At 44.2% G+C, this 57,405-nt stretch carries 57 protein-coding genes and 1 riboswitch (2 of these 58 only partly in view); of the genes, 24 read left to right on the forward strand and 33 right to left on the reverse strand.

Annotated elements, in window-relative coordinates:
• Together K7G75_RS01270 and K7G75_RS01275 are read left to right on the forward strand one after the other, a co-directional pair.
• Positions 1-1,001, forward strand: partial view of an NADP-dependent isocitrate dehydrogenase gene (locus K7G75_RS01270; RefSeq protein WP_222981967.1) — the 3' portion only. 439 nt of this gene lie to the left of the window's left edge; 1,001 of the gene's 1,440 nt are visible here — the last part of the coding sequence; its start codon lies off the left edge, out of view; the stop codon is at positions 999-1,001.
• On the forward strand, positions 964-1,320 hold the full coding sequence (locus K7G75_RS01275) for a hypothetical protein (RefSeq protein ID WP_222981969.1): 357 nt from the start codon (positions 964-966) through the stop codon (positions 1,318-1,320). The genes K7G75_RS01270 and K7G75_RS01275 overlap by 38 nt, the downstream gene beginning before the upstream one ends.
• A gap of 9 nt (positions 1,321-1,329) precedes the next feature.
• On the opposite strand, the gene K7G75_RS01280 is transcribed toward K7G75_RS01275, so the two are convergent.
• On the reverse strand, positions 1,330-2,253 hold the full coding sequence (locus K7G75_RS01280; RefSeq protein ID WP_222981970.1) for a LysR family transcriptional regulator: 924 nt from the start codon (positions 2,251-2,253) through the stop codon (positions 1,330-1,332).
• An 81-nt stretch (positions 2,254-2,334) separates the two neighbouring features.
• Here K7G75_RS01280 and K7G75_RS01285 point away from each other — a divergent pair, with 81 nt between their 5' ends.
• From K7G75_RS01285 to K7G75_RS01320, 8 genes are all read left to right on the forward strand, one after another.
• Positions 2,335-2,574: a hypothetical protein gene (locus tag K7G75_RS01285; RefSeq protein WP_222981971.1), complete on the forward strand. Its 240-nt coding sequence runs from the start codon at positions 2,335-2,337 to the stop codon at positions 2,572-2,574.
• Positions 2,575-2,586: 12 nt separating this feature from the next.
• Positions 2,587-2,880 (forward strand): hypothetical protein, encoded by a 294-nt coding sequence (locus K7G75_RS01290; RefSeq protein WP_222981972.1) that lies wholly within the window; start codon positions 2,587-2,589, stop codon positions 2,878-2,880.
• A 3-nt stretch (positions 2,881-2,883) separates the two neighbouring features.
• The gene (locus K7G75_RS01295; protein WP_222981973.1) at positions 2,884-3,846 is read left to right on the forward strand and encodes a sodium-dependent bicarbonate transport family permease; all 963 of its coding nucleotides are present in this window, start codon (positions 2,884-2,886) and stop codon (positions 3,844-3,846) included.
• A gap of 31 nt (positions 3,847-3,877) precedes the next feature.
• Positions 3,878-4,441 carry a DNA-3-methyladenine glycosylase I gene (locus tag K7G75_RS01300; RefSeq protein WP_222981974.1) on the forward strand — a complete coding sequence of 188 codons (564 nt, stop codon included), beginning with the start codon at positions 3,878-3,880 and terminating at the stop codon, positions 4,439-4,441.
• 25 nt (positions 4,442-4,466) lie between these two features.
• Positions 4,467-5,009, forward strand: a complete 543-nt coding sequence (locus K7G75_RS01305) for a hypothetical protein (RefSeq protein WP_222981975.1) — start codon at positions 4,467-4,469, stop codon at positions 5,007-5,009.
• Positions 4,990-5,682 (forward strand): DUF2490 domain-containing protein, encoded by a 693-nt coding sequence (locus K7G75_RS01310; RefSeq protein ID WP_222981976.1) that lies wholly within the window; start codon positions 4,990-4,992, stop codon positions 5,680-5,682. Before K7G75_RS01305 ends, K7G75_RS01310 begins: the two co-directional genes overlap by 20 nt.
• 113 nt (positions 5,683-5,795) lie before the next feature.
• Entirely contained in the window at positions 5,796-7,454 is a 1,659-nt protein-coding gene (locus K7G75_RS01315; protein ID WP_222981978.1) for a solute:sodium symporter family transporter, read from the forward strand.
• Between the two features lie 17 nt (positions 7,455-7,471).
• Positions 7,472-9,130 carry an alpha-glucosidase gene (locus K7G75_RS01320; protein ID WP_222981979.1) on the forward strand — a complete coding sequence of 553 codons (1,659 nt, stop codon included), beginning with the start codon at positions 7,472-7,474 and terminating at the stop codon, positions 9,128-9,130.
• A 1-nt stretch (position 9,131) separates the two neighbouring features.
• Here the strand turns inward: K7G75_RS01320 and aat are convergent, their stop codons facing one another.
• The 3 genes from aat to K7G75_RS01335 are packed head-to-tail and all read right to left on the reverse strand — an operon-like array spanning position 9,132 to position 11,588.
• On the reverse strand, positions 9,132-9,800 hold the full coding sequence (gene aat / locus K7G75_RS01325; RefSeq protein ID WP_222981981.1) for a leucyl/phenylalanyl-tRNA--protein transferase: 669 nt from the start codon (positions 9,798-9,800) through the stop codon (positions 9,132-9,134).
• Between the two features lie 24 nt (positions 9,801-9,824).
• Positions 9,825-11,204 (reverse strand): short-chain fatty acid transporter, encoded by a 1,380-nt coding sequence (locus K7G75_RS01330; RefSeq protein ID WP_222981982.1) that lies wholly within the window; start codon positions 11,202-11,204, stop codon positions 9,825-9,827.
• Between the two features lie 6 nt (positions 11,205-11,210).
• Positions 11,211-11,588, reverse strand: a complete 378-nt coding sequence (locus tag K7G75_RS01335) for a DUF3127 domain-containing protein (protein WP_222981983.1) — start codon at positions 11,586-11,588, stop codon at positions 11,211-11,213.
• Between the two features lie 123 nt (positions 11,589-11,711).
• Between K7G75_RS01335 and K7G75_RS01340 the strand changes: the two genes are divergently transcribed.
• Together K7G75_RS01340 and K7G75_RS01345 are read left to right on the forward strand one after the other, a co-directional pair.
• Positions 11,712-12,863, forward strand: a complete 1,152-nt coding sequence (locus K7G75_RS01340; RefSeq protein WP_222981984.1) for a sensor histidine kinase — start codon at positions 11,712-11,714, stop codon at positions 12,861-12,863.
• Between the two features lie 3 nt (positions 12,864-12,866).
• On the forward strand, positions 12,867-13,217 hold the full coding sequence (locus K7G75_RS01345; RefSeq protein WP_222981985.1) for a hypothetical protein: 351 nt from the start codon (positions 12,867-12,869) through the stop codon (positions 13,215-13,217).
• On the opposite strand, the gene K7G75_RS01350 is transcribed toward K7G75_RS01345, so the two are convergent.
• Together K7G75_RS01350 and greA are read right to left on the reverse strand one after the other, a co-directional pair.
• Positions 13,210-13,602 (reverse strand): HIT family protein, encoded by a 393-nt coding sequence (locus tag K7G75_RS01350; RefSeq protein ID WP_222981986.1) that lies wholly within the window; start codon positions 13,600-13,602, stop codon positions 13,210-13,212. The two genes, K7G75_RS01345 and K7G75_RS01350, sit on opposite strands and share 8 nt — an antisense overlap.
• 66 nt (positions 13,603-13,668) lie before the next feature.
• Positions 13,669-14,145: a transcription elongation factor GreA gene (gene greA, locus K7G75_RS01355; RefSeq protein WP_222981987.1), complete on the reverse strand. Its 477-nt coding sequence runs from the start codon at positions 14,143-14,145 to the stop codon at positions 13,669-13,671.
• A gap of 184 nt (positions 14,146-14,329) precedes the next feature.
• Between greA and K7G75_RS01360 the strand changes: the two genes are divergently transcribed.
• Entirely contained in the window at positions 14,330-14,773 is a 444-nt protein-coding gene (locus K7G75_RS01360) for a Rieske (2Fe-2S) protein (protein WP_222981988.1), read from the forward strand.
• A gap of 4 nt (positions 14,774-14,777) precedes the next feature.
• Here the strand turns inward: K7G75_RS01360 and K7G75_RS01365 are convergent, their stop codons facing one another.
• From K7G75_RS01365 to K7G75_RS01390, 6 genes are all read right to left on the reverse strand, one after another.
• A complete protein-coding gene (locus K7G75_RS01365) occupies positions 14,778-15,779 on the reverse strand; it encodes a Gfo/Idh/MocA family protein (protein WP_222981989.1) in 1,002 nt (333 codons plus the stop codon).
• A gap of 42 nt (positions 15,780-15,821) precedes the next feature.
• On the reverse strand, positions 15,822-17,993 hold the full coding sequence (locus K7G75_RS01370) for a TonB-dependent receptor (RefSeq protein ID WP_222981991.1): 2,172 nt from the start codon (positions 17,991-17,993) through the stop codon (positions 15,822-15,824).
• 82 nt (positions 17,994-18,075) lie between these two features.
• Positions 18,076-18,168, reverse strand: a riboswitch (TPP riboswitch).
• 88 nt (positions 18,169-18,256) lie between these two features.
• Positions 18,257-20,356 (reverse strand): DUF4301 family protein, encoded by a 2,100-nt coding sequence (locus K7G75_RS01375; RefSeq protein WP_222981993.1) that lies wholly within the window; start codon positions 20,354-20,356, stop codon positions 18,257-18,259.
• A complete protein-coding gene (gene pnuC / locus K7G75_RS01380; RefSeq protein ID WP_222981995.1) occupies positions 20,317-20,952 on the reverse strand; it encodes a nicotinamide riboside transporter PnuC in 636 nt (211 codons plus the stop codon). Before pnuC ends, K7G75_RS01375 begins: the two co-directional genes overlap by 40 nt.
• Entirely contained in the window at positions 20,936-21,196 is a 261-nt protein-coding gene (locus K7G75_RS01385; RefSeq protein ID WP_222981997.1) for a YkoF family thiamine/hydroxymethylpyrimidine-binding protein, read from the reverse strand. The genes pnuC and K7G75_RS01385 overlap by 17 nt, the downstream gene beginning before the upstream one ends.
• Positions 21,197-21,241: 45 nt before the next feature.
• Positions 21,242-21,883 (reverse strand): 4'-phosphopantetheinyl transferase family protein, encoded by a 642-nt coding sequence (locus K7G75_RS01390; protein WP_222981999.1) that lies wholly within the window; start codon positions 21,881-21,883, stop codon positions 21,242-21,244.
• Positions 21,884-21,957: 74 nt separating this feature from the next.
• Between K7G75_RS01390 and ahcY the strand changes: the two genes are divergently transcribed.
• A complete protein-coding gene (gene ahcY / locus K7G75_RS01395) occupies positions 21,958-23,274 on the forward strand; it encodes an adenosylhomocysteinase (RefSeq protein ID WP_222982000.1) in 1,317 nt (438 codons plus the stop codon).
• Between the two features lie 71 nt (positions 23,275-23,345).
• Here ahcY and K7G75_RS01400 read toward each other — a convergent pair whose 3' ends face one another.
• Together K7G75_RS01400 and K7G75_RS01405 are read right to left on the reverse strand one after the other, a co-directional pair.
• The gene (locus K7G75_RS01400) at positions 23,346-25,241 is read right to left on the reverse strand and encodes a M61 family metallopeptidase (protein WP_222982002.1); all 1,896 of its coding nucleotides are present in this window, start codon (positions 25,239-25,241) and stop codon (positions 23,346-23,348) included.
• 195 nt (positions 25,242-25,436) lie between these two features.
• Positions 25,437-26,018 carry a DUF3332 domain-containing protein gene (locus tag K7G75_RS01405; protein ID WP_222982004.1) on the reverse strand — a complete coding sequence of 194 codons (582 nt, stop codon included), beginning with the start codon at positions 26,016-26,018 and terminating at the stop codon, positions 25,437-25,439.
• Between the two features lie 144 nt (positions 26,019-26,162).
• On the opposite strand from K7G75_RS01405, the gene K7G75_RS01410 reads away from it, so the two are divergent.
• Positions 26,163-27,275: a D-TA family PLP-dependent enzyme gene (locus K7G75_RS01410; RefSeq protein ID WP_222982006.1), complete on the forward strand. Its 1,113-nt coding sequence runs from the start codon at positions 26,163-26,165 to the stop codon at positions 27,273-27,275.
• Between the two features lie 60 nt (positions 27,276-27,335).
• On the opposite strand, the gene rpmA is transcribed toward K7G75_RS01410, so the two are convergent.
• The 3 genes from rpmA to K7G75_RS01425 form a co-directional block, all read right to left on the reverse strand.
• A complete protein-coding gene (gene rpmA / locus K7G75_RS01415) occupies positions 27,336-27,596 on the reverse strand; it encodes a 50S ribosomal protein L27 (RefSeq protein WP_222982008.1) in 261 nt (86 codons plus the stop codon).
• Positions 27,597-27,619: 23 nt separating this feature from the next.
• On the reverse strand, positions 27,620-28,177 hold the full coding sequence (gene rplU, locus K7G75_RS01420) for a 50S ribosomal protein L21 (protein WP_222982009.1): 558 nt from the start codon (positions 28,175-28,177) through the stop codon (positions 27,620-27,622).
• A gap of 103 nt (positions 28,178-28,280) precedes the next feature.
• Positions 28,281-28,727 carry a DUF4199 domain-containing protein gene (locus K7G75_RS01425; protein WP_222982010.1) on the reverse strand — a complete coding sequence of 149 codons (447 nt, stop codon included), beginning with the start codon at positions 28,725-28,727 and terminating at the stop codon, positions 28,281-28,283.
• Between the two features lie 174 nt (positions 28,728-28,901).
• On the opposite strand from K7G75_RS01425, the gene K7G75_RS01430 reads away from it, so the two are divergent.
• The 3 genes from K7G75_RS01430 (at position 28,902) to K7G75_RS01440 (ending at position 32,260) form a co-directional block, all read left to right on the forward strand.
• On the forward strand, positions 28,902-30,224 hold the full coding sequence (locus K7G75_RS01430) for a M16 family metallopeptidase (RefSeq protein ID WP_222982011.1): 1,323 nt from the start codon (positions 28,902-28,904) through the stop codon (positions 30,222-30,224).
• Position 30,225: 1 nt separating this feature from the next.
• A complete protein-coding gene (locus tag K7G75_RS01435) occupies positions 30,226-31,695 on the forward strand; it encodes a M16 family metallopeptidase (RefSeq protein WP_222982012.1) in 1,470 nt (489 codons plus the stop codon).
• Between the two features lie 139 nt (positions 31,696-31,834).
• On the forward strand, positions 31,835-32,260 hold the full coding sequence (locus K7G75_RS01440) for a hypothetical protein (RefSeq protein WP_222982014.1): 426 nt from the start codon (positions 31,835-31,837) through the stop codon (positions 32,258-32,260).
• A 3-nt stretch (positions 32,261-32,263) separates the two neighbouring features.
• Here K7G75_RS01440 and gldD read toward each other — a convergent pair whose 3' ends face one another.
• The 4 genes from gldD to mutY are packed head-to-tail and all read right to left on the reverse strand — an operon-like array spanning position 32,264 to position 35,656.
• Positions 32,264-32,815 (reverse strand): gliding motility lipoprotein GldD, encoded by a 552-nt coding sequence (gldD, locus tag K7G75_RS01445; RefSeq protein WP_222982015.1) that lies wholly within the window; start codon positions 32,813-32,815, stop codon positions 32,264-32,266.
• Complete coding sequence (locus K7G75_RS01450; protein ID WP_222982016.1) at positions 32,805-34,115, reverse strand: gliding motility-associated protein GldE; 1,311 nt, start codon at positions 34,113-34,115, stop codon at positions 32,805-32,807. The genes gldD and K7G75_RS01450 overlap by 11 nt, the downstream gene beginning before the upstream one ends.
• Before the next feature lie 24 nt (positions 34,116-34,139).
• Positions 34,140-34,595, reverse strand: coding sequence for a single-stranded DNA-binding protein (locus K7G75_RS01455; protein ID WP_222982017.1), 456 nt, complete (start codon positions 34,593-34,595; stop codon positions 34,140-34,142).
• A 23-nt stretch (positions 34,596-34,618) separates the two neighbouring features.
• A complete protein-coding gene (gene mutY / locus K7G75_RS01460; protein WP_222982018.1) occupies positions 34,619-35,656 on the reverse strand; it encodes an A/G-specific adenine glycosylase in 1,038 nt (345 codons plus the stop codon).
• A gap of 122 nt (positions 35,657-35,778) precedes the next feature.
• Between mutY and K7G75_RS01465 the strand changes: the two genes are divergently transcribed.
• Positions 35,779-36,069 carry an HU family DNA-binding protein gene (locus K7G75_RS01465; RefSeq protein WP_222982019.1) on the forward strand — a complete coding sequence of 97 codons (291 nt, stop codon included), beginning with the start codon at positions 35,779-35,781 and terminating at the stop codon, positions 36,067-36,069.
• A gap of 268 nt (positions 36,070-36,337) precedes the next feature.
• Positions 36,338-37,885 (forward strand): Rne/Rng family ribonuclease, encoded by a 1,548-nt coding sequence (locus K7G75_RS01470; RefSeq protein ID WP_222982020.1) that lies wholly within the window; start codon positions 36,338-36,340, stop codon positions 37,883-37,885.
• 94 nt (positions 37,886-37,979) lie between these two features.
• Here the strand turns inward: K7G75_RS01470 and K7G75_RS01475 are convergent, their stop codons facing one another.
• Positions 37,980-39,620, reverse strand: coding sequence for a hypothetical protein (locus K7G75_RS01475; protein WP_222982022.1), 1,641 nt, complete (start codon positions 39,618-39,620; stop codon positions 37,980-37,982).
• Between the two features lie 232 nt (positions 39,621-39,852).
• Here K7G75_RS01475 and K7G75_RS01480 point away from each other — a divergent pair, with 232 nt between their 5' ends.
• Positions 39,853-42,228, forward strand: coding sequence for an alpha-L-rhamnosidase-related protein (locus tag K7G75_RS01480; protein ID WP_222982024.1), 2,376 nt, complete (start codon positions 39,853-39,855; stop codon positions 42,226-42,228).
• 5 nt (positions 42,229-42,233) lie between these two features.
• Complete coding sequence (locus K7G75_RS01485) at positions 42,234-42,710, forward strand: regulatory protein RecX (protein ID WP_262420217.1); 477 nt, start codon at positions 42,234-42,236, stop codon at positions 42,708-42,710.
• 7 nt (positions 42,711-42,717) lie between these two features.
• Here K7G75_RS01485 and K7G75_RS01490 read toward each other — a convergent pair whose 3' ends face one another.
• The 4 genes from K7G75_RS01490 to bioA form a co-directional block, all read right to left on the reverse strand.
• Positions 42,718-43,587 carry a cupin-like domain-containing protein gene (locus K7G75_RS01490; RefSeq protein ID WP_222982027.1) on the reverse strand — a complete coding sequence of 290 codons (870 nt, stop codon included), beginning with the start codon at positions 43,585-43,587 and terminating at the stop codon, positions 42,718-42,720.
• A 63-nt stretch (positions 43,588-43,650) separates the two neighbouring features.
• Positions 43,651-44,745 carry a biotin synthase BioB gene (gene bioB / locus K7G75_RS01495; protein ID WP_222982029.1) on the reverse strand — a complete coding sequence of 365 codons (1,095 nt, stop codon included), beginning with the start codon at positions 44,743-44,745 and terminating at the stop codon, positions 43,651-43,653.
• Between the two features lie 83 nt (positions 44,746-44,828).
• Positions 44,829-45,995 carry a beta-ketoacyl synthase N-terminal-like domain-containing protein gene (locus K7G75_RS01500; protein ID WP_222982030.1) on the reverse strand — a complete coding sequence of 389 codons (1,167 nt, stop codon included), beginning with the start codon at positions 45,993-45,995 and terminating at the stop codon, positions 44,829-44,831.
• 6 nt (positions 45,996-46,001) lie between these two features.
• A complete protein-coding gene (gene bioA, locus K7G75_RS01505) occupies positions 46,002-47,297 on the reverse strand; it encodes an adenosylmethionine--8-amino-7-oxononanoate transaminase (protein WP_262420218.1) in 1,296 nt (431 codons plus the stop codon).
• A gap of 44 nt (positions 47,298-47,341) precedes the next feature.
• Between bioA and K7G75_RS01510 the strand changes: the two genes are divergently transcribed.
• Positions 47,342-48,835 (forward strand): ArnT family glycosyltransferase, encoded by a 1,494-nt coding sequence (locus K7G75_RS01510; RefSeq protein WP_222982032.1) that lies wholly within the window; start codon positions 47,342-47,344, stop codon positions 48,833-48,835.
• On the opposite strand, the gene bioD is transcribed toward K7G75_RS01510, so the two are convergent.
• The 3 genes from bioD to K7G75_RS01525 are packed head-to-tail and all read right to left on the reverse strand — an operon-like array spanning position 48,827 to position 50,972.
• Positions 48,827-49,441 carry a dethiobiotin synthase gene (bioD, locus tag K7G75_RS01515; RefSeq protein ID WP_222982034.1) on the reverse strand — a complete coding sequence of 205 codons (615 nt, stop codon included), beginning with the start codon at positions 49,439-49,441 and terminating at the stop codon, positions 48,827-48,829. The genes K7G75_RS01510 and bioD overlap by 9 nt on opposite strands.
• The gene (locus K7G75_RS01520; RefSeq protein ID WP_222982036.1) at positions 49,438-49,824 is read right to left on the reverse strand and encodes a putative signal transducing protein; all 387 of its coding nucleotides are present in this window, start codon (positions 49,822-49,824) and stop codon (positions 49,438-49,440) included. Before K7G75_RS01520 ends, bioD begins: the two co-directional genes overlap by 4 nt.
• Positions 49,824-50,972: an aminotransferase class I/II-fold pyridoxal phosphate-dependent enzyme gene (locus tag K7G75_RS01525; protein WP_222982038.1), complete on the reverse strand. Its 1,149-nt coding sequence runs from the start codon at positions 50,970-50,972 to the stop codon at positions 49,824-49,826. The genes K7G75_RS01520 and K7G75_RS01525 overlap by 1 nt, the downstream gene beginning before the upstream one ends.
• A 37-nt stretch (positions 50,973-51,009) precedes the next feature.
• Here K7G75_RS01525 and K7G75_RS01530 point away from each other — a divergent pair, with 37 nt between their 5' ends.
• On the forward strand, positions 51,010-51,540 hold the full coding sequence (locus K7G75_RS01530) for a GNAT family N-acetyltransferase (RefSeq protein WP_222982040.1): 531 nt from the start codon (positions 51,010-51,012) through the stop codon (positions 51,538-51,540).
• Between the two features lie 47 nt (positions 51,541-51,587).
• Here K7G75_RS01530 and K7G75_RS01535 read toward each other — a convergent pair whose 3' ends face one another.
• From K7G75_RS01535 to glmS, 4 genes are all read right to left on the reverse strand, one after another.
• On the reverse strand, positions 51,588-51,866 hold the full coding sequence (locus tag K7G75_RS01535) for a F0F1 ATP synthase subunit delta/epsilon (RefSeq protein WP_222982042.1): 279 nt from the start codon (positions 51,864-51,866) through the stop codon (positions 51,588-51,590).
• A gap of 3 nt (positions 51,867-51,869) precedes the next feature.
• On the reverse strand, positions 51,870-53,378 hold the full coding sequence (gene atpD, locus K7G75_RS01540) for a F0F1 ATP synthase subunit beta (RefSeq protein ID WP_222982044.1): 1,509 nt from the start codon (positions 53,376-53,378) through the stop codon (positions 51,870-51,872).
• A 160-nt stretch (positions 53,379-53,538) separates the two neighbouring features.
• Positions 53,539-56,304 (reverse strand): TonB-dependent receptor, encoded by a 2,766-nt coding sequence (locus K7G75_RS01545; RefSeq protein WP_222982046.1) that lies wholly within the window; start codon positions 56,302-56,304, stop codon positions 53,539-53,541.
• Positions 56,305-56,512: 208 nt separating this feature from the next.
• Positions 56,513-57,405, reverse strand: partial view of a glutamine--fructose-6-phosphate transaminase (isomerizing) gene (glmS, locus tag K7G75_RS01550; protein ID WP_222982048.1) — the 3' portion only. 955 nt of this gene lie beyond the right edge of the window; the window shows 893 of its 1,848 coding nt (coding positions 956-1,848); its start codon lies beyond the right edge, outside the window; it ends in the stop codon at positions 56,513-56,515.

Below are 57,405 nucleotides of genomic sequence, written 5' to 3' on the forward strand. Positions count from 1 at the left end.
GCTGTGAGAAAATAGTTCGCTATGCTTTTGAATATGCCAAAGGATATGGAAGAAAAAAAGTGACCTGCTTCACAAAGGACAACATCATGAAGCAGACCGATGGGCTATTTCATCAGGTTTTCGATGAAATTGCCAAAGAATATCCAGAGATTGAAAACGAACATTGGATTGTGGATATAGGCGCAGCCAAGCTGGCCGATACCCCTGAAACTTTTGACGTGATCGTGATGCCCAACCTTTATGGCGACGTGCTATCGGACGTGGCGGCCCAGATTACCGGTTCAGTTGGCTTGGCCGGTTCTGCCAATATTGGTGAAAGCTGCGCCATGTTTGAGGCCATTCACGGTTCGGCCCCACGAAGAGCGGGTCAAAACCTGGCCAATCCTTCAGGTCTGCTCCAAGGAGCCATAATGATGCTGAACCACCTAGGACAGAACAAAGTGGCCGAAAAAGTCGAGAACGCTTGGCTAAAGACCATGGAGGATGGAATCCATACCTATGATATTTATGATGAGGCCACGAGCAGCAAGAAGGTGGGCACCTCAGAGTTCGCCGATGCCGTGATAGCCAATTTGGGCATGGAACCCAAAACGCTGAACAAGGTCAAGTATGAGAACAACCCCCCCATTAGCGTGCCAAAGGCAGTTAGGAAGCAACGCAGTGATAAACAACTTAGGGGCGTAGACCTTTTTGTGGATTGGTCCGGAGAAAATCCCAACGAAATTGCATCCAAGTTGCAACAGATAGAGACCGAAGACCTAAAGTTACAGGTAATCACAAACCGAGGTGTCAAGGTTTGGCCCAACGGTTTTGAGGAAACCTTTTGTACGGACCATTGGCGCTGCCGTTTCATCGCTTTGGAAGATGGAATCCGTCCATCAAAGGCCGATATACCACAATTGTTGCAAAATGCAATAGCGACCGAGCTTGATGTGATCAAGACCGAAAACTTATACTTCTTTAATGGAAAACAAGCTTTTTCAATGGCTCAGGGGCAGTAAAACCAATATACTGCCCCAAACCAACAAGCCGTCAGCAGCTCATCCCAAATTTGAAGTTAGCTTGGTAGAAGGTGAATTTGAACCAGCAGAATCCGCAGAGGTTCTGCTGTCCCTTCTCAATTACAAGATGAAATTTCATCAAGTCAGGCTGTTGAACCTCAAGGAAACCGGCAACAACGATCTTGAGTTATCCCAAAAACGCATAGACACTTTGAAAGCCGCCAAGCAGGAAGTAACCAGATTGGTCTTGGAGGCCCGCAACAAGGGTTGGAACCTCCAGATAAACAGCACCATCAAAATTACGCCCAAGAAACCGTAAAAGGTACCCTTAGTAGTTGTGCACCCAGGCAAAATTGGCTTTAATTATTTCCTCCTTAGTGGCATTAACATGATCCAAAAGGGCAAGTGCGACCGGAGACAGTTTTTTGTTTTGGAGCCAGACCAGATTCCAGGTGGTAATCACAGGAAGGTCCTTTAAGGGCATTATTTTAAGATCCCCCTTCCTCAGTTCGTTGTTCACCCCGATCAAGGGCATAATGGAGCAACCCAGCCCCGCTATCACCGCCTGTTTAACGGCCTCGTTGGAGGTAAGCTCAATTTTTTTTGTGACTGTAATATTCCTCTGGGCAAGATAGGTTTCCATGGCGGCCCGGGTAGCAGATCCCTTTTCCCGAAAAATCAATGGTGTATCTTTTGAAAAAGCGCTTTTGCTCAATTTGACCTTGCCAAAATATTTGGGATTGCCCACCAAATGAAGAATGTTCTTCATAAGGCTAACTTTGTTCAAATTCAAATGCTGTGGCAATACACTCACCAGTGCAAAATCCACCAGATTTTCTTCCAGGCTTTCCACTACCTGAGCTTTGTTGGTAACATCCATCATCAAATCCACCCCTGGATTGTCTCGCATAAAACTGGAAAGAAAGTAGGGCATAACATACTTTCCGGTGGAGACCACGGATATTTTCAACCGTCCAGCCAACTCACCTTGGTACGCCATCAGCTTGTAGTTGATACTGTCCACCTCCCGTAGAATCCGTCTTGCGGTATCCGCAATTTCCTCTCCAAAATCGGTGATGAAAAGTTGTCTTCCCACTACCTCGGTCAATGGGATCGGGAACTGATTTTGAAAATTTTTCAGCTGAATTGACACGGCGGGCTGGGTTAGGTGAAGCTCCTCCGAAGCCTTCGTAATGCTCTGTTTTTCAACTATTTTAAGAAAAATACGGAGTTGGTTTAATGTATAATTCATAAATATTTATAATATAAAACATAATAAATATAAATAAAATTATATAAATAATTTACCAGAGATTTGCAGAAAATATCAATCATGGCTGAAAAAGTAATACAAGATTCCAGGCTTTCGCTGGATAAGGAGAAAACAAAAAATCCAGAGCGCTACTATCCGCTATACTTTACCCTAATGGGTTTTATGTTCGGGTTTGTGCTACTGCTCTCCGCGCTTAATAATTATCTGTTCTTTGGATGGCTCTGTATCTCAATGGCCATAGTTTTCGGACTGATGTTCATACATCTAATGGGCAAAAATCAAGTTAAAAGATCATATTAATAAATCAATATCATGGAAACAATAATAGCAACAAAACAAAAAATCCAATTGGTGGATGGCAGCTTCACGCCTTCCGAGGCAAACGACGTGATCCAGGCCCTGCTCGATGAGAAGATCAACTTTCACAAACTCCAGCGCCTATCGTGGTGCGAGGGCAACAAAAATGCCAACACCAAATTTCCTGATGAAAGGATAAAGGAACTTGAAAGAGAAAAGAAAATTGCAAAGGATTTCATCAACAGCGTTAGAGAGGAAGGAAAAAGACTCCGAATTGATGGAATTCTGAAAATAACCTTAGAAGACTAATTAATGGATCTTCACCTGTTGGTGGATAACCTTACCAACCCAGCTTTGCTGTTTTTCTTTCTGGGGATTTTTGCGGTACAGGTTAAGAGCGATCTGGAAATTCCACAGAACTCGTCAAAGTTCATCTCTCTTTACCTTCTTTTTGCCATTGGCTTCAAAGGGGGTTTGGAGCTGTCCCACAGCCAATTTAATATGGAGATTGTATGGTCTCTAGTATTTGGGGTGGTCTTGGCAATTTCCATTCCCATTTTTGCCTACTTTATTCTAAGGCGTAAGTTTAGTGTTGAGAATTCCGGGGCCATTGCAGCGGCCTACGGATCGGTAAGCGCGGTCACTTTTGTGACCGCGATTTCGTTTCTGGAAATGGAAAAGATTGACTTTGGAGGACATATGGTCGCCGTAATGGCACTGATGGAAGCCCCTTCCATAATCGTTGGCGTACTGCTCATGAACCTCTTCAGAAAAGACAAGAAAGAAAAAGGAAAGCTCTCCAAAGTGCTGCACCACTCCATTACCAATGGCAGTGTGTTGCTCATATTGGGCAGTTTGGTAATTGGTTTTCTGGCCAGCGATCAACAAGCAGAGGGCATTAAACCCTTCACCACCGATATTTTTAAGGGCTTTTTGGCCGTTTTCCTGTTGGATATGGGCATTACGAGTGGCAAAAAACTTGCCGATTTCATTAAAAAGGGATGGTTTGCCATGGTTTTCTCCATTGGTCTTCCCATCATCAACGGATGTTTTGTGGCATGGTTCAGCCAGTTCATTACCGACAGCATTGGCAATCGATTCCTGTTCGCCATCCTGGCCGCCAGCGCTTCCTATATTGCCGTACCGGCAGCCATGAGGATTGCCGCCCCAAAAGCCAATCCCAGTCTCTATTTGCCCATGGCGCTTGGGGTCACCTTCCCCTTTAACATCACATTGGGGATGCCCCTGTACCTGGTAATCATACAGTGGTTCTGATTTTACCTATTTTTGATGAAAACAAGAACCTATGGAAAAACATCGCTGCGGTTGGTGCGCTGGAGACTCCCTCTATGAAGCCTACCATGATCTGGAATGGGGTGTACCTGTAAAGGACGATTCCACACTTTTTGAGTTCCTGGTCCTGGAGACCTTTCAAGCCGGATTGAGTTGGATAACCATATTGAGAAAACGGGAAAACTTTAGGCGAGCCTTCGATGGTTTTGATTTTAAAAAGATTGCGGGCTATGGCGAAGACAAGATTGTTGATTTACTGGGAGATCCCGGTATTGTCAGAAACAAATTGAAGGTTCGCGCCACGGTTTCCAATGCACGTGCCTTCATGGATGTCCAAAAAGAATTCGGAAGCTTCAGCGATTATATTTGGGGTTTTGTGGATGGCAGGCCCATAAAGAATAACTGGAAAAATTATAAGCATGCCCCTGCAACGACTCCCCTGTCAGATGCCATAAGTAAAGACCTAAAAAAGCGGGGGTTCAAATTTGTTGGCAGCACAGTAATCTATGCCCACATGCAGGCCACTGGCATGGTAAACGACCACGAAACAAGATGTTTTAGGTATCATGAAGTCTAGCCCTCTTTCTTTTCTATTATGCTGTATGCCTCTCGTTTTGTTCTCACAGAACAAATTCGAACAGGAAATAAGCATTGCAATGTCCGATTTTCCAGAAAAAGCCCTGGCTTTGGTCAACCCTTATTTTGAAAGTGCAAAAAGGATTCGATTCTATCGCGAAGTGGACAGTCTAAAAACCAGTTATGAAGTAAAGTTCAAAAAGGATAGACTTTATTATAGCGTCGAGTTCAGCGATGACGGCACATTGGAGGATGTGGAGTTCATAATCAAAAAGAACGATGTGCCAGAAGAGAGCTGGGACCGTATCACCCAGCAGCTTAATGATACGTTTGAAAAAGTAAAAATCAAGAAAATACAGCAACAGTACCCATTGCTGGAAGCTCCCCCAAAGCAACGGATCAAGGACGCTTTTCAAAATCTTATTTTGCCAGATATCCATTATGAAATCATTTTTTCAGCAAAAAAGGATAGTCGATTCATGTCCTACGAAGGTCTGTTTCATGCCAACGGCAAATTATTGAAGCTCAGAAAATCACTAAATCCGGGTTATGACCATCTCCTCTACTAGTTGGTCCACTTTGTTACTGTCCTGTTTATGGTCTACCCTGTTTTTTGGACAACGGAACTTTACTTCGTATTGGCAGCCCCAAGTGGCGATCAACTATCCCGTGAGCCAGAACTACTCCCATAATTTTGCACTGATCCACCGGATGTTCTTGGTGGATGAGGGTGTGACCAAATTTCGGGGGAGACAACTCGATTTGGCCCACTTTTCCAACTTGGATTTAAGGGAAAATCAAAGCCTGGCACTGGGAATACAATATCGGTTTAGGGATGTGTTTGAGAACAATGAAAATGAGTTAAGGTTTACCCAACAATACAACGTTACCCACAAACCCTTGGTGGTACGCCTTGGACACCGGTTTAGGGCCGAACAACGGATTATTGGTCCATCCACGATCCACCGTTTTCGGTATCGGTTCGCAACGGATTTTCCGCTACAAGGAGAAAAGCTTGATTTGGGGGAACCCTTTTTGGCGTGCAGCCTTGAAAAACTGTTGAGTGCGGCCAAAAGTGAACAGCCAGAATATGATGTTCGCTTGAACGCCCAAATTGGCTGGCGTCTGGATAAGGGACTGAATCTTCAAATGGGGATAGAGTATCGATTGGAAGACTATGGTGCACAAAATCCAGATAACGTGCTGTTCTTCCTGACCAGTGCCCAATGGTCCCTAAAATAAAATATATTGTTGATTTTCAATGTGTTGAACAAAAAATCAAGCTTAATTTTTATAATCACATGGAAATTTCTCTATCTTTCTGGAATCAACACAAACTAACTTGATTTACTGACATGGGAGTACTTACACTTATTTCCTTCACGGGATTCACACTATTTGTGGCCGTTGTGGCCTGGTATGCCACTCGTAAAACCGATGAAAAATCAGCGGATGGATATTATTTGGGAGGGCGCTCCCTTGGCGCAGTGACAATTGCAGGCTCCCTGTTGTTGACCAATTTATCCGCTGAGCAGATTGTGGGCCTTAACGGACAGGCCTTTTCAGAAGGTCTCATGGTAATGGCCTGGGAAACATTGGCAGCAATCGCCATGGTATTTACCGCGATTTTCCTGCTTCCCAAATACATGAAAAAGGGAATCACTACCATTCCAGAATTTATAGAAAATAGATTCGATAAGCAGACCAAAGCGCTGCTTTCCATATTGTTCCTTTTTGCCTATGGTGTGGTACTTTTGCCAACCATATTGTATTCAGGTTCCCTGGCTTTCAGTACCATGTTCGATTTGCCCGAAGTGTTGGGAATGACTCCTTGGACAGTGATTTGGATATGTGTTTGGTCCATTGGCCTTATCGGTATGGTCTATGCCATTTTCGGAGGATTGAAGGCGGTTGCGGTATCCGATTTGATCAATGCGATCGGCCTGCTCGTGGGCGGCCTTTTGATCCCGGTTTTCGGACTCATGCTTATTGGGGATGGAAGTTTTTCAAAAGGCCTCAACATCTTGTGGGAAACAAATCCAGATAAATTTGTCATGAAGGGTGCTGTGGATTCATCCATACCATTCGGCACCGTTTTTACTGGAATGATGCTCGCACAGGTGTATTATTGGGGCACCAACCAGTCTATTTTGCAACGTGTTTTTGGCGCAAAAAGTTTAAAAGAAGGACAAAAGGGAATGCTCTTGGCCGGTTTTGTCAAATTCCTTATTCCCATTATCGTTGTGGTTCCAGGTATAATCTCTTGGCATGTTTTCAGTGGACAATTGGATAATCCCGATCAAGCATATCCGGCCCTGGTGGCCAAAGTGCTACCAGCCAGTTTAACAGGGTTCTTTGCCGCGGTCCTTTTTGGTGCCGTCCTTAGTTCCTTCAACAGTTTGCTGAACAGCAGCGCCACGCTGTTTGGCTTCGACCTTTACAAATTCTTCTTCAAAAAAGATGCTTCCGACATGGAGACCGTAAAGGCAGGAAAACGTTTTGGACTTGGCCTGGGTATTGTTTCCATGATCATAGCACCCTTTATTGCCAATGCCCCGGATGGGCTTTTCAGTTATATTCAGCAATCGTTGGGAAGTTTAAGTGTGCCCATTTTGGCCGTGGTGATGACAGGAATCTTGACCAAAAAAGTTCCTGCGCTTGGTGCCAAGGTGGTCATGATTGGTGGAGTGCTCCTGTACCTGATCAGCTTGCTCATTTTAGAGCCCAGCTTTAGGGAAAGTGCCGTTGAACTGGCCCAAGCCCAAGGTATAACCGATGCGGCCCAACTCAGCATCATTAAGGCAGAAGCTTACCCACACTATCTCCATGTGATGGGCATCTTGTTCGTTTTCAATATTTTGGTGATGCTGCTTTTCGGAAAGATAAAGCCCAAAAAAGAAATCACCAAGGAGGAGAGTACGGATGTAATCGACATTACCCCGTGGAAATATGCCTTTGTCATTGGCGCTTTCATTTCAATTTTGGTAATTAGCACATATTTTGTCTTCTCTTAATCAGCCGAAGCAGCTTGATGAATAAAAAATGGTGGAAAGAGAGCGTGGTGTATCAGATATACCCACGTTCGTTCATGGATACAACAGGAAATGGAGTGGGGGATATCCAAGGAATCCTCAAAAAACTGGATTATATAAAATCCCTCGGGGTTGATGTGATATGGCTTTGCCCTATCTATGAATCCCCAAATGATGACAATGGCTATGACATTAGCCACTACAGAAAGATTTCTGAGGATTTTGGCGGTCAGGCCGCATTTGATGTCCTTTTGGAACAAATGCACCAAAAAGGACTCAAGCTAGTCATGGATCTTGTGGCGAACCATACCTCGGATGAGCATCATTGGTTTCAAGAGGCAAAAAAATCAAAGGACAGTCCCTTTAGGGACTATTACATTTGGAGGGATGGGAGAAATGGTGGGCCGCCCAACAACTGGACCTCCTTTTTCAGTGGCAGTGCCTGGCAATATGATGACACCACCAAACAATACTATCTCCATTATTTTACCAAAAAACAACCCGACCTGAACTGGGATAATCCCAAGGTGAGAAAGGAAATTTTTGATGTGGTGGAATACTGGTTCAAAAAGGGGGTGGATGGCTTCCGGATGGATGTGATCTCCTTGATCTCCAAACCGGATGGGCTGCCCGACACCACCTTTGAAAAATTTCAGGATACCATTGTCCATAACTATGCCAACGGACCAAAAATTCATCAATACCTACGGGAGATGAACCAAGAAGTACTTTCCAAATATGATATAATGACCGTAGGGGAAGGTCCGGGAATCGATTTAAAAAATGGGCCATTGTATGTGGGCGAGGATCGAAAGGAGCTGGATATGGTGTTTCACTTTGACCATATGTTCATAGATTGCGGAATTGGTGGAAAGTATGATCCGCAGCCTTTCACACTTAATCAATTCAAAAAAGTTTTTACGCAATGGGATGAAGCACTGAAACATGGCGGCTGGGGTAGTATCTTTCTGGGAAATCATGACTTTTCGCGTATGGTCTCCAGGTTTGGTGATGATGGCGAGTATCATAGGGAGTCAGCAAAGTTGCTGGCAACACTTTTATTGACCATGAGGGGGACAGTGTATGTTTATCAAGGGGATGAAATTGGCATGACAAATGTGGCCTACCCGAATATTTCCGATTACAATGACGTGGAAACCCTAAACGCATGGAAAGAAGCTGAACAGAACGGTCAGAACATGAATGCATTTATGTCCATTGTACATTCACAGAGCCGGGACAATGCCCGGACTCCTGTGCAATGGAACGATAAAAAAAATGCCGGATTCAGTACAGGAACCCCTTGGTTAAGGGTGAACCCGAACTACACCCGCATCAATGTGGCCCAGCAAGAAGAGGACCCAAGTTCCATTTTGAACTTTTATCGGGAAATGATCGCTTTTAGAAAAGCCAATCCAACCCTGGTTTACGGTGACTACGAGTGCCTGGATGGCGAACATCCCCAACTCTATGTATATCGGCGCTGGGATGAAGAGGGAGACTTTCTCATTTTGCATAATTTTGGCGATGCCCCCCAAACCTTCGACACGGATTTGCCGGAAGAGGAATACGCGCTGATCAAATCCAACAGTGATACCTTTGCGTCGGAAAAATTCAGCTTGGGCGCATGGCAGAGCAAAATTCTAAAACGATCATGACCTAGGTCTTCAAAATTTCCAAAAACTTTTTTCTTGGAATATCCTCCGCACCAAGACTTTCCAAATGTGTGGTGTACACTTGGCAATCAATCAAACGATATCTTTTTTTACCAAGTTCCTGCGCCAATTTGATGAAAGCGAACTTGGATGCATTTGGAACAAGGCTGAACATACTTTCCCCGCAGAAAATGTGGCCCAGATCCACCCCGTAGAGCCCGCCTACGAGTTTCCGATTATCCCATACTTCATAAGATCTGGCGTATCCCTTTTTGAAAAGTTCGGAATAGGCCAATTTCATTTTTTCCGTGATCCAGGTTCCTTGCTGACCTTTGCGCTCTGCGAGGGAACAGGCCTCCACCACCGCTTCAAAACAGGTGTTCTGTGTCAGTTCAAACCGCTTATCGCGCATCACTTTGCACATGCTTTTTGATATTTTTATCTTTTCCGGGAAGAGCACCATCCGAGGATCTGGACTCCACCATAGAATCAAGGCATCTTCAGTGAACCAAGGAAAAATGCCGCTTTTGTATGCGAGCAATAAGCGTTCCGTGGACAAATCCCCACCCACCGCCAAAAGACCGTCTTGATTGGCCTGGTCCGCAGGAGGAAATTCCAATCGTTCTCCCAAAAAATGAAGTGGAAATTTATTTCCTGTATTTTCCAAGGGCAATTTTTGACAAAAATACGAACAGTGCTAAAAAATTAGAAGACCCACTACGTAAATTAAGCTGCCTATCACCATGAAAATTAGGGTGTAGGGCAATATTTCCTTGGCCTTCAGTTTAGTGATGCCCAATAATGGAAGTGCCCAGAAGGGCTGGAGCATATTTGTGACCTGATCCCCATAGGCCAAGGCCATGACCGCCTTGGGCAGAGGAACTCCCAATTGCATGGCCGACTCCAGAACCAAAGGTCCCTGCACGGCCCATTGCCCTCCTCCACTGGGAACAAAAATATTGACCAATCCGGCGCTAAAAAAGGTAAAAATGGGCAGGGTGGTAGGTGAGCTAACAGAAACAAAGAAATCGGAAATGGCAGTGATCATGCCACTGCCCGCCATGATGCCCATGATGCCAAAATACAATGGAAATTGAATCAGGATTCCTGCCACGTCCCCAATCGCCTCCTCCACGGCCCCAAGAAAACTCCTGAAACTACCATGAAGCACAATGGCCAATCCCAGCATAAAAAAATTGAGCATGTTGGGTGTAACGTTCAAGGATTTGAGATCTGGTATATATTGGATCAGGAAGGCTGTGAGTATCAAAAGGCCGAATACTGTTGAAAGCCATCTTGAACGGTCCAGTTTTTCGGCTCCACTTACATTCTTTTTTCCGTCAAAAGTTTTGAATCTGTATTGGGGCAAATCGATGTTAGTAGCATCTGTCTTTTTACCCAAATAGTAGGCCACAAGCACTATTGAGATTCCCACCGCAGCAAAAAGCATGAGGTTCCAATAACTGAAAATGGTGAGCGAAGTGGAAATCGCATCGGGAAGTTTGTCCAAAAATCCCTCCTGGGAAACTCCCTCCATGAGCGAAGCCAAATGGCCCTGCTCCGAAACCTTTATGGGTGCCGAGCCGCTGATCCCCCCATGCCAGACCATCAAGCCGGCGTAACCACAGGCTCCGATAAGCGGATAGTTAATCGGAATGTTATGCTCTTTTGCATATTCCCCCACCTTTCTGGCCAGAATGGCCCCAAAAATAAGTCCAAGCCCCCAATTGAAAAAAGCGACCAACGTAGTGGGCAGGGCAACCAATAGGGCTGCATTGCTGGAATTGGTCACCAGCCTCGTAATTCTCTGGATAAGAATTTCCATGGGACGGCTTAGGACAAGAACATGGCCCAAAACCAGAATGAGCATCATCTGGTAGGCGAAAACCAAGAGGCCATTGTTCCATATACCATGTTCCCAAAGGGACATAATGGCAAAAAAATGGTTGTCCTCCGATGTGTTTTCTGTAAAAACCAACGCCATTGCCATGGTGACAATGGTGAGTAGAATGGCAATGGTGAACGGGCTGGGTAAAAACCTACCAAAAAGTTGCTCTATGGCCCTGGTAACGCCCAAAACGGATTAGAATGGGAGGTCGTCGTGCTCTTCTTCGTTCAAATCATCCACCGGTTCAAAGGCTTCCATGGGTGGTACCGGAGGCATGTTCTGTTCTCCTTGGGCCGCCTCAATATTTTCAATGCGCCATCCTTGAATTGAATTGAAATACTTGGTTTCCCCTTGTGGGTTCACCCATTCCCTACCCCTTAAATTGATGCTCACCTTTACTTGCTGTCCAACCTGATAATTGTTCAACAAATCGCATTTATCCTGAACAAACTCCACCAAAATATGCTGGGGATACTGCTCTTCCGTAGTAACGACCATTTCTCTTTTTCTGAAACCATTGTTCCCGAAGGTTTTGGTTTCATCTATCATTTTGATTCTTCCCTGAACTTCCATGAAAGGCATTTTTTTATGAGCCTCAAATGTACACAAAATGAGTCCCAATATCCAGGTTGGGGTAAAGGAAGTATCAACATGTTTTCCATTTTCCGCTATCTTTATTCACAATTCTGCATAAAAATGAACTTTAGCCCCAAAAAGAAGGCTTCCTACATTGTGCTTTTGATTTCGGCCTTTGTGATCGTAAGTCTCATTTTATGGAATACCAACAGCTTTTTCAAGAAGTTCAAGGAAGAGGAGCGGTTAAAAATGGAAATCTGGGCCACGGCACAATTGGAACTCATCCAATCTTCCGTGGACCAAGAACTGGGCAACCTTACCTTGAAGGTGATGGGAAACAACACATCAACCCCCATGATTTTGGTGAACGAGGAAGGTTCCATCAAAACCCACAACATACCTGAGGAAAAAGCTGCGGACAGTGTCTATATCCAAAAAAAGATACGGCAATTTAGAAATGAGAACCAACCCATTCAAATTGTTCAGGAGGGAGAACTTCTGGAGACACTTTATTATGGCAATTCGGAGGTTTTGAACAAGCTGAAATACTATCCGCTGGCTCTATTATTGATTATTTTTCTTTTTGGGGCCGTCATTTTCTTTTTCTTTAAAACGAACAAGGCCTCGGAACAAAATAAGCTTTGGGCGGGCATGGCCAAGGAGACGGCACATCAGATTGGAACCCCCTTAACGTCGCTTTTGGGTTGGAACGAATTGTTGAAATCCGAAAACATCAACCCGGACATTCCCAAGGAGATAGAAAAGGACATCGGTCGTCTTGAGACCATTACGGAACGTTTCTCCAAAATAGGCTCCATTCCCGATCTGGAAGTGCATGACATAGTACAAGAGACCAAAAAAGCGTATGAATACCTAAAACGTAGAAGTTCCAAACTGGTGCATTTCTCGTTTAGCAGCAATATTGAGCAGCTTCCCGTGCTGCTGAACCCTCCCTTGTATAATTGGAGCATCGAAAATTTGGTAAAAAATGGCATTGATGCCATGAAGGGAAAGGGAAGTATTGGAATCCAAATCGAGAAAAAGGGCCAATTGGTGCACATCCTCGTCTCAGATACGGGGCATGGGATTCCCAAAAGTGATTTTCAGAACATCTTCAGCCCTGGGGTTACCACCAAACAAAGAGGTTGGGGATTGGGCCTATCTTTGGTCAAACGTATTGTGGAAGAATACCACAAAGGAAAAGTTAGGGTGCTTTCGTCCAATAGGGAAGGTACCATTATGCAGATTACCCTAAAATCTAATGAACAATGAACTATGGCAAAGGAAAAAAGAATTGCAATCAAGGAGGCGGACATAACCAACAACTGCCCCGAGTGTTTTAACCAAGAGCTTGAGCTCACTTTTTACCAAAAGCACACCTACAACGCACTGTTCCACAGGACCACTAACTTGGTAACCCATGAAATCCAGTGCAAAAAGTGTCATTCCATTATCTATCCGGTGAAATGGACCCCAGATATTGAACGTGTTTTTGAGTATTACAACAAGTTGGTGGAACCAGATAGGTCGTCTGTACGGTTTACTTGGTTGTTTTTTGTCCTTCTTATTTTGATGATAGCCCTTGTGGCAGCGGGAGTTTATTTATATATGGAAGGACTTATTTAAGGTGTTTCCTGATTTTTGAGGCAGTATTTTCAAACTCTTCCGGGGTCATGCTCACCTTATGCTGAAAAGTGGCATTCTGCATACTTTGTAGTGGAATCAAGTGCACGTGCACATGGGGGACCTCAAGACCTATCACGGACATCCCGACCCGTTTACAGGGAATGGCGGCTTCGATGGCCCTACCCACTTTTCTGGAAAATGCCATCAGTTTCATATAGGCTGCCTCATCCATGTCCAATATCTTGTCCACTTCCTTTTTTGGAACACAGAGCGTATGCCCTTGGGCATTGGGGTTGATATCCAAAAAAGCAAAGTTATCAGCATCCTCCGCAATTTTGTAGCAGGGAATTTCTCCGGTAATTATTTTGGTGAATATACTTGGCATGAGGCTTGGTCTACAATAAAAAATCCCGTTGATTGACGGGATTAAATATAAGGATTTTAACAGCTTCTATTCTCGTGTTATTTCCAAAATGTCCAACTTTAACTTTCCGTTGGGTACTTGAATTTCAGCTGTTTCTCCTACAGATTTTCCCAAAAGCCCCTTTCCTATCGGAGAGGTCACCGAGATTTTACCTGACTTTAAATCTGCCTCACTTTCCGCGACCAAAGTGTACTTCATTTCCATACCGTTGGCCCGGTTCTTTAGTTTTACCGTTGACAAGACCAATACCTTGGAATTGTCAAGCTGAGATTCATCAATCAATCGGGCATTGGAAAGCGTTTCCTCCAACTTGGATATTTTCATTTCCAACAGTCCTTGGGCCTCCTTGGCCGCATCATATTCCGCGTTCTCCGAAAGGTCCCCCTTGTCCCTGGCATCTGCAATGGCCTGCGAAGCCTTGGGCCGCTCCACATCTTTCAAGTGGTTGAGCTCTTCACGCAATTTCTTCAATCCCTCCTCTGTATAATAAGATACTTTGCCCATGTCGTCATTTTTAATACAAAAGCACATTGAAGGAAATAAAAAATACCCCCAATGCACCATTTAGTCGCAGATACAAAAAATCCTCAACTGCCACCACGACCTGCATGGTTTTTTGCGAGGATTTAACGCAAATATAGGTATTTTTTGCTCAACTTTGTCCAAGCAACCCTTTGAAATACATGCTATGAGCCGATTTTTTAGCTTAGTCCTACTTGTGCTTTTGTTTTCCTGTGATTCGGATAGCACCAACCGAAATCCGTTTCTTCAAGAGGTGGGTTTTCGGTTTGATCTTAACCTAAACCTGCCCCTGTACAGTGGGTTGAACAATATTGGTAATCCTGTATATGTGGGGAACAGTGGCGTGGGCACCCGAGGTGCTTTTGTGATGAAGGCCGGATTGAGCGGCAACCAGTTTGTGGCTTTTGAGGCCAGTTGCCCGAACCATGCGCCAAACAGCTGCTCGACCATGGAGATTGAAGGTCAAACCGTGGTTTGCGATTGTGAGGGATACACCTACAGCCTTTTTACCGGACAACAATTGGACCGGCCCAATGACGGCAATAGATATTACGATCTGCTCTTCTATCGTGCTACCCAAAGTGGTAATACGGTTACCATCTCCAACTGATTTCTTAGAGCTTGCCCAAAATCCTATCCATTACCCAGCTGGTATGCACTCCCGTTTTTCCTGTTGATGGGTGCATTCCCCTACCCAGCAGATGGTTTTTTATGTTTTCCACGTGGTATTGTTGAATGTGTTCGGGGTTGGGAATTTCAATGATTTGCTGACCCAAGGCGTTCTGCAACTCCAATGGTGCTTCGTCCAATACAGAAAAGTGTATTTTTCCTTTTGACCCCCTAATTTCTACCCTATCAACCCTATGGCGGGCCCCAAAATTCCAGATGCCTTTGCCCGTTACTCCATTTTCGTGCAACCAGCTACCGGAAACCGCATCGAACGCGGAATACAATCCCAGATGGTTTCTAGCAGTTCCATGGGCTTCTTTGATGTTGCCCAACAAAAAGATGAACAAATCCAGACCGTGGCTGGCCAAATCATCAAAATAACCCCCAGGGGCCACCTTTTTATCGGTTCTCCAGTTATAGTCACCACCAAGGTCCATGGTGCTTGGAGGTTTGGTCTTTTCCCAAAATATGTGTTCCACTTCGCCTATCAGCCCTTCATCCAACCACTGTTTTATTTTGAGGAACCTTGGCAATGATCTTCGATAATACGCGATAAAAAGGGGAAGATTCCGTTGCTCGAAGGCCCCTTGAATTTTCAGGCTATCCGGATAGATAGGGGACATCGGTTTTTCAATACAACATGGTTTTCCTGCCGCTGCCACTTGAAGGGCGTAATATTTATGCGAATCTGGAGGTGTTGCTATGTAGATGGCGTCTACGTTGGGGTTTTCAATTACTTCCCTGGCATCGGTGGTCCAAAGGGGTATTCTGTGCCTTTGCGCATAGTCTTTGGCCTTTTCCGCATTTCTGCGCATCACCATTTCAATCTCGAATCCCGGCACGATTTGGTAAGCGGGAACACTTTTTTTCTCTGTCACGCTCCCACAACCAATAACACCCCATCGCAAGGGATTTGTCTCCGAAAAGGAAAAAGGGGATTCCACCATAACCTAAAAGTAAAGAATCCCCTAAAATAGTACTAGCCCGCTCTAAAAATTGAACGTTGCCCCAACCAAGAAGTTGATCCCAGCCTGTGGATAAAATCCTGCACCCTCCACTGTGGTCACCGTCCCTGGATTGGAGAAATCATCATCAAATGTGAAAAAATAGCCGTTGGAAACAATGTCCGCATCAAAAATGTTGTTCACCAGCCCAGAAAGTACAATGCTCTTTATAAATGAGTTCGTCGTCCATTCATATTGAACATTGAAATCGGTCTGGGAATAGCTGTCCAAAATAGAGGCCTCTGCGTCGATATTGCCCATGAACTGTTCTCCCACAAATTTTGATAAAAGGGACAACTGTAGTTTTTGATTGGGTTGATACGTCAGGATATTTCCAGCAACAACTTGAGGGGAATAGGCAATCTTGGTATTTCCCAAATTTTGTATTTCACCATCCCTTTGAAAAATAAAATCAATATTGCGGTTATCGCTTAATGCTATATTTGGCCGAATGGCCCATTTGTCTCCCAAATCGATATTTGCATCCACTTCCAGGCCCAGTCGGTAACTGTCCCCCACATTGGCACGGAGCGGTGCCCCAACATCATTGAGCTCGCCTGTGAGCACCAACTGATCTTTGTACCGCATGTAATATACATTGGTATTCACCTGAAAACTTGGTGAGACGTAGCGCCAGCCCAACTCAAAGTCATTTAATCGTTCAGGTCTTGGATTTCCGTTCTCGTAATCGTTCCGATTGGGCTCCCGATTGGCCCTGGCGTACGAAAAATAGAGATTGTTGTTACGGTTCAAATCGAAAGTGACACCGGCTTTGGGATTGAAGAAATTGAAGGTGTCATCCACCAATCCGGTGTCCTCTCCATTGGCGCTGTAGGCGACTCCACGGTATTGCAAATCCCCGAAAAGGGACCACTTTTTGGCCAATTGGTAGTTTGCCTTCACGTAGACATTCAAATCTGTTTTTCTGGAATTGTCTTCGTAATATCTGTCACGTATTTCACTATCAGAGGCAAACTGAGCCCAAATCACCTCCCCAAAATGATCACCTTCATAAATGTTGTAGCCTCCACCTGAAATCAACTGCAGTCTGTCCTTATTATATGTTGTTGAAAAAACAAATCCATAGAAATCGTTGTCCAGCCATCTTCTTCGAATCAAATCCGTGGTATTGACTTCCTCACCATTTACGGTAATGGGTTCAAAGCCGTAGGTGGCAAAATCATCGTCTTCCCGAAACTGCTCAAAATAGCCCCGCCCCCTGGTGTAATGCAGGGCCAAGTTGGTGTTCCAATATGCATTGAGATTCTCATTCCAATGCAACTGAAAATGGTCCTGCTTATAATTGTCCTCTTCCTTGTCATAAAACTGGGTATTCCCATTTTCATCAGTGTAAATTCCTGCTGGGTTGAATGTCCTATTTGTCCGTAAAGTTTCGGCATCGATGCCAAACCAAGATTGGTAGGTGATCTCATGACCTCCAAAAAGCAAGGCCTTCACCAACGTATTTTCGTCTTTGTAGACTCCCTGAAGAAAGTAACTTTCCAATTCCGATCTTGCGCGATCAATATATCCGTCCGAGGTAATCCTTGATAACCGCCCAGACAATTCAAAATGCTCGTTGAGCAGGCCCGTACTGAACTTCACATTGTTCCGAAATGTACTGAAACTCCCTACGGATGACGATATCTGTCCGAAGGCTTCTTCTGAAAAACCGTCCGTCAAAAGGTTAAGACTGGCACCAAACGCTCCCGCACCATTGGTTGATGTTCCCACACCCCGCTGCAATTGAAGACTTTGAGTGGAGGAGGCAAAATCGGGCATATTCACCCAAAATGTACCTTGGGACTCGGCATCGTTGTACGGGATACCATTGATGGTCACGTTTACTCGTGTCGCATCGCTGCCACGGACCCTGATTCCGGTGTAGCCCACTCCGGCGCCCGCATCGGAGGTCGTAACCACTGCCGGCATGTAGTTCATTAAAATGGGGATGTCCTGTCCCAGATTTCTGATGGCGATTTCCTCATCATCCAAATTGGAAAATGTAATGGGGAACTCCTTGGTCACACGAATGGCCTGCACCAGAACCTCGTCCAGCACCACTTTTTTTCCCTGTAAAGAATCCGTTGGTTCCTCTTGTGCACTCAAACAGAGTGCCAGCCCAAACAGGGCCATAGTTGTGAATAAACTCTTCATTCGTAAAAAATGTTACGAATAAAAGGGGTCATTATTCTTGTTGATAATTGATTTTTGTTTCTAAGGAAACACAGAAATTCCAAGATGCGTTTTGCGCATTCCCTTGGCGGCATTACCCGCCCAGGTTCATTGGGTATAATCTCAGCCTTTAAAAAAAGCACCCCTTTGAGATACTACAAAAGTAGTATGTGCGAGCTTCATTTCATAATGAAAGGTGAGTTATCTTGCCAGGAGGGAAAAAAATATGGATTTCCACATACGGGCTAGGCCTGGTGCGAAGGTTTTAGCAAATCGTTCACGGTTTTTACTGGATTGAAGGTGACCAAGGGAACCTCTACAAAAATTGTGTTCCAAAAGGCCATCCCGCCGTTCCAGAGACCAGGAAGTTCCAAGGCTTTCAGTTCCTTGCCCTCTTGGGTCTTTCCAGTGATAAAACCTTGTTTGTGATCCACAAAATCAAGAAGATTATATTTTTCACCTTTATGGTTCCGCACACCACATACCAGATCTACGGGGTTAAAATGTGTTGAATTATTTAGAATTCCTACCTGTTCATCAATGGACATGTCTATTTGGGCCGATTCAATGATCTGAAGGCTGATGTTTCCATCGCCATCCTGGATCCAGAATGGACCGCCGCCAGGTTCCCCTTCGTTCTTGACCATACCACATATTCTTATGGGACGGTTTATTTTATCCCTTAAAATTGAAAGTTGACTTTCAAAGTCCAAGTTTTCGTATCTCTTCGGAAATCTTACATTGAGTTCCTGCTCCAAGAAGTTCTTTATCGCAGCGGCTTCGTTGCGGGAAAGATGATCGCTTTCAAGTTTTCTTGCGGACTCAAAAGCCTTGTCCTGGACTTTCTTCAGCACCCCCGCCAACATTTTTTTGCTATTGGCCACCTCATCCAAGTTTTGTTCTACCACCACATTGTCAATGTTCTTGATGAAAATGATGTCGGCATCCTGGTCGTTCAAGTTTTCTATCAGTGCCCCATGCCCTCCCGGACGGAACAAAATGGAGCCATCGCTGTTCTTGAAGGGTTTGTTCTCCATATCCACCGCAATGGTATCCGTAGATGGTTTCTGGTTGGAATAGGAAACTTTAAATATAGTATTAGTGGCCGAGGCTATTTTAGGGCTTACCTTGGCTTCCTCTTCCCTGAACATATCATCATGCTGTTCGGAAACCGTGAAGTGGAGATGTGCCTTCCCATCCGTTTTGGCATAAAGGGCCGCTTCCTTGAGATGCTCTTTAAAGGGCGTTGCACTTTCCATTCCATATTTGTGGAAGGGTAACAATCCCTTGGGATAAAATCCGTAGTTAAGCCCGGTCTCCATCAACATTTCTTTGACGAACAGATAGGCTTTTTCATCATCATTTCTTGCCCTTCCCTTGATTCGTTCCATGATCAAATCGTAAAACGGAAACTTGTGCATGTGCGCAGTGAACCTTTGTGCATCCTTATCCCCGGTTCTCTCGATATACTTTGAAAGTGTTTCCTTAGAGGGGTTGTAGGCCTCCACAAAGTTGAACATGGCCTTGAACATTCTGGATGCAGCACCGGAAGCCGGAACAAACTTGAGCAGGTCTAAATCTCCCCGATGTTCCTCAAAATATTGGATGAGTTCCTTTTGCTGTTGATTGGAAAACCTGAGAATGCCATCGGACACCACCGCTGCCCTTACAAGGTTTACAAAAGGAATGCCTTCTTTAAAGGTTTCAATCTGATTGGCCACTTTTTCCTTGGAAATTCCCTTTTTTTCGAGTTGTTCCAAATCTTTTGCACTTAAGTCTATCATGTTTTTGAGCAGTTTGTCAATGTATTCGATTGCTATGGAAAGCCGAGATGCCTTATCCCCCTTTAAAATAATAAAATTCCGATCATATTTCTCCAGGGTTTCCTTAAAATAGGCAAACATCCTTTCACGCTCATCGGGTTTGTCCCTAAGGTCATCTTTTTCCCAGGGAATATCAATGTAGGTGAGCAAGTATAGATGGTACTGGTTCTGCAAAGCATATTTTTCCAAAACAGGGTCGCAATGGCCCACATAGTAGGCTTCCGAATAAACTTTGGTCTCTAAAAGGTCAGTGTCGCAAATGAGTATCTTATCGGCAGACTTGGACAGGTGGTTCTCCAAGCGCATTTGACCGTAAGCTATGGGCAATAAATCCTTAGGCTCACAGGTTTTTTGTTGCCTGTCCCATTTCTGTTGAAGATATTCCCGGGCATATTCAGGGACCCATTGGGTGTTGTAGTGTTCAGCCAGTTCCTTGGCCAAGGTGGTCTTCCCTGTGGACTCCGGTCCGAACAGAACAACTTTTATGAGGTTTGAAGGCTCTTGCCCAAGTTTTTCTTCCATGCTAGATATCCCTGGATTGCCAGTATTGTGAAGATAAGGTATTGCAATGAAAACATCCCCCATCCCCTATATGCGTATAACGGAACGGTTATCAGGTCACCCAAAATCCATAGTGTCCAGTTCTCCAATTTTTTGGTGGCCATATACCACATGGCCGTGAAAAAGATGCCCGACGTAAAAATGTCCACATAATTTGTAGTTTCTATTTCGGCCCCAAACGCCTTGTAAACTCCATAGGTAATAAGTATGGTGATCAAGAAAAAAGCGAAACCTATCCACTTTTCCCGGGCATTGGTCCTGGAGATGTGAACCACCAACTCCCTGTTCTGTTTTCTCCGTGACCAGTTCCACCATCCATAAATGCTCATCACGGAAAAGTAGAAGTTCATCATCATATCGCCCAACAACCGATCTGTAAAGAAAATATAGGTGGTTATGGCCGTTGCAACCAGCCCTGTAGGGTAGACCATGATGTCTTCTTTTTTCGCATACACCACACTGGCTATACCAAAGAAAAAGGCAGTGCCCTCAAGAATAATCAGGGAAAGTTCCCTGTCCTGGTAAGGGCCAAGAAAAAACTCAAAAATGGGGTTCATAGTCGCTTCTGTCGGATTTCACGAGCTTCATGGACAGGACCACATGTTCCAAATTCTCAAACGTATCCCTGATCTGGGATTGAAGCAGTCCCATGACTTGATCATAGTCGCCATAAACCTGTGTGCTCAATGGGTTTTCCAACACGGTAAGTCCAGAGTTCCTTAATTTTTTGATGAAATTTATAATGGGTGGTTCAAAATCATCTTGAAGCGGGGTGAGGGTGAGCTCGACGGATATTTTCATGAGGCATGCTTAATTTTTCAGGGGCAAAACTACTAAAACAAACCGTCATCCACCCATCATTTTCAAAGCATATACGCAAGTGAATCCCTCGAACTCCAAAAATTCGATCTCATAATGGGATTTTTTGCCTTTGTACATAATCTCCGCCACTGTTCTGGCATCATCGAAGGTAAAATCGATGACATCGATATGTTGCAAAAAACTGAGTCCCTGTTGCGCGTAAATTTTATACAATGATTCCTTGGCCCCCCAGACAATGGTAAGTTTTCTAATGATCGCCTCGGTATTGGCCAAGGTCCTATACTCCTCAATAGGGGTAAATTTGTGCGCGATACGCAGTATCTTTTCACGTTGCATCTCAATATCGATGCCCACCTCATCGGAACTGCTTACGATAATCCCGGTGAAATTGTGCGAGTGGGTAATGGAAATATGGCTGCCATCCCTTAAATGGGGTTTTCCAAAATCATCATAGTATAGGTCGCTGTCCACATAGCCAGCCAAGGCCATTAAGTGTCTTATACTCAAAAATGCCCTTCTGTGGGCCTCGGATTTCATCCCATCCATACGGTTTTGGCAATGGAGAGTCAGCTCCACACCTTTTGAAAGTATGTCCTCATCTTCGGTTACCTTCCAAATATATACCGAAGTTGTTGGTGAAACTGTTATGGTTTTGTAAATGGGCACGACTATTAGTTAGGTGATTTCGTATCTTTGCTGCGCTATAAAAACGAAGCTACAAAAGTAAATTTATATAAAGTATGAGCATAAAGACAATTCCATTTGTACCCTACAAGGTGAAGGATATTTCCCTAGCGGATTGGGGACGAAAAGAAATTGAGCTGGCCGAAGCGGAAATGCCGGGCCTTATGGCACTGCGTAAAGAGTACGGAAAGGAGCAGCCCCTTAAGGGTGCCAGAATTGCCGGATGTCTCCACATGACCATTCAAACAGCCGTGTTGATAGAGACCTTGGCGGCCCTGGGCGCTGAGGTCACCTGGAGTTCCTGCAATATCTTCTCAACCCAGGATCATGCTGCTGCAGCTATCGCCGCCACTGGCGTTCCTGTTTATGCCTGGAAGGGAATGACAGAGGAGGAATTTGACTGGTGCATTGAGCAAACCTTGTTCTTTGGGGAGGATAGAAAGCCCCTGAACATGATTTTGGATGATGGAGGTGACCTGACGAACATGGTTCTGGACAAATATCCTGAACTGGCCGCTGGGGTAAAGGGCCTTTCAGAAGAAACCACCACTGGGGTACACCGTCTCTACGAACGTGTGAAAAAAGGGACGTTGCCCATGCCGGCCATCAATGTGAACGATTCTGTGACCAAATCCAAATTTGACAACAAATATGGTTGCCGCGAAAGTGCCGTGGATGCCATCCGCAGGGCCACGGATACCATGTTGGCCGGAAAGCGTGTCGTTGTTGCGGGTTATGGTGATGTTGGCAAAGGTACTGCAGCCTCATTCCGCGGAGCGGGGTCCATTGTGACCGTTACCGAAATTGACCCAATTTGTGCGCTTCAAGCTTGTATGGATGGTTACGAGGTCAAGAAATTGGAAACCGTGATCTCCAATGCCGATGTGGTCATCACCGCCACTGGAAACAAGGACATCATTCGTGAAGAACATTTCCGTGCTTTGAAGGACAAGGCCATTGTGTGCAACATTGGGCATTTTGACAACGAAATCGACATGGCTTGGTTAAATGCCGCCTATGGGCATACCAAAGATGAGATAAAGCCACAGGTGGATAAATACACCATAAATGGAAAGGATGTGGTTGTTCTGGCCGAAGGCCGATTGGTTAACTTGGGTTGTGCCACCGGCCATCCCAGTTTTGTGATGAGCAACTCGTTCACCAACCAAACCTTGGCCCAGATCGAGCTTTGGAACCACAGTGACAAATACGAAAATGAGGTGTACACCCTTCCCAAGCATTTGGATGAAAAAGTGGCCAAGCTCCATTTGGCCCGTTTGGGTGCGGAGCTTACCGAGCTCAAAAAGGATCAAGCGGAGTATATCGGGGTCACCGTTGAGGGGCCATATAAACCTGATTATTATAGGTATTAGGTCTCAGAAAGTAACCTAAAATAAAAAACCTGGCATTATGCCAGGTTTTTTTGTGCTCTTGATAATCTTCCCTAACCTTTCAACCATGCATTGCGAAGCTCTTTTTGGGCTTCAGTGGCATTCGGGTTTTCCAATAGCGTAATAGCTTTGGTATAGGAGGGTGTTGTTGTGGTTTTTATCATTATTTCCTCCTCTCCCCTCAAAAGGACCACTTCAATCTCTTTGCCGGGCTTCCATGAAAACATATCGCCAAAAACTTGGTTTGCATTGGCCAACGAAACCTCGGTCCCGTCCACAGATTTGAACACGTCCTCGGGCTTGGCACCATTATCGTTCCAAAAACTGTTGTCGGCAACAAGCTCATTAAATTTTATCGCCCTTTTGACTGGATCGGCACCAACAATTATGTTTCCGGCATTTTGGATGTAATTGGTCTCTACCTCGGCTTCCCCGAAGTACAACCCAACCTTCTCAAAAATTTTGTCATAATCAATAGGAGTGGTGCCCACCACATGGGTTTGGAAAAACTCGCCCACCTCAGGATAGGTCCTTTCGGTAATCTCTTCAATCAAATTATTATCGACAAAGGGCTTGTTTTTGCCATATTTATTGGACAGTTCCTTCATTAAAGACTTTAGACTTCGGTTCCCTTCGCTATTTTCTCGCATCAAAATGTCTATGCACATCCCAATTAAGGCACCTTTCATATATACATTGGCATAGTTGTCCTTGTATGGGTCTTCCAATATGTTTTCACTCATACGTGTGAAACTCATGGCATCATCATAGTTTGACCTCGAATTGTTGATCTTCTCCGTGACACGGACATAGAACTCCTCTCTGTCAATTAGCCCTTCGTAAACCTGAAAATGCTGGGCAAAATATTCGGTAACCCCTTCATACAACCACAAATGCTTACTGAATGTAGGATCGTTATAGTCAAAATAATGTACATCCTCAGAGTGTACCGAAAGCGGGGTCACTATATGAAAAAATTCGTGGGCCACAACATCGATCATGGATTCGGCCAAAGCCTCAGGCTGCATTTGCTCTGGAAGAACAACTACTGTTGAAGTATGGTGCTCCAAAGCCCCAAATCCTTTTGGTGAATCTTCTTTTGACGTATCGGAGAGATATACCAGGATATCGTATCGGGGTGTGCTGTCCAGGTCGCCAAGATATTCCTTTTGGGCCTGCATCATGGCCACCATGGTCTCCTTTATCTCACTTGCCTTGTGTACCTCGTTGGGTGAATAGACGCTCAAAACAATTTTGATGTTACCAACCATGAACTCTTCCACCTCGGTTTCGCCAAACATCATGGGGTTATCAGTGACCTCAAAATATCGGGAAGCTAAAAAGGTTGAGCTTTTTGTGGCGCCATCCTCACTTTGGGTCGAATTGATCTCCTGCAAGGGAGAAGTGTAGTTGAAACTAGCGGGCGACATGATATCAATTTGGTAGGAATTGTTTTTGAGATTGTCAAAGTAGCCCACAAAACCATGAAGATTCAACATCACCTGTTTGGGTTCAATGTTCGTGCCGGAAGGGGAAAATGGCACTTCCTCCCCAAGGCCTCCTTCCACCTCTTGGTCAAAAGTATCGTTGACAGCGTAGCTGATCTTATCCAAATTTTTGGCATCGGTAAACATCCAGGTATTGGTGTCCACCTTCTTAAAATCCAACGTATTGCCATTATAATCCAACGCCTTTACCTCTTCCACATATTTTCCAAAATCGGAAACGGCATAGGTGCCCTGGACCACCTTTGGCAATCGATATATGACCGTGTCCTGAACAAATCTTCCCGGATCCATTACCACGGATACCTTGTCATCCTGAATATTGACCAAATCCAATTGGGCCTTAATGGGATTGGCAGTTGCCAGATCATTGGTCAAATTTTTAGGGCCGCATGAGAATAAAAACCCCACTGCCAGGGTATAGAGCGCTAACTTTTTAATCATTACAATGTGTTTAAATGAGACTAAAATTATGGAGAAAATGCCTCCGACTACCATAGGTAGTCGAAATATCTTTTTTGTTACACTTTTATGGTCTTTTTGGTAAGACTGCTAATTTGATTCACACTGTGTCCAATTATCAAACAAAAGACCCATGGCCAATACCATGGGTCTCTGCTTTTTCTATTGATTTTTAACCTAATCGGCGGCCAAAATTCCTTCGGAATAGTAGCAGGTTTTGCTCTGCTGTAACAAGGCCAAACCTTCCTCTTTGGATTTTAACGGGTCGATTTTAATCTGTTCCCCATTGGGCATGTAAACAATGTAAAAACCTTCTTCAAAAGAAGACAGCTTGATCACTTCACCATTGGGGCGAACGGCATTCCATGATTTTTCGTGCGGTTTGTATACCAAATCCAGTTTCTTTCCCTTTTTTGGTCCCTCGACCACTGTGATTTGCACTCGGTTTTTTGTCGCCACCATTTCAAAGGTATTTCCATCGTGCTCCACCATTTGGGTTTCGGTCTCTCCCAGTTTCATGGCTATCGGGTTTGATCCTGACCAAAATTCGATGACATTGAAAATTATGGCATCGCCCAAGAAAAATAATCCGTAGACCGGAACAATGTTCAACCCCCAGAAAATAAGGTTGTCCAGAAATTTACTGTTCGTCAATCCCTGGTTCCAGTCCTTCAAATTATTGAAAGCCTTGAATGACCCCAAACAACTGGAGAACAAAATAGCACAGCATAGTAGTAAACAACTAATTGTTTTTTTCATAATAAGAATTTATATGGTTAATAGGTCTAAATCTACAAAAAGATCCCAAACCGTTTTTGTCCAATCAAATCTAAATTTGAACGGTCCGTTTTATTCTCTAAATTGGTTAAATGCTTACATTGGTCAGGATGAAAAACTACTGGCATGGATCAACAATGGTATACAATTAAAAATGTGGAAACGGTGGATTCGCCCTCAGTGGTCCTGTATTTGGAGTATTTGAAATACAACATTGGGCAGATGCTCTCCATGGTAAATGGGGATGCCAACCGCTTGATGCCCCATGTGAAAACGAACAAAATGCCCAAGGTGATGAAACAATTGTTGGCTTTTGGGATTGCCAATTTCAAGGCCTCAACCATTGCCGAAGCGGAAATGGCAGCTGAAGTTGGGGCAAAATCCGTGTTGATTGCCCATCAATTGGTGGGGCCAAAAATGGATCGGTTCCTAAAACTTATTCATCATTATTCCACCACTTCTTTTGCCACCATCCTTGATGATGTTGATACCGCCAAATTGTTGAATGAAAAGGCCCTGGGACAAGGATTGACCATCAACATTTATATTGATATCAATAACGGAATGAATCGTTCCGGAATTGAGGTCGGTCCCCAACTGGATGTCCTTGTTGCGGCCATTGGTGAATGCAAGGCCCTACACTTACAGGGGCTTCATGTGTACGATGGTCACCTTAGGGACAGTGATTTTTCGCTCCGTAGCCAAAAAATTGAAAAAGGTTTGGAGGCAGTAAACGCATATTTTGATACACTGAAAGAAAAACATCCAGAAATCAAAATGATCTGTGGTGGAACCCCGTCATTCACCTCCCATTTGAAGCAGAAAAACAGGGTCACCAGTCCGGGAACCTGTGTGTTATGGGATTGGGGCTACGGTGAAAAATTGACGGAACAAAAGTTCAACTATGCGGCCTTGTTGGTCACCCGGGTCATTTCAAAGCCGACCAAGGGCATTGCTACGGTAGATCTAGGTCATAAATCGGTGGCTCCCGAAAACCCAATAGACAAGCGAGTGAAATTCTTGAATCTTGAAAATTACGAGCTGCTTTCCCAGAGTGAAGAACATGGTGTGCTGCGTGTATCGGATTGGGATGCCTTGAAAGTTGGTGATGTGCTATATGGAGTTCCCTACCACATTTGTCCAACCATCAACCTACACGATGAAGTGTCGGTGATAGAAAATGGTGTTAAGACGGATACTTGGGAAATCACGGCAAGAAAAAGAAAAATCACGTTTTGATACAAAACAAAAACTCCACCTAATGTTGGTGGAGTTTTTGTTCTATTTCAATGGTATTTCTTACGCTTCAAAAGGCTCGATGGAAACAAAGGATTTTCCACCGGTTTTCTTTTCAAACTTTACTATGCCATCTACCTTGGCATGCAAGGTGTGGTCCTTTCCTGCATAGACATTTTCACCAGGGTTGTGGGTGGTGCCACGTTGTCTTACAATGATATTGCCAGCAACAGCTGCCTGGCCACCAAAAATCTTAACGCCCAAGCGTTTCGATTCTGATTCCCTACCGTTTTTTGAACTACCTACTCCTTTCTTGTGAGCCATGATATATAAATTTTAGTTCGTTCTTATTTGCTTAACGCTTCAATCAGCTCGGCCTTCTTCATGGAAGAGTAACCGGAAATATCCTTGGCTTTTGCCATTTCCTTCAATTCAGCTACAGTTTTGGAGCTCAAATCTGCTGCTGCTTTTGGGGCTGCTTTCTTCGGTGCTTCCTTTTTTGGAGCCGCGGCGGCCTTGGTTTCTTCAGCTTTCTTGGGTTCAGCGGCTGGTTTTTCGGTTTTTGCCTTGGCAGGAGCGGCTTTCTTGGCCCCTTTGGCAACAATGCTTTCCACGACTATCTCGGTAAGATATTGTCTATGGCCATTTTTCTTTTGGTAGCCTTTACGTCTTTTCTTTTTAAAGACGATTACCTTGTCCCCTTTTAAGTGCTTCACCACTTTGGCCTCTACGGCCGCACCTTCTATGACCGGGGCGCCTACAGTAACGTTCCCGCCATCTTCCAAAAGAAGAACCTTGTCAAAAGTGACTTTTTTGCCTTCTTCGGTCTGCAAACGGTGAACGTACACTTTTTGGTCTTTCGCAACTTTAAATTGCTGCCCTGCCATCTCTACTATTGCGTACATAATGCGTTGATTAATTAAAACTTACTCGCTTTTCTTAAAATTAGCGGGTGCAAATATACTGCTAAATCCTTAATTCACAAGTATAATTTGACCATTTGGCCCATTATTTTTTGAGGTTGTTGGAGCTTTTGAAGAGTTGCATGAATGAAAGGGTCAAAACCAAAGTGGTGGCAAAGCCCATTATGGCAACGGTAAAAAAGACAATGGCTTCAAAATGATTAAAGTCCTTTGCCCATACCTGCGAAAGCTCCGTTAGAAACGAACTGTTAAGCTCTGTGCTGTACAGGGCAAAAAAAATGGTGAACAATAGTGTGGCAACAAAACCTGTTGTAATGCCAGCCGTAAAGCCTACTCCGTAGCTGAACCCCTTCCCCAATTTCATCTTGGTATACTTAATGGTCTCATAAATCCCTAAACCGGTGATCACCCCATTAAAAAGGCTAAAGAATACGTTGGTGTGCTTTCCCAGGAGCGAAAGAATCAGAAAATAGGCAATGAGCACCGCGCTTGTAACTATTCCGAAACGGATGGGCAAGGTAAAATTCTTCATTTCTCAAGTTTTTGGATGGAAGTTAATTTACCAAATGTTTGCGAATTATGCACGGTTTCTTTTAAAAGACTTTTGATTCGGGCGCCCCCTTTCAAATTTTGTCCTATATTAGTGTAACATCAATCAAAAAATAAATACTTATCCATATACTACACTAAAACAAATTTTTCCATCATGAAAAGACATCTGCCCAAAGCACTTGTCCTACTTTTTGGCTTCAACTTTCTGATCGCACAGCAGGTGGCCTTTGAAGAGTACGACCTGGATAACGGCCTCCATGTGATTCTGCATCAAGACAATAGCGCACCCGTGGTGACCACTTCGGTAATGTACCACGTAGGGTCCAAGGACGAAGATCCGGACAAAACAGGTTTTGCCCATTTCTTTGAACATCTTTTGTTTGAAGGGACCAAGAACATTGCCCGTGGGGAATGGGACAAAATAGTTTCTTCCAACGGGGGAAGCAACAACGCCAACACCTTTTTGGACCGCACATATTATTATGAAACATTCCCTTCGAACAGTTTGGAGGTTGGCCTTTGGCTGGAATCAGAACGGATGATGCATCCCATAATTGGAGAAATTGGGGTAAACACCCAAAAGGAAGTGGTACAGGAAGAGCGCAGGTTACGAGTGGACAATTCTCCCTACGGTGCCTTTTTTGAGCAACTGCTGAAAAATCTTTATGACAAGCACCCATACCGATGGGGCGTGATCGGTTCGTTGGACCATTTGGCAAGTGCGACCCTTGATGATTTCAAAAAATTCAACAAAACATTCTATGTGCCCAACAATGCCGTATTGGTGGTGGCCGGTGACATCGACATTGAGAAGACCAAGAAAATGGTAGCGGACTATTTCGGGCCTATTCCAAGAGGTGCAGAAATAAAGAGAACGGAAGTTAGGGAAGAGCCCATTGCCAATACCATAATGGCAACATATCATGATCCCAACATCCAGATTCCAGCCATTTTGTTGGCCTACCGAACACCAGGACAGGCGGAGAGGGATGCCTATGTGATCAATATGATTTCTGCCTACCTCAGTGACGGCGAAAGTTCCAAGCTGTACAAAACACTGGTAGACGAAAAGAAAATAGCGTTGCAGATATTCTCCGTGCCCATCGATGCCGAAGACTATAGTTCCTATGTCGTTGGCGGGCTTCCTGTTGGGGACAATTCCATTCAGGACATTAAAGACGGTATTGATGCGGAAATTTTAAAGGTCCAGACTGATTTAATCTCTGAGAAGGATTACCAAAAACTATTGAACAAGTTTGAGAACCGGTTTGTGAATGCCAACAGCAGCATTTCAGGCATTGCCAATTCCCTGGCGGAAAACTACCTGCTTCGTGGTAATACCAACTTAATCAACGAAGAACTGGATATATACCGCTCCATAACGCGGGAGGAAATTCGGGAGGTCGCCAAAAAGTATTTGAAGGTGAACCAACGCGTGGAACTTGAATATTTACCGGAACAAAAAAATGCCAATTGAGATGAAAAGATATTTTCCACTATTTATCGTATTGTTCTGCACAGCAGTTACCTATGCGCAGATTGACAGGACCAAACAACCCAAACCAGGGCCTGCCCCAGAAATAAACCTAAAAGAACCATTACGCTTTGAGCTGATGAACGGGTTGAAGGTCATGGTTGTTGAAAACAGGAAACTCCCGCGGGCAAGTATGCAGTTGACCATAGACAATCCCCCTATTTTTGAGGGAGAAAAGGCGGGTGTCGGTACTTTGACCTCGAGTTTGCTGGGCAAGGGATCCACATCCATCCCCAAAGACGATTTTTATGAAGAAGTTGATTTTTTGGGCGCTTCAATCGACATCAATGCGCAGAGTGCCTCCGCAAGTTGTCTTGCCAAATACTTTCCAAGAATCTTGGAACTGATGGCCGATGCAGCCCTAAACCCCAACTTCACCCAGGAAGAATTTGAAAAGGAGAAAGACATCCTCCTTACAAGTATAAAAGCCGAGGAAAAGGATGTTTCCGCCATTGCGAATAGGGTGGAACTGGCACTGGCCTATGGTAAAAACCACCCCTATGGCCAAATCACTTCGGAGGAAACCGTGAACAACGTGACCCTTTCGGATGTGGAGCAGCATTACCGAAACTATTTTGTTCCCGCCAATGCCTATTTGGTGGTTATTGGTGATGTAGACTTTGAAAACGTTAAAGAATTGGTCACCCAATTTTTCACCCCTTGGTCCAAAGCAGTGCCCCCATCCTTTACCTATGCTAAGCCCAGCGATGCGCAGTATACGCAGATCAACTTTGTTGATGTTCCCAATGCGGTCCAATCCGAGGTGACCGTACAGAACATCACCGAGCTCAAAATGAAAGATGAGGACTACTTGGATGCCCTGTTGGCCAACAGGATTTTGGGTGGAGGCTCGCAGGCACGTTTATTTGTCAATCTAAGGGAAGACAAGGGGTATACCTATGGTGCCTACTCCTCGATAAGGGACAACAAATATAGTCCCATGCGTTTCAGTGCCTTTGCCCAAGTGCGCAATGCCGTAACGGACAGCTCCGTGGTGCAAATTTTGGGTGAATTGGATAGAATTACCAAAGAGCCTGTTTCCGACGAGGAGCTGGCGAATGCAAAGGCCAAATACGCAGGCAGCTTTGTCATGGCCTTGGAAAAACCCGAAACGGTGGCCAACTATGCCTTAAATATTGAAACCGAAGATTTACCGGACGACTTTTACAAAACATATCTGGAACGTATTGATGCTGTTACCAAAGAGGATGTTCAAAAAGCGGCCCAAAAATACTTCTCCACCTCCAATGCCCGAATTGTGGTGACCGGCAAGGGACAGGATGTACTGGAGAACCTCGAAAAAGTAAGCTTCAATGGCAAAGAAGTCCCAGTGCTGTATTATGACCATTATGCCAACAAAACAGAAAAACCGGGTGAGGTTTCCCTACCGGAAGGAAAAATTCTAAAGGATTAACCCATTCAATTGGAGGATGACCACCGATAATTTTATACTGGATTCTTATTTTAAAATGGGCGATCACAGATTGCCCTTTTTTGATGAATCCCATTCTTGGTTGATCTACTATCCTTAAATTTGTAATCAAATCCACAGCATGAAACAGTTTTTCTCCATAGCGCTTTTAGTCTTTTCTTTTGTAGTTATTTCCTGCGACCAGAAAAAAAAGGAAAACGTAGTCCCTTCCCAAATGGATCAGGTAATGGCCATACATGATGAAGTGATGCCCAAAATGGGAAAATTGGGAAAATTGGTGGGTGAACTCAAAAGCAAAGTCGATACCACGGCAACGGGCAAACAATATGAGGGTGCCATGAAAGATCTACAGGAAGCCCATATTGCCATGATGGACTGGATGAAAGGCTTTGGAGACCGATTTAATTCTGATGAAATATTGAACGGCAAAGAACTTACCGAAGAAAAACAACAATGGCTGGATGAGGAGGAAGAGAAGGTAAAAGCGCTCAAAGCGCAAATCAATTCAAGTATTGCCAAGGCAGAGGAGTTGTTGTCCCAGGAATGATTTTCACTTCCAACGCAGGGATTCCATAATCCTTCTGATATCATTTTGCAGGTATGCGGCTGCCGGAAAAATGGAATCATAATTGGGCTTGGCATAAAAATAAAGTGATCCTGTCACAAAGTGATTGGTGCTGTCCGTTACATAAAATTGGGATTGCGAAGCTGCATTTCCACTTACCTCATAAAACATCCCATATACCTTTTCATCTTGGTTTATGTACTCCTTCGGGGCGATATTATCCGCTTTAACCACATGCTCATAAGTTAGTTTTTGTGCATCGACCAAGAGTTCCCTAATGTTGCCTTCCACCTTCTTATAGGTTATAAAGATGGATCCCTTCATCATTGGATAATCCAGGACCAAAGAGCAATCCTTGCTTTCCTTTACCACGGATAGTTCGTTTTGATCAAAAAAATAGTCACAGCCAAAATCTTTTGTTTGGTAAGTCCCTTGGGGATAATCCAGACGTAACATAGCCTTGGGTTTGGGCAGCACATCATCCTTACAACCCAACATAAGCAGGGCGAGCACATAGATCAAAAGACTATACTTCATTGGGCAATATCACTTTTATACGTTTCAATCTTTTCTTGTCCGAGCTTTCCACCACAAATTGAAAATCCTTAAACATTATCTTTTCGCCATTTTTGGGAAAACTTCCAGAAATCTCCAATACAAAGCCGGCAATGGTTTCGGATTCGCCCTTTTGTTCTTCAAACAGCGTTTCATCCACAATTTTTACCACCCGGTAAAAGTCCTTCAAGGTGGTCTTACCGTCAAAAACGTAGGTATGGTCATCCAATTTGGAAAAAATCAGGTCCTCATCATCAAACTCGTCGCTGATATCGCCAACGATCTCCTCGATAATATCCTCTAAAGTGACTATGCCCGAGGTTCCACCGTATTCATCGACCACAACGGCCAAATGGTTTTTCTTCTCCTGAAATTCCAAAAGCAAATCATCCAATTTTTTATTCTCGGGGACAAAGTAAGGTTCACGGATAAGCGACATCCAGTTGAAGCTTTTTCTGTCCAAAAAGGGAAGAAGGTCTTTGACATACAGCACACCGAGCACGTTGTCCATATGTTCAGAAAAAACGGGGATCCTTGAATATCCGTTCTTCTTTATTTCTTGGATCACCTCGGGAAACTTCATTTTTTCGTTAAGGGCAAATATGTCTATTCTGGGACGCATTACCTGTTTGGTGTCCGTATTTCCAAATGTCACGATTCCCTCCAGAATTTTTTGTTCTTCCTTGGTGGTATCCCCCTCTGATGCCAACTCCAGGGCCTGCGACAAATGATTGACACTCAGGCTGGATTTTTGTTTTCCCAGTTTTTCTTCCATAAAAATGGTGGCGGACCGCATGGGACCGCTCAAGGGAGTCAACAGGGTGTTCAAGAATTTAAGTGGCAACGCCATTAGGTGCGAAAACTGAAGACGGTTTCTATTGGCATATATCTTGGGAAGTATTTCCCCGAACATCAAGATCAAAAAAGTGGCTACGATCACTTCCAACAAAAACCGAAGCGTCTCGTCAAGCCCAGAAAAAATGGTATCGCCAATGGAACTGAAAAGCAGTACAATACCTATGTTTATGGCATTGTTGGTAATGAGGATAGTGGCCAAAAGCTTTTTTGGACGCTCCAAAAGCCGTATCACAATCCTGCCCTTGGCAGAATCCTGCTCACCCATCTCGTTCAAATCCGTTTGCGACAGTCCAAACAAGGCCACTTCGGCAGCGGAAATCATTGCCGATCCCCCCAAAAGAAGTATGAGCACAATAATCTTTATATAGAAAAGACCGCCGTACGCGGATAAGAAAAACGCCAAACTATGGGGTTCGGGATCCAAAGTATATTGTTTTAAACTTATATATTAAAATGGAAGGTCATCATCTTCCTCAGTTTCATCGAGCATTGGGGCTTCAACTGATTTTGCCGGCTCATTGTGGGGTAAGGTACTGGGCGCTTGCTGCGCATTCGCCATACTCTCTTTTTTGGTGGAAAGGAATGTGAAATCCTGCACGTGCACCTCCGTGGTATAGCGCATATTGCCATCTTCACCCTGCCACTGCCTGTTTTTCAAGCGTCCTTCCACATATACCTTATCTCCCTTGCTCAGGTACTTCTCGCAAATTTCTGCAGCCTTGTTCCTTACAACAACATTGTGCCATTCGGTATTGGTGACCTTTTCCCCTGTTTGCCTGTTGGTATAAGTTTCGTTGGTTGCCAAAGGAAACCTTGCGATGCAATTTCCACCCTCAAAATAGTGTATTTTGACTTCGTCTCCCAAATGCCCGATCAGCATTACTTTGTTCAATGTTCCGCTCATAATAATTTAATTAGTCAAAAGTACTAAATTTTAAATCTTTGGATGAAGTCCGCAATCAAAACGGGCACCGGAAAAATGTCAATTTTGTTCCAGGCCGTTGCGTTATCCAATTTCCCGTTTGTCCTCAAAATCCAAAAACTGGTGTAAAGGTGTTGGTGCGATAGTTTGTGGACAATCGGCTCCTCATTGTAAAGGTAGGCGGTATACCATGATGGCAATTTGTCCGAATTGTTGGTGGCATCCTGAATTTCAGCCAACTCGATTTTGCCCTCCGATTCCAACAAGGGGAATTGGTACAGGTTTTGCCAAATTCCATTCCCGGTGCGCTGTTCCAACAGGGTGTTGTCCCTTTCATCCAAATAGACCAAATAGTTAAAATAACGTATCCTTATCTTGGTCTTCCCTTGTTTGATGGGCAAAAGATTCACCTTATCATCTTTAAGGGCCTTGCAACCATTGGCAAGCGGACAGTTGGCGCAATCGGGGCTTTTGGGCGTACATTGCACCGCGCCAAACTCCATGATGCCCTGGTTGTAGTCGGCAATATCTTCCAAGGCCATCACCTCCCTTGCCAGTTCCTTGAAATAGTCCATTCCCTTGCCACTGTTGATGGGCATCTCCACCCCAAAATATCGGGACAGCACACGGTATACGTTACCATCCACCACAGGCTCCGGAACACCAAAACAAATGGAGGCAATAGCGCTTGCCGTATAATCGCCCACTCCCTTAAGCCGTTTAAGCGCTTTGTAGGTTTTTGGAAATTGGCCGTTATAATCATGTGCCACCATTTTGGCAGTGGCATGTAGATTTCTTGCCCTGGAATAGTAACCCAGTCCCTGCCAAAGTTTTAATACCTGCTGTTCGGGAGCTTTGGCCAAGCTCTGCACCGTAGGGAAAGCATCAATGAACTTGTGGTAGTAGGGCAAGCCCTGGGCCACCCTTGTTTGTTGCAGCAGTATTTCAGACAACCAGATTTTATAGGGATCTTTGGTGCCCCTCCATGGGAGTTCCCGTTTGTTCTCTTGGTACCATTTCAAAATTTCCTGGGAAAAAAGCATAGTGGGGAATACTATCCATCAAATGTAATAGTTTATATACTTAAAATTAAAGGCTTTAAATGAAAGATTAATTTTAATGTTTATATTTGCAACCCTAAAAAAACAGAAAACAATTAGACGAAATGACGAAAGCAGATATCGTAACCAGAATCTCGGAGAAACTGGGAATTGAGAAAGGAGACGTACAAGCAACGATAGAATCTTTTATGGATGAGGTGAAATCATCCTTGGAAAGTGGAGACAATGTGTACCTAAGAGGTTTTGGAAGCTTTATCATTAAGACGAGGGCCGAAAAAACGGGAAGAAACATATCTAAGAATACCACCATAAAAATTCCTGCGCACAACATTCCCGCCTTTAAGCCAGCCAAGGTTTTTGTTGAAGGCGTAAAGAGCAACGTTCAAGTAAAGTAATAATATAATACTAAAGGAAGAGCCATATGCCAAGTGGTAAAAAAAGAAAAAGACATAAGGTAGCTACCCACAAGCGTAAAAAACGCAGAAGAGCTAACCGACACAAGAAGAAGTAGTTGTTGCAACTACTTTTTCATTTTAAGTGCACACGTTCTTTGACATAGAGATTCGAAAAGGAATTTCAGTCGGTTTGAAAAAGAGCCGATTTCCACATATTGTTTAATCATTTATCCCAAAAAAACACCGGGATAAGTAAAAATCGATTCAGGTGAACAGAGAATTAATAGTACGATCTAGTCCCGATGCAGTCGATTTTGCCTTACTAAAGGATGGAAAACTTATTGAACTACACAAAGAAGAGGACAACAACAACTTTTCTGTAGGCGATATCTTCCTGGCCAAGATTAGAAAACCCGTTACAGGCCTGAATGCGGCCTTTGTCAACGTAGGATATGAAAAAGATGCGTTCCTGCACTATCATGACCTTGGCCCACAATTGTCCTCCATGCTAAAATTCATCAAGAATGCAAGAACAGGGAGGCTAAGGGATTTTTCCCTAAAAGATTTTCCATTTGAAAAAGACATTGACAAGAATGGCAGTATTAACGAAGTTATCAAGGCCAATCAGTCATTATTGGTACAAATTGTAAAAGAACCTATTTCCACCAAAGGACCGCGAATCAGCTCCGAACTGTCTCTGGCAGGACGCTATTTGGTCATGGTCCCCTTTTCCGACCGCGTTTCGGTTTCCCAAAAAATCGCCACCAAGGAAGAGAAGAATAGGCTTATACGTCTTGTAAAGAGTATTAAGCCCAAAGGGTTTGGGGTCATAATACGTACCGTTGCAGAAGGCAAGAAAGTTGCAGAACTGGACCGAGATCTCCAGAATTTGATGTCCAAATGGACAACCATGTGCAAGCGATTGCAAAGGGCCGAGCACCCTTCAAAAGTGCTGGTCGAAGTAAACAGGGCCTCATCCTTCCTCAGGGATGTGTTCAACGATTCCTTCACGGGAATCCATGTTGACGATGAGACGCTCCACGACCAAATCAAGGATTATTTGAGCGAAATAGCTCCGAATAAAGAATCCATCGTAAAGCTTTACGCAGGCTCCGCCCCTATTTTTGAGAAGTTTGGCATTGAACGCCAAATAAAGACTTCTTTCGGGCGTACGGCTTCCATGAGCCGAGGCGCATATTTGGTCATCGAACATACCGAAGCACTGCACGTAATTGACGTGAACAGCGGCAACAGGTCCAACAAGGCCAAAAACCAAGAAGATACCGCACTTGAGGTAAACCTATTGGCGGCCACCGAAATTGCCAGGCAATTGCGGTTAAGGGACATGGGAGGAATCATCGTCGTGGACTTTATCGACATGACCAAGAACGATCATAGAAAAAAACTCTTTGATCGCCTTCGGGAAGAAATGATGGACGACCGTGCAAAGCACAAGATCTTGCCCCCAAGCAAGTTTGGCCTGGTGCAGATAACCCGGCAAAGAGTGCGTCCTGAAATGAAGATAAAGACCAGCGAGGAAATCCCCAATGTCACCGGTGCCGAAGTAGAGGCCCCAATAACGTTGATAGACAAAATCCAAGTGGATTTGGAAAGAATCCTAAATGGGAAAAGAAGCTACAAGGGAATTGAGTTGAACACACACCCCTTTATTGCAGCTTATCTCACCAAAGGGTTCCCATCCATACGCTCCAAGTGGTTCAAAACCTTTAAAAAGTGGATAAAGGTGCAGCCAAGGGATGCCTACAAATACCTTGAATACAATTTTAAGGATAAGGATGGCAACATAATCAGATAAAAAAAAGCGACTTCATTTTGAAGTCGCTTTTTTTGTTTAATACGTTATCCAATTCAAGACAACTCGAATTGCTCGAGAATAGAAAAAGTATTATCTAATTAAAAAAATTGTTCATATCAAAGTTAAATGAACTATACTCCTCGTTAGACCTAAACTTAGCCTCAAACAAAGGACTCACCTGCAACGGGTCATTGTTTTCCTTGATGATAGTATTTAGGTATTGGACATAGTCTAATATCCCTTCATATCGTTCTACCCTTCCCCACTTAATCTCGGGAGTATTCGTCTCATAGAATTTTCCAAAACTCCAATTCTTCATTGTATCAGGGAATTCCGGTAACTTTAAAGATTCCTTTTTGACGCTATTAAAGCAAATATCCCATTCGTACAAAACCTTCTTGCCTTCCACCACTGGCAACTCATCAGTAACGTTTCCCGAAGAAATCCAAAACTTGCCAACGTAATGGTCTGTTCCAACAGAATTAAAGGTTATCTCCTTCCCTGTGATTTCAAAATCTAACTGCCAATCGGGAATTGAATAATTGGTCAGTGGCGTCCCTCTCCTCACCGTGAGGTAGTCCTCCAAAAATAGGAAATGGGCATAATGGTGAAAGGAGGTGTTTAACACATAATCCTCTGTTGGTCTGATAAACATATTAGGCGATTGCAATGTGCGGAAACCGCTTAGCCAAATGTTGTGATACGTGTTCGTCCAAAAATCCTCATCACTTAGATACCCATAGATTCCAAGCCTTCTATCATGACCATTTTCAAAGTCGTCTACATAGGTGACATCGACTTCTCCCTCAACCAGGTTTTCGCTGCTAAAATCAGCCACGTCTAAGATAATCCCGTTGTTCAGATCATCTTCGGTAATCCACTTATACCCTTGTTCAGTTCCGTCTCGATGTGCTGATTGGATGTAGAATTCATCCGCTGGCTCAATACCATTGAAATTTACCCATTTACTGAATGAAAAATCAAAATCCACGTGGTCATATCCATACGAATAATCGGCACCGTTCCTTCCTACGATCAAAATATTCTCATTAAATCCCGTTGTTACTAAATTCCATTGTTGCCCAACATCCCCTCTCCTAGGAGATTTGGGAGCAAACTTGTCCAAGGATGACCTGGTTAAATCATCAACACTCTTGATAGAGACTATTTCAATGTCATTGGTAACAAATCTTGATGCCATATTTAAATAAAAAGGAGTATCCTTGCTAATTTCTTGGTCCGTGGTCAAAGTAAAAGAGTTGGGCAAGGTTTCAATAGTCTTGCTGGCTAACAAAAATCCATCTGCTGCAGAAGCAAATAACACATGATCTCCATAACCCGTTCTAAAGAAGTTACTATCCAAGTCGATTTGCAGTAATTTTCTATGAATAATTATGGGGTAGTCTTTCATAAAAGTATTCCCGCCTGGTTGGACCGCCTCGATTTTCACTATTGCCTCTCCAGGACTATATTTTTCAGGCTCAAACCTGAAGCTGAGGCTTTTGACACCATTTTTATTAAAGATCAATTGATCATCCAAAAAAACATTGATGGCCTCCACCTCTGCATCAGGATTATCAAAGGAAACGTTGATGTCGATAGGTTCATAGAGGATTGGATTATTGAGCAAGGCAGTGCTATCTATATTTTCTATAAAAACTTGATCCTCGATTTTATCTTCATCACATGAATAGAGAATCAATAAAGCCACTATGGCCATAACTGCTTTTTTCATATTCGGTGTTTGTTTGCCATAAAAGTTTAATGGGGTCAAAAATCCTTTTGTCAAATATACTTGCATGATGTTCGACGTCCCAAAAATTCATCCGTAATTACTTAAAAAACTTTTAATTTCAAAAACTTGTTCGTCATACGTCCCAATATGTAGGTAGAAAAAATGGAAATACTATAATTTACGGGAATGAATTGGATGCATAATGGTATTTTTGAACTTTAACATGCACTTTATGAAAGCCATATTCTTCTCCCTTGGAATACTTCCCATAATAAGTTGTTCCACCAGTCAACCTCAAGAAGTAGTCGCAGACATTTTGGAAGGCACTCCATCGATTATTGGTAAAACCGATTATTTGGGCTCACCATTCGTAACGGCTGGAGACAGAGTGTACATGGTGGGACACCAAAATGGCACCTTTCCCGAACTTGGTTGGCACATAAAAGGCGAAATGGGCGGAATTTGGAACCATCCCATCAAACTTATGGATGGGTTTGAATCCCAATTGATTCTGGGAAGTGACACTCTTTTTCTAGACAATGCCACACGCTTTGTAAACTATCCCTTTGCCAACAAACATATCTTTGAATTTCCCGACCACGGTCTTGTCGTGGAGCGAATCCAATTTGTCCCCGATGGAATACAAGGCGTTTTCGTTCAATACAACATCACAAACAAAACAGCCGCTGAAATCTCCGCATCCTTTCGTTTTATAGGACATTCCGATCTTAGACCAACCTGGTTGGGTGAACGCACACAAATGCATGATGATGAAGACGAAGCGACCCATGAAAATGGGAAGTGGATTGTAAAGGACAGGTCCAATCCCTGGTTTGGAGTGTACGGGTCGGACCGGACACCTTCAAAAAAATCAGCTTTGCCCAAGAAAAATGGCAGGAATGGCCAATCCAATGATCTGTATTATGCTCTGTCTTTGCCCCGGAACGCAGAGCAACCTGTGAACTTCACGATAGCAGGTTCATATACATCCCTTGAAGATGCCAAAAACACATATGCCAGAATTCAAAGCGAATATTATGTATTGGCCCATCAGAAGAAAATGCGGTATGCGCAATTGGCAGAACAAACCAAACTGACCATTCCGGATGCGACCCTGCAGCAGACCTTTGAATGGCTCAAATATAACTGCGACTGGTTGGTCCGTACCGTACCGGAGATAGGGACGGGAATAGGGGCCGGTATCCCAGACTATCCATGGTGGTTTGGGGTGGACAGCGAGTATGCACTTAAGGGATACATGGCGGTTGGGCAAGATGAAGTCGTGGAAAAGACCATCAAATTGTTGGACAGTGTGTCAATGGCCGTAAACGGGAATGGAAGAATCGTGCACGAAATGTCAACCAACGGCAGTGTCTTCAACAATGGAAACATTAACGAGACCCCCCAGTTTGCCTCACTGATATGGGAAATCTATAAGTGGAACGGTGATAAAAAATTTTTGGAAGCCTATTTTCCCACCATACAAAAAGGACTTGAATGGCTGTTGAACGAGAACGATAAAAACAAGAATCTCTTTCCTGATGGCTTTGGAATGATGGAAATCCATGGTCTGGATAGTGAAATGATCGATGTGGCCGCATATACCCAAAAAGCCTTTGAGGATGCCTCTAATATGGCCCAAGAATTGAACCTGCCCGAAGCCTCAGAAAAGTATCAGGCTCTTGCTGATGCCATCAAGAAAAAAATAAATGAGGAGTTTTGGTCCGCAGAATTCAACTCCTACGCTGATTTTTTAGGCACAGAGGAACAAGCTCTCCACTTGATCGAGGATGCAATGGTCCGTGCCGACACCTTGAACAAACCCTGGGCCCTTGAAGAACTTCGGACAACCAAGGAGAAACTCCTTCAAAATCCGTCCACAGCTACACTCAAACCATTCGTTCTTCACCATAATTGGGTTGTGAATACACCCATGGAAATGGGCATCGCCGATTCTGCCAAGGCGATTATCGCACTCGACATCGCCAAAAAATTCACCAATCCTTTTGGTGTTTTTGTAACGGGAATAGATCGTGACGATTCCGCCGGAAAGGATTTTGGGTCATTCAAGGGAAGTAAGGTTTTCTCCTATACGGGTGCGGTAATGACGTTGCCCACGGGTGTACAGGCAATTGCCGAAAACAATTATGGCCGCCCTAACGAGTCGTTGGATTATCTTAGAAGGATGACCCGTACCTTTAGCTACGCTTTGCCTGGAGGCATGTACGAAGTTTCCCCGGACTATGGAATGATGGTCCAGGCCTGGAACATTTATTCCTATGCCATCCCAATTGTTCAGCAATTCTTCGGGATCATGCCAATGGCCCACAAAAAAAAGGTGGTAATTAATCCACAAATGCCTGATGCCTGGGACGACGCCCAGCTTGAAAATGTAAAGATTGCGGACAACAGTCTATCCATTTATTATGAAAAAAAGGCCTCCAAGCTTACCCTTAAAGTAACGCAGACCAATCCGGAATGGACCATTGAGCTTGTTTTGCCTAAGGGCAACCACTCCATTGAATCGGGTGAGGCGAGCGTTACAAAGAAAGGCGATACAACCATTGTTGTTACTTCAGATACCGATTTAGTGGTTACCCTAAACTGATGTCCATGTTTCGAACCACTCCAAAGCCTAATTCTGTTGAAGAAGCCCAACGAAAAATGGAGCGGTTCTGCGCATATCAAGAGCGCTGTCACCAAGAAGTACTTGAAAAACTCAGAAGTCTCGGAATGATTCCCGAGGCCATTGACCAAATTATGGCCAATTTGATCAAAGAGAACTATTTGAACGAGGAACGCTTTGCAAAATCCTTTGCCAGGGGCAAATTTAGAATCAAGAAATGGGGAAGAAACAGAATTGTCCAGGAATTGAAAAACAGAAAAATCTCAACCTATAACATCAAGAGTGCCCTATCCGAAATTGATCAAAAGGATTACCTAGGGACCTTGGACGAACTTGCCCTAAAAAGATTGTCCCAAATTATGGAACCAAACCTTCAAAAACGAAGGAAAAAACTAGCGGATTATCTTCTGTATCGCGGCTGGGAAAGCGACCTGGTGTATGGCAAGATCAAAGAACTGACCTAAAGGAAGCCTACTTCCGAACCAGTACTTTTTGTGTGCGGATAATGGCCTGTTCATTCTTCCAATCAATCCACTTTTGGCCCTTGAACCGACGCATCGCATTGTCAAAATGGCGCATAAAGAAAATGTTGTACACGGCCCTTCCAAAATTTTTGGGTTTTCTTGCAATGGCCCTCAAACTCATTGAAAATCCGGGAGAAACATACTTCATATGATGCCAATATCCCTCCGGGATATATAACACATTACCATGTTCCAAATGGGCTATATGTCCCTTGGCATTCTTCAGGGCGGGCCATTTTTCCAAATCAGGGTCGGCAAAATCTATGTCTTCCCGAGTGATTAGTGAGTGGGGTATCTTGTATAAAAACTTGGTTTCGGATTGCGAAAAAAGGATGCACTGCTTTTTTCCCTCAAAATGAAAATGAAAGATGTTGGCCAAATCAATGTCATAGTGCATGAAGGTATATGAATCGCTGCCCCCAAAAAAGAGCATGGGCAGTCCCTTCATCAAGCGAATGCCAAAATCCGGATACTGGAAATCCTTTTGCAATTGTGGCACTTCCTTGAAAATATTCCAAAGAAAAATGCGGTATTTGGTAGGTTCGCTTTTTAGGAGGTCGATATAATCCCTCATCTTCATTTTTGCATGGGGTTCGTTGAACCCTTCGTCATGCTTCACCGGTCTATCATCATACAGCGGAACGGTTTTGTCCCCCGCCACTTTTTTCATATAATCAAGGTTCCATTTGGAATGGGCAGGCCAATCCTCAATGAAGCTCTCAATCACCACGGGCTTTTGGGGCTTAAAGTATTTGCGCAAAAATTCCTTCTTGGAAAGTGTCTTTTCCCGAGGAATCTGTTCAAGGTTCAGCTTCAAAATCTCGGTTATTTTGAAACAGCTAAATTAATAAAAGGTTTTGATTCTTTTTAATCCCCTTTTTTACGAAAGTGTTCGATTTTTTTGCTTGGCCACCTCATTGCGCTCAATGGAATGCCCTGGCCTGGACCATTTTGGCTTTTCGCCCAATGCCTCAAAGGCGGATTCAGCGGCCTCCACGGTCTTGGGTTGCGGGGCTTTAACGAATGCCTTTTGCGGATTAAGCCCAAGCTGCCTGAACATTTCCATATCCTCGTTCACGTCGGGATTTGGAGTGGTCAAAAGCTTGTCCCCTGCAAAAATGGAATTGGCCCCTGCAAAGAAACATAGTGCCTGACCCTCGCGGCTCATTCCGGTTCTACCTGCGGAAAGGCGCACCTGTGTCTTGGGCATAACAATGCGCGTTGTAGCAACCATTCGAATCATCTCCCAAATCTCAACAGGCTTTTGATCTTCCATCGGGGTTCCTTCAACAGCTACCAGGGCATTGATCGGGACCGATTCGGGCTGGGGGTTCAATGTTGCCAAGGCGACCAGCATCCCCATACGATCTTCTACAGATTCACCCATGCCTATAATACCCCCGCTACAAACGGTGACATTGGTCTTGCGCACGTTTTCAATGGTCTGCAATCGGTCCTCATAGCCTCGGGTGGAAATAACTTCCTTATAGTATTCTTCCGAAGTGTCCAAATTGTGGTTGTAGGCATAGAGGCCTGCCTCGGCCAATCGTTTGGCCTGATTTTCCGTGACCATGCCCAAAGTACAGCATACTTCCATATCCAACTTGTTGATGGTTCTGACCATTTCCAAGACCTGATCAAATTCCGGACCATCCTTTACATTGCGCCATGCCGCCCCCATGCACACCCTGGAACTTCCTGAAGCTTTCGCCCGCAGGGCCTGTGCCTTTACCTGTTGCACGGACATGAGGTCGTTGCCCTCAATATCGGTGTGATATCTTGCTGCCTGTGGGCAATATCCGCAGTCCTCTGGACACCCCCCAGTTTTTATCGATAGCAAGGTGGACACCTGCACCGTGTTCGGATCATGATGTTCCCTATGTATGGAAGCCGCTTCATAGAGCAACTCCATCAAAGGTTTGTTGTAGATATCAAGAATTTCTGATTTGGTCCAGTTATGCTTTGTACTGTTCATGCTAGATGGATATCTGTGAGTTAAAAATAAAGTATTCTATAGAATAAAAGACATGGTGTACAGAATTTAAAAGATCGAACTTTTCAGCCCTTGGGTCTCGCCAATAAGATGCTCACGGCATTTCCTCCAAATCCAACTGCGTTCACGAGTATTTTATTGAATTCCTTTTTTGATTCGGGATTAGGGAAAAACGGAACGGGAATGCCGCGCTGATGCCGCAACATCAATACGGCCATTTCAACACTCAATAGCCCTGAAGCTCCAAAAGTGTGTCCGACTTTCCATTTGTTGGTGGTCAAATATGGAAGTTTTCCATTAAAGACCTTTTCAATGGCCTTATATTCAGATAAATCCCCCTTCACGGTTCCAGGGGCATGCATCACCACCGCATCTACTTCCTCGAGGGAAGAATTACCCAATGCCATTTTCATTGAATCCTGAAAGCATTGGGCTTCCGAGGAAATGGAAACCTCGTGCTCCAGGGGTTCCGTAGCATACCCAATTCCTTGTATCAACGCTAGAGCATTGGGGATTTCGCCCTTTTCCAAACATGCAATTGCCGCTCCCTCACCCAATACCATGGTATTCAGCTTTTTTTTCAAATCCAAGGCCCTGCATGGATAAGCTCCCGAATCCTTGGAGTAAATTTTCAAGGCCTGCATTTGGGCTACGGTGAACGGTGTTAAGGGAGCCTCACTTCCTCCTACCATAAATTTTTCGGATAGTCCGCCCTGAATCCAGGCGATGGCATTCAACATGGCATGAAGTGCCGTGGAACAGGTAATGGAATGTGAAATCACCGGTCCTTTGGTTTTCAAATCGTGGGCCACCCAAGATGAAATGTTCCCCAAGGTTGTTGTGGGTGATGTAAGGGTAGAGGTTGTTCCGTTGTTCAAATACGCCTCATGGTGCCTTTCAAAGAGATGGGTTGCTCCCCGGGAAGATCCCATGTTTATTCCAAAGTTGGACCCAGTGCCCCAACCTGTCTGCTGTAGTGCCTTTCTGGCTGTGTACAAGGCAAAAAGTACGGTATCGTCCAAATTTCTGTAGTTGGAACCCGGACTTCTAAGCTCTTGTATGGAAGACCTGATTCCGTCCTGAAGTCGGGAAACCCAAACCTTATGGTCACCTATATGGGTTTGGGACAAATGATGCTTCCCATCCAAATAGGAGTCCCAAACTTCTTCTGAAGAACTTCCCAAAGATGAAATGGAGGATAGGGCCGTGATTGAAATAGAAGTTTTTAACATAGCAAACTACACGATTTCCAGAGTACTTTGGATGGTTGCGTATATCTTTTCCATTTGCTGTTTGGTGATTACATAGGGGGGCAAAACATAAATGGTATTTCCCAATGGCCGAAGGAACACTCCATGTTTCATGAAATGTTTGAACAATTTGTCCCTCATATTCCCATAACGTTCCATCTTCAAGTCCAAATCGAGGGCATAAATGACCCCAAGCTGGCGTGTTGCCGCCACTTTCGAGTGTTCCTTAATGGCTGCATCAAACTGTTGGTGCCACTGTATGATATTTTGGATGCTGCTCTGGATTTCATCCGTCTGTAACAACTCCAAAGCTGCCAATGCAGCGGTACAAGCCAGGGGATTTGCGGTATATGTGTGGCCGTGGAACAGTCCCTTTGAAATATCATCACTATAAAAGGCCTGGTACACTTTCTTTGTGGCGGTGGTAAGTCCCATGGGAACCAGTCCAGCGGTCAGTGCTTTGGACAGGCAAATAATATCTGGTTTGGTAGTTATATGGTCCGAAGCAAAATTCTTACCTGTCTTGCCAAACCCGGTCATCACCTCATCGGCAATGGCAAGCACATCGTGTTTCTTTAGTAGTTGAAGGATTTGATCCAACCCGTTTGCATCGTGCATTTTCATGGCCGCAGCACCTTGTACCAACGGTTCATAAATAAATCCGGCAACGTTGTTTTCTTTTAGACGATGCTCCAATTGTACCAATACATCCCCGCTTTTTGTTTGCGTAGGCACTGGAATTCGCTCCACTTGAATGAAATGTTCCTCAAAAGGCCCGTTGTACACCGAGAGCCCTGACGCGGACATGGCACCAAAGGTGTCTCCATGAAAACCTTCCTCAAAAGCCAAGATGATATTTCTTTTTTGCCCCTTGTTGAAGTGATATTGCAATGCCATTTTTATGCCCACTTCCGTCGCGGTGGATCCATTGTCCGAAAAAAAGAGCTTTTCCTGATTCTTTGGTAGGATTTTTATGAGTTCCTCGGAGAGCTTGATGGCCGGTTCATGGGTAAACCCACTGAACACCACTTGGTCCAACCGTTGCATCTGTTCGGCGACCCTTTCCAGAATAAAGGGATTGCAATGACCATACATACATGTATACCAAGACGCGATCCCATCCACGTATGATTTACCGGTATCATCAAAAAGCAGTGCTCCCTTGGCACTTGAAATCGCCAACACGTCGGGGTGCGTCTTATGTTGGGTCAGCGGGTGCCACAAATGCTTTTTGTCCCTTTCCACCAAATTTTCCACCGATGCCGAATTAATCAAAAGCCTCAATTTATCTATCTTGCAAAGATGATAATTAATAGTCAAAAAACTTAATGCCCAGCGTGCTTAAACAGGCCCTTTCTTTTTTTTCCAATAATGATGAAAGCCCAAAATGGATTTCTGTTTTTTGGATATTGTTTTTGGTCGCCCTCATTATCAGATTTCCCTTTTTCTTTCGCGACTATATTGACCGCGATGAGAGCACCTTTATCATTATGGGACAATCCTGGGTAGATGGATTTTTGCCGTATACGCACCTTTGGGATTTAAAACCTCCTGTTACCTTTTTGTTTTTTGCCATCATCATTAAGGTATTTGGGAAGAGTTTCTTGGCCATACGTGCCATGGGTGTGCTTTTGGTTGCCCTGACCGGACTGTTCACTTATGCATTGGCTTCAAAATTCACCTCCCATAAAATTGCTTTTTGGTCGGCATTCTTCTGTGTTTTGTTTCAAAGCCTGTTTGGTAGCTTGCAAGGTGTGATGTCCGAGCATATCTGCACCTTTTTCTTCGTTGTGGGCACCTACCTGCTTCTGGTCAAGGAACAAAAGGTTTGGTTCCTTGTGGCGGGGCTCATGTTTGGTCTTTCGGTCATGTCGAAATTGAACATGGCCTATCCCTTGCTCTGTTTGGGGCTATACCTTCTTTATGATGGATACCGTCAAAAACAGGTAAAACATGTTTTGGGAAGACTTGTTCCCTTAGGAACTGGTTTTCTTTTCATTGTTTTTCTAACCGCTTTCCCCTACTATTTTCAAAATGAGCTTGGTGCCTGGTGGTTGTCCATTTTTGAGGCGCCCATGGCCTATTCGGGCTCCCGTCTCAATTCAAGATTAAAAGTGCTACCCGTTGTCATTTTCCTTTTGGGGCTTTTGATAGCAGGGTTTGCTACCAAACTATTGGATAGAAAATCGAAGCCGCTACACATCTTGGGGGTTATCATAATTGGGGTGTTGCTTTCCTTCATACAGGCCGGTCGGGCAAATGGACACTATCTGATTCAGGTGTATCCTTTTGTCCTGATTCCAATGGCAATTGTCGTGGGTAAGCTGCCTCCCGTAAAAAGCAGTTATAGGCCCGTTATGGTAGCTCTCCTCATGCTTCTCCCCATGGAGGCCTATCTGGAGTATGCACATATCATTTCCAATAAGTTAAATAAGGGCGCATACTTTAATGGGGAAGGGATCGAGGTGCCCAACTACATAGTGCAGAACAAACTTGAGACCACAAACATTTTCTTTACCGAATATCACATTGGTTATTGGGTGCTAGGGGTGGACCCTCCCACCAAAGCGGCCACACATCCCAGCAATATAACACGTGACGAACTGTTTCCCTATATGCAAAATCCTCGGGAAACGGGATTGGACGAACTAAAGTTTATTATGGAAGAAATTCGACCTAAAACCGTGGTAGCCCGCAAAGGCAAGAAAATCTTTGATAAGAAATTAGTCGAATACAACTCCTATATTGATGCATATCTCGAACGCCATTACACCCTATTGGCCACTGTTGATAGAGGTCTTATCTATCAAAGATCAGAATGATTCTAGGGCCGGCCGAAATTTTGCGGCGTAGTGGGAGATTGTTTTTCTGTCAAATTGGGGCTCTTCATTGATTCGGCCCAAAAAAACAACATCTGTTTTCCCCAAGATTATGCTTTCGGTTGAGGGATGTTCATCCCCACTGAAAATGATACCAACCTTAAATTTTTTCACCAGAAGTCTTTCCAGGGTCAACAAGGTGTGGTTGATGCTTCCCAAGTAGTGCCGGGATACAACGATTACTTTGTAATCGGGCTGGATCAAGTCCAAAATGGTGTCCGTATTGTTCAACGGGACCAATAATCCCCCTGCACCTTCGATGACCAAATGATTGTCCGTTATTGGAGGCTGTATGTGCTCCAACTTTATGGTAATGCCATCAATCGCGGCCGCGGCATGCGGGCTCATCGGTGTATGTAGGTCATAGCTATTCTTGTGGATCTTTGTTTTTTTGTTTGAAATTAGCTCCTTGATCTTATGGCTGTCCGAATGTTCCAAATCCCCCGCCTGGACAGGTTTCCAATAATCAGCCTCCAACGCCTCCACAACTATCGCGGAAGCAACGGTTTTGCCAACTTCGGTGGATATGCCCGTGACAAACAGCTTCATTTTGTGGGTTTGGTTATGAAGTTGCACTGCATGCATCTATACTTTCTGGATTCAAAAAAGGGGAACAACTTATAGAAGAGGTTTTTCCTGGTATAGTAAATCTCCGATTTCTTTGCTTTGCAATTGGGGCAGACAATGGGGTTACCCTGATCGTCTGTCGCATAGTTGCGCACTTCATCATAGATTTCCTTGGCCCGTTCCCAATCCGAGGAATACACCTGGAGTTTTACCCCTCCAATGGCAGAACTGATCAGGGGATCTGAGTTTATGGTGGCCTCGTCCCTTAGAAATACCGGAATCCCCTCAGATTCCAACTTTGCTTTGATTATCTGTACATCGGCAGGGAATTCAAAAGTCCCCAATGTGTGAAATTCTGACTCCATCAGGCTATAAAACTTTTCAATAAATACAAAGCTCGGGATATTTCTTCTTTGGTATTGTATGAATGCAGGCAAAATCGTAGCCGTTCCGAACCTTTGCTTACGGTTGGGGAAAGGATGGGTTTCACATTGTATCCCGCATCCTTTAATTGATGGGATATTTCCTTCACTCTGTCATTTCCTGGAATAATCGCGCATTGTATAGCGGATTCACTTGGGATGAAGATGTCCATAAGCTGAAAATCCTGAACCGCCTGCTTGAAATCCTGAATATTCACAAACAATTTTTGCCGCTGCACTCCTCCGAAATTCTTCAAGTGTTCGTAGGACGCCATTATGCTAGCGACACTATGGGGCGGCAGAGCCGTTGTATAGATAAGGCTGCGAGCAAAGTTGACCAAATATTCCATCAAAGGCTTACTGCACAAAATGGCAGCGCCATGGCATCCCAATGCCTTGCCAAAGGTGATTGTACGGGCAAAAATGGCCTTTTCCAGTCCAAGTTGGTTGACAATTCCCTTGCCTTCTCCAAAAATTCCTACCGCATGTGCCTCATCCACCACGAGGTGAAATCCATGCTCGGAGCAAAATGAGGCCAGGCTCTTTAAGTTCGCGCTGTCCCCATCCATGGAAAAAACGGATTCTGTCACAACAAATACCTCGGAGTCGTTGTCAATATTTCGATTGCGTTCAATAGAAGCGCCTAAATCATCAAGATCATTATGGGCAAACTTGTAGCTTTTGGCATTGCTCATTTGAATACCATCACGAATGCTGGCATGGACCAATTCGTCATAGAAAACAAGGTCTCCGCGTTGTGGCACCGAGGAAAAAAAACCGAGGTTGGCATCATATCCGGAGTTGAACACCAAAGAAGCAGGTGAATTATGAAAGTCTGACAGGGTTTGCTCCAACTTTTTATATAGATCATGATTGCCGGTCAACAAACGGGATCCCGTGGAGCCATTGATGTGTCCATGTTGGTGCAACAGTTCCAAGGCGGCTTCCGCAATTTGTCGATTTTGGGCAAAGCCCAAATAATCATTTGAAGAAAAATCAACTGATTCCGAAACTTCCGGCAAGTACCTCATGGTACCTTCGGAACTTCTTTGTTCTAGTTTTTGAATCAATTTTTTGGGTAGTTCTGCCATTGGTCAAATGTACTATCTTTATTCAAATCGTGGTGTTATGGTCCATTATAAACAAGCTTCATCGCAACATGAGCTGGAACAGATTTTACAGCTCCAGCAAACGAACTTGAAGAAAAACCTGGCTGTGCAAGAACAGGAAAAAGAAGGTTTCCTGACCGTGGAACATTCCCTGGGAATTCTTAAGGAAATGAATGATGTATGGGGACATATCATTGCTTTGGAAAACAAAAAAGTGGTGGGTTATGCACTTTGTATGCATCCAAAATTTGCCGAAAGCATTGAATTACTGAAACCCTTGTTCCATGAAACAAACAAGGTTTTGAAGGGCAAAAAAAATTACATGGTGATGGGTCAGATTTGCGTAGCCGGATCACATAGAGGCAAAGGTATCTTCCGAAACTTGTATGCCACAATGCTAAAAAATCTTCCAAAGGGTTTTGACACTATCATTACGGAAGTTGACGGAAAAAACAAAAGATCTTTGGGAGCCCATTTGGCGATTGGATTTAAAACCTTGAAGGTGTATCCTTCCCACGGAAGGGAATGGCATCTTATCAGTCTTGAATAAAAAAACCGCCCAATGGGCGGTCTTAATTTTTTTTGCCAACCTTGTTTTTAGTCGGCCAGCACGATGACTTTATTGTCTTTCATTTCCACAGTTCCGCTGGAAATGGCCAATATGGTTTCCCCATTGGCACCTTTTGAGAATTTGCCCTCAAATTCTTCATCAATGGCGATATCTCCTTTCACTTTTACTTTTCCTTCCTGCAACAAGGAAACAATAGGGGCGTGGTTCTCCAACATCTGGAACTCCCCGTTTATTCCAGGCACGGTAACCGAGGTTACTTCTCCGGAGAACAAAGTCGCTTCTGGTGATACTATTTCCAAATACATATCTTAGGCTTCAGCTAGCATTTTCTCTCCGGCCTCAATTGCCTCCTCGATGGTTCCCTTAAGGTTGAAAGCAGATTCTGGCAAGTGATCCAATTCACCGTCCATGATCATGTTGAAACCTTTGATGGTATCCTTGATGTCCACCAAAACCCCTGGGATTCCGGTAAACTGCTCAGCCACATGGAATGGTTGCGACAAGAAACGCTGTACACGTCTTGCCCTACCAACGGCCAATTTATCCTCTTCCGAAAGTTCTTCCATACCCAAAATGGCAATGATGTCCTGAAGCTCTTTATAGCGTTGCAACAACTCTTTTACGCGCTGTGCACATCCGTAATGCTCCTTGCCCAAAATCTCCGGTGTCAAAATCCTTGAAGTTGAATCCAATGGATCCACCGCTGGGTATATCCCCAACTCGGCAATCTTACGGGAAAGTACCGTGGTTGCATCCAAGTGGGCAAATGTTGTTGCCGGTGCAGGGTCTGTCAAGTCATCCGCAGGAACGTAAACCGCCTGTACCGATGTAATGGAACCCCTTTTTGTTGATGTAATCCTTTCCTGCATGGCTCCCATTTCTGTGGCCAATGTTGGCTGGTAACCTACCGCAGAGGGCATACGACCCAATAGTGCCGATACCTCGGAACCTGCCTGGGTAAATCGGAAAATGTTATCCACGAAGAAAAGTACGTCCTTTCCTTGACCGTCTCCTGCTCCATCACGGAAATACTCAGCTATGGTCAATCCTGACAATGCAACACGGGCACGTGCACCAGGAGGTTCGTTCATCTGTCCGAAAACAAAAGTTGCTTTGGACTGCTTCATAGCTTTTTTATCCACTTTGGACAAATCCCATCCGCCTTCTTCCATGGAGTGCAAGAAATCGTCCCCATATTTTATAATGCCGGACTCCAACATCTCACGGAGCAAATCGTTTCCTTCACGGGTACGTTCCCCTACTCCAGCAAATACCGAAAGTCCTCCGTGGCCCTTGGCGATGTTGTTGATCAATTCCTGAATCAATACGGTTTTTCCAACACCAGCACCACCGAACAATCCGATTTTTCCTCCCTTGGCATAGGGTTCAATGAGGTCGATTACCTTAATTCCGGTAAAAAGTACCTCAGTGGAAGTGGAAAGGTCCTCAAATTTGGGGGCCTCCCTGTGAATTGGAAGTCCATTATTGCCAGTCTTCGGAAGGTTTTCCATCCCATCGATAGCATCACCGATCACATTGAAAAGTCTGCCGTAAACTTCTTCACCAATGGGCATTTGGATGGCATTTCCCGTAGCCAACACCTCAACTCCCCTACTCAAACCATCGGTGGAATCCATGGAAATGGTCCTTACGGTGTTTTCCCCAATATGGGACTGCACTTCCAAAACCAATATGGAGCCGTCTTCTCTTTTAATCTCGAGGGAGTCATATATTTTAGGAATCTCAAGTCCTGATTCAAACTCAACATCAATGACCGGGCCTATGATCTGGGCAACCTTACCTGTAACTTTAGACATTCGTGTGCTATTTTTTTAATTTACTACGTGGGAAAAGCTCTTTTTTTCCGGCTGCAAAGATATACTTTTCCATTTTTATTCAGAAACTCTTCCGTTGTTTTTTTGGCATTAAAAAAGGCACTGAAAAATCAGTGCCTTTTTTCGTTTTGGTATATTGTTATCAAGGGTTTATCGTCCAGGAAACATAGTAAATCGATCCTATATTGCCTGTTCCCACAGCGGTGAAGTATTCCTCATTCAAAATGTTTGATCCCCCTAGCTTGAAAATGGATTTTATGCTTGGTACGGCGTAGTTGATCTGCGCATCCAAAACGGTAAACGCTGGAACATCTCCATCGGCAAAGGTGGCCTGCCAGAAGAAGGAATCACTCCATCTGTAGTTTACGTTGAAACCAAAGTTCTTGAACAGTTCTGTATTTCCAAAAGAGGCTTTCACCTTGTGCTTTGGTGTATTGAAACTTGGTCTAAAGTCTGGAAACCTAGCTTGGTCAAAATCGAATTCGGCATAGGTATAGTTTACGCCAAGATCAAAATTGCCCAATATTTTGGTATCCACCCCAACTGTGGCTCCCCAAGAGTCGATGTCCACTTCAGCATTGGTATAGGTCTGATACGCTTGAAAGTCACTATTTTGCAAAGCAAGAAGGGAAAGCGCATTATCCCCTGCTGTTCCATAGAAAGGAACAACTACTGTTGTATTGGCAATGAAATCCTTGTAGCGGTTAAAATATCCACTTAGGTCAATAGTGAATTTTCCTATTTGTCCTCTATAACCAGCTTCGAATGTCGTAATCTCCTCAGGCTTTATAATGGGAGTTTCCACAGCTTGGGGAGCCCCGCTTTGAACGGAGTTCAAAGAAAATGCATTTTCGTAAGCCGCTCTTCCCGCAATCTGCACGGTAGCTGGCTGACCCAAATTGGCTTGAGCTTCCGAACTAACATCAAAAGTTCTGATATCCCTATCCAAGTTATCTGGAGCGGAACCGACCAAAATGGCCCGTCCTGCATTCAACCCTATAAACAAGTCCTGGGTTGTGGGGTTTCTGAAACCTTGCTGTGCAGAAATCCTTAGGTTATGGTTTCTATTTTGTCCTGCAGTGTAACCGAGAGCAACCCTTGGAGACCAGAAACCATCAAAAAACTCATTCTTGTCGTAACGGACAGAGCCTGTAAATTTCAAACGCTCATCCAACAGTTTCTTTTGCAACTGTGCATAGGCACCATATTCATTATAGGTGATTGGACCATCAATATCAGTGAAAATCGTTCCTTGGGAATTCAACTCATATTCCCTGAAAGAACCCCCGATTTGAATATCTGCCCAATTATCAATCAAATGGGCTATGTTATAGTTTCCATTTATGTGACGGAACTTGGTATTGTCAATGAATTTTGCTCCTGTCAATAGATCGCCATCATTGATTACCCGATTGAAAGCACTTTGGAATCCCGGTGTTCCAGGTAAAAGCCTACCCGTATCCGCCGACTGCCTTGCCGCAGCATGGGCCGCTACCGAGGCTTGGTCAGGGGAGAGTCCTCCTTGCTGAATTCCCCCCAAATAGGTTGGAATGTATGTGCTGGCATAATCTGTGAACCATTGCACGTCCGATTTCCATTGGCGGTTTACGTTGATGGCAGCAAAACGGGTATCGTAGGCATCTCCCGAATTTTCTGAAACCAGGTATCCCCTGATGAAAAAGTTGTCGTTTTTGATTTCCAACTTATGCTGCTGCATGGTGAACCCGACCACAGCATACCGGTTTGCTCCTTGGTAGATGGTAGTGCCACGACCGATACGGCCGTTGTAAATAAACTCTAGGTCATTTGCAAAAGGACGATAGTGAACCGCAAAATCAGTTTTTACGCTTTCGGCGTTGTAATTGGCCAAATCACGCTCTTCATATCCTGTTCGGGAAACAGTGGCTGTTCCCACGGTTCCACTCGGTAGTCCTGCCGCTGCATCAAAATCAAGGGTGGTGGAAACTTCGTCCCCGTAGATATTCAATCCGTCATAGGCCGGATTGGAACGGTCAGCCCCAGGATTAGCCAAATCAGCTAAACTTGTGGCATGCCAATCCTCTCCTTTCAAGAAGGAAAAGTTAGCTTTTACAGCCAACTTATCACTGAATGCATGCGCGGCCCTGATTCCAAAATCGTAATAGTTGTTATCTCCTGCTGCCTCTTGGGAAGTTATTCCTGTTTTTCCATAGGCGCTGATCCCCTGGAAGTCAAACGGGTTCTTACTGGTCATGAAAAGAATACCGTTGAAGGCACCCGCACCATAAAGTGCCGAGGATGCTCCTGGCAGGATTTCCACGCTCTGCACATCCAACTCGGACATACCCACCAAGTTACCTAGCACAAAGTTAAGACCCGGGGCGGAATTGTCCATTCCATCCACCAACTGGAGAAATCTGTTGTTTGCAAAGGTGGCAAAACCTCTTGTGTTTATGGACTGAAAGGTTAAACTATTGGTGTTCAAATCCACTCCTTTCAAATTTTGCAATCCTCCATAAAAAGATTCGGCCGTGGTTTTTTTGATGTCATTGAGTCCGAATCTTTCCACGGATACCGGGGACTCAAAAATACGTTCTGGGGTCCTTGACGCCGAGATGACAATTTCATCCAGAATGGTGGATGCCTCGCGCATGGTGACGTTAAGGGTCTGGTTGTTGGAGGTTACGCTGGCAACGAAATCCGAAAAACCGATGCTTGTAAAACGAATTTGAAATGGTGGCTGCTCTGCGGTGTTAAAGGTAAAATTACCATCAAAGTCCGTTGTGGTTCCTTCCGCTTTTCCAACGAGGACCACATTGGCCCCGGGGATGGGATTGTTATTTTCATCAACTACATTTCCCTGTACGGTTGTTTGGGCATAGGAGAAAACGCCAAACAGCATTAGGGAAATAATTACTAGTCTTCTCATTAGGTTCGAATTAGAGTTAATTTAGATTTAAGTACGAGTTAAGTGTTGGACGGGGAAGATACATTTTTTTTCATTTTCTTTACACAAAATCGAAAAAAATTATGCATGCATAATACTTTATTGTTAAAAAATATCACTCATATATGCATAGTTAATAAAAAAGGCGCTGATATCAGCGCCTTTTCATAAATAATGTCATTTGGTGGGGTTACTCCACAGTAACCGATTTGGCCAAATTTCTCGGCTGGTCCACATTGCAACCCCGCATTACCGCTATGTGATATGAAAGCAGTTGTAGCGGTATGGTGGTCAATAAAGGAGCAAGGCTTTCCGAGGTTTCGGGAACCTCGACCACATGGTCCGCCAACTCCTTAACGGTCTTATCCCCTTCCGTGACTATGGCAATGATTCGGCCATTTCTGGATTTTATTTCCTGTATGTTGCTCACCACCTTTTCATAGTGGCCTTTTTTGGTCGCAATTACTATAACCGGCATTTGCTCATCTATCAATGCGATGGGTCCGTGCTTCATTTCCGCTGCGGGATAGCCCTCGGCATGGATATAACTGATTTCCTTCAATTTGAGTGCGCCCTCCAGTGCCACTGGAAAATTATATCCTCTTCCCAGATACAAGCAATTGGTTGAATCTTTATAAATCTCCGCAATCTGTTCAACCACTGCATTGGACTCCAATGTTTTTTCAACTTTGGTTGGAATGCCCTCCAATTCTGTAAGGTATTCGTGGTATTTTGACTTTGAGAAGGTTCCTTTTTCGTGTGCCAGTTTCAATGCAATTAAAGTCAAAACCGTAATCTGCGTAGTGAATGCCTTGGTAGATGCAACCCCAATTTCGGGTCCGGCATGGGTATAGGCCCCTGCCATGGTCTCCCTGGCTATGGATGATCCCACAACGTTGCAGACACCAAAAACAAAGGCTCCTTTTTCCTTGGCCAATTTTATGGCCGCCAAGGTATCTGCCGTTTCCCCGGATTGGGATATAGCGATCAGCACATCATTTTCAGTTATTACCGGGTTTCGGTATCTAAACTCGGAGGCGTACTCCACTTCCACAGGAATCCGGGCCAAGTCCTCAAAAATAT

The organism is Flagellimonas meishanensis (assembly GCF_019880545.1).
Taxonomy (GTDB): domain Bacteria; phylum Bacteroidota; class Bacteroidia; order Flavobacteriales; family Flavobacteriaceae; genus Flagellimonas; species Flagellimonas meishanensis.

Bases quoted from the DNA above. Each gene is read 5' to 3' on its own strand.
- K7G75_RS01500 (WP_222982030.1), bottom strand. From the start codon at position 45,995: ATGTTAAAAACTTCTATTTCAATCACGGCCCTATCCTCCATTTCATCT.
- K7G75_RS01285 (WP_222981971.1), top strand. From the start codon at position 2,335: ATGGCTGAAAAAGTAATACAAGATTCCAGGCTTTCGCTGGATAAGGAG.
- K7G75_RS01510 (WP_222982032.1), top strand. From the start codon at position 47,342: ATGCCCAGCGTGCTTAAACAGGCCCTTTCTTTTTTTTCCAATAATGAT.
- pnuC (WP_222981995.1), bottom strand. From the start codon at position 20,952: ATGAACCCCATTTTTGAGTTTTTTCTTGGCCCTTACCAGGACAGGGAA.
- K7G75_RS01545 (WP_222982046.1), bottom strand. From the start codon at position 56,304: ATGAGAAGACTAGTAATTATTTCCCTAATGCTGTTTGGCGTTTTCTCC.
- rplU (WP_222982009.1), bottom strand. From the start codon at position 28,177: ATGTACGCAATAGTAGAGATGGCAGGGCAGCAATTTAAAGTTGCGAAA.
- K7G75_RS01315 (WP_222981978.1), top strand. From the start codon at position 5,796: ATGGGAGTACTTACACTTATTTCCTTCACGGGATTCACACTATTTGTG.
- K7G75_RS01525 (WP_222982038.1), bottom strand. From the start codon at position 50,972: ATGGCAGAACTACCCAAAAAATTGATTCAAAAACTAGAACAAAGAAGT.
- K7G75_RS01340 (WP_222981984.1), top strand. From the start codon at position 11,712: ATGAACTTTAGCCCCAAAAAGAAGGCTTCCTACATTGTGCTTTTGATT.
- K7G75_RS01310 (WP_222981976.1), top strand. From the start codon at position 4,990: ATGACCATCTCCTCTACTAGTTGGTCCACTTTGTTACTGTCCTGTTTA.
- K7G75_RS01275 (WP_222981969.1), top strand. From the start codon at position 964: ATGGAAAACAAGCTTTTTCAATGGCTCAGGGGCAGTAAAACCAATATA.
- K7G75_RS01345 (WP_222981985.1), top strand. From the start codon at position 12,867: ATGGCAAAGGAAAAAAGAATTGCAATCAAGGAGGCGGACATAACCAAC.
- K7G75_RS01425 (WP_222982010.1), bottom strand. From the start codon at position 28,727: ATGAAGAATTTTACCTTGCCCATCCGTTTCGGAATAGTTACAAGCGCG.
- K7G75_RS01350 (WP_222981986.1), bottom strand. From the start codon at position 13,602: ATGCCAAGTATATTCACCAAAATAATTACCGGAGAAATTCCCTGCTAC.
- K7G75_RS01430 (WP_222982011.1), top strand. From the start codon at position 28,902: ATGAAAAGACATCTGCCCAAAGCACTTGTCCTACTTTTTGGCTTCAAC.
- atpD (WP_222982044.1), bottom strand. From the start codon at position 53,378: ATGTCTAAAGTTACAGGTAAGGTTGCCCAGATCATAGGCCCGGTCATT.
- K7G75_RS01440 (WP_222982014.1), top strand. From the start codon at position 31,835: ATGAAACAGTTTTTCTCCATAGCGCTTTTAGTCTTTTCTTTTGTAGTT.
- K7G75_RS01520 (WP_222982036.1), bottom strand. From the start codon at position 49,824: ATGGAGTCAGAATTTCACACATTGGGGACTTTTGAATTCCCTGCCGAT.
- K7G75_RS01480 (WP_222982024.1), top strand. From the start codon at position 39,853: ATGAAAGCCATATTCTTCTCCCTTGGAATACTTCCCATAATAAGTTGT.
- K7G75_RS01535 (WP_222982042.1), bottom strand. From the start codon at position 51,866: ATGTATTTGGAAATAGTATCACCAGAAGCGACTTTGTTCTCCGGAGAA.
- K7G75_RS01385 (WP_222981997.1), bottom strand. From the start codon at position 21,196: ATGAAAATATCCGTCGAGCTCACCCTCACCCCGCTTCAAGATGATTTT.
- greA (WP_222981987.1), bottom strand. From the start codon at position 14,145: ATGGGCAAAGTATCTTATTATACAGAGGAGGGATTGAAGAAATTGCGT.
- K7G75_RS01365 (WP_222981989.1), bottom strand. From the start codon at position 15,779: ATGGTGGAATCCCCTTTTTCCTTTTCGGAGACAAATCCCTTGCGATGG.
- gldD (WP_222982015.1), bottom strand. From the start codon at position 32,815: ATGAAGTATAGTCTTTTGATCTATGTGCTCGCCCTGCTTATGTTGGGT.
- K7G75_RS01320 (WP_222981979.1), top strand. From the start codon at position 7,472: ATGAATAAAAAATGGTGGAAAGAGAGCGTGGTGTATCAGATATACCCA.
- rpmA (WP_222982008.1), bottom strand. From the start codon at position 27,596: ATGGCTCACAAGAAAGGAGTAGGTAGTTCAAAAAACGGTAGGGAATCA.
- K7G75_RS01370 (WP_222981991.1), bottom strand. From the start codon at position 17,993: ATGAAGAGTTTATTCACAACTATGGCCCTGTTTGGGCTGGCACTCTGT.
- K7G75_RS01530 (WP_222982040.1), top strand. From the start codon at position 51,010: ATGGTCCATTATAAACAAGCTTCATCGCAACATGAGCTGGAACAGATT.
- mutY (WP_222982018.1), bottom strand. From the start codon at position 35,656: ATGCTTTTTTCCCAGGAAATTTTGAAATGGTACCAAGAGAACAAACGG.
- K7G75_RS01455 (WP_222982017.1), bottom strand. From the start codon at position 34,595: ATGAGCGGAACATTGAACAAAGTAATGCTGATCGGGCATTTGGGAGAC.
- ahcY (WP_222982000.1), top strand. From the start codon at position 21,958: ATGAGCATAAAGACAATTCCATTTGTACCCTACAAGGTGAAGGATATT.
- K7G75_RS01305 (WP_222981975.1), top strand. From the start codon at position 4,467: ATGCCTCTCGTTTTGTTCTCACAGAACAAATTCGAACAGGAAATAAGC.
- K7G75_RS01485 (WP_262420217.1), top strand. From the start codon at position 42,234: ATGTTTCGAACCACTCCAAAGCCTAATTCTGTTGAAGAAGCCCAACGA.
- bioD (WP_222982034.1), bottom strand. From the start codon at position 49,441: ATGAAGCTGTTTGTCACGGGCATATCCACCGAAGTTGGCAAAACCGTT.
- K7G75_RS01280 (WP_222981970.1), bottom strand. From the start codon at position 2,253: ATGAATTATACATTAAACCAACTCCGTATTTTTCTTAAAATAGTTGAA.
- K7G75_RS01465 (WP_222982019.1), top strand. From the start codon at position 35,779: ATGACGAAAGCAGATATCGTAACCAGAATCTCGGAGAAACTGGGAATT.
- K7G75_RS01300 (WP_222981974.1), top strand. From the start codon at position 3,878: ATGGAAAAACATCGCTGCGGTTGGTGCGCTGGAGACTCCCTCTATGAA.
- K7G75_RS01290 (WP_222981972.1), top strand. From the start codon at position 2,587: ATGGAAACAATAATAGCAACAAAACAAAAAATCCAATTGGTGGATGGC.
- bioB (WP_222982029.1), bottom strand. From the start codon at position 44,745: ATGAACAGTACAAAGCATAACTGGACCAAATCAGAAATTCTTGATATC.
- K7G75_RS01375 (WP_222981993.1), bottom strand. From the start codon at position 20,356: ATGGAAGAAAAACTTGGGCAAGAGCCTTCAAACCTCATAAAAGTTGTT.
- K7G75_RS01335 (WP_222981983.1), bottom strand. From the start codon at position 11,588: ATGGAAGTTCAGGGAAGAATCAAAATGATAGATGAAACCAAAACCTTC.
- K7G75_RS01410 (WP_222982006.1), top strand. From the start codon at position 26,163: ATGGATCAACAATGGTATACAATTAAAAATGTGGAAACGGTGGATTCG.
- K7G75_RS01360 (WP_222981988.1), top strand. From the start codon at position 14,330: ATGAGCCGATTTTTTAGCTTAGTCCTACTTGTGCTTTTGTTTTCCTGT.
- K7G75_RS01295 (WP_222981973.1), top strand. From the start codon at position 2,884: ATGGATCTTCACCTGTTGGTGGATAACCTTACCAACCCAGCTTTGCTG.
- K7G75_RS01475 (WP_222982022.1), bottom strand. From the start codon at position 39,620: ATGAAAAAAGCAGTTATGGCCATAGTGGCTTTATTGATTCTCTATTCA.
- K7G75_RS01405 (WP_222982004.1), bottom strand. From the start codon at position 26,018: ATGAAAAAAACAATTAGTTGTTTACTACTATGCTGTGCTATTTTGTTC.
- K7G75_RS01400 (WP_222982002.1), bottom strand. From the start codon at position 25,241: ATGATTAAAAAGTTAGCGCTCTATACCCTGGCAGTGGGGTTTTTATTC.
- K7G75_RS01435 (WP_222982012.1), top strand. From the start codon at position 30,226: ATGAAAAGATATTTTCCACTATTTATCGTATTGTTCTGCACAGCAGTT.